The following is a 57,347-nucleotide window of genomic DNA, read 5'->3' as shown; positions in this document are numbered from 1 at the left end:
CTCGTACGCGAAGATCGTGCACTGCGTGATCGACAGCGCATCGTCGAACAGCTTCAGGACTTCGGCCGCGAACGCGTTAGGCTCGTTGCCGCCGATCGCGGCGACGAGGCGCGTTGCGCGGGAGATATCCAGCTGCGCGTTGAGAGTCGGTCGCTCGAGGCGCCAGGTACGCATGATGCGGTGAAGAAGGCGGTGTGGTCCGGCGATTGTAATCGGCGGCACGCGATGCGTGAGTCGGGGGATGCCCGCAAGCGGAGATGAGTCGGGGAGGGGCGTGCGCACGATTTCGGCGCCGGAAAAGAGAAAAGGTCTGACAAGCGATGCTTGTCAGACCTTTATGTCTTGGTGCCGGAGATAGGAGTCGAACCTACGACCTTCGCATTACGAATGCGCTGCTCTACCAACTGAGCTACACCGGCAGCAGAGAAATGAAATTATATGGTGAAATCCGAGATCTTGGCAATAGGTTTTGCGAACTTTTTTTCAGCTTGCTGCTGCTGCTTCGCGAAACCCTCGATCCGGCGGACTTCCCGCTTTCACTTCACTGTGATGCGACCGGTCAGGGCCACATCAAGAGGCGCGATTGTACTTGCGCCTCGCACCTCCGTCTAGTGCTGCAGTGCAATTATTTTGCTTCGTCGTGATAGCCGGTCACGCGCTCGACTTCGTTCTTCGAGCCAAGGAACACGGGCACGCGCTGGTGCAGGCCCGTCGGCTGCACTTCCATGATGCGCTGCGTGCCGGTCGTCGCGGCGCCGCCTGCCTGTTCGACGATGAACGACATCGGATTCGCTTCGTACATCAGGCGCAGCTTGCCCGGACGATCGGGCGTGCGCTTGTCGGCCGGGTACATGAAGATGCCGCCGCGGTTCAGGATCCGGTGCACGTCGGCGACCATCGATGCGATCCAGCGCATGTTGAAGTTGTCGCCGCGCGGGCCGTCCTTGCCGGCGTTCAGTTCGTCGACGTAGCGCTTGACCGGGTCGTACCAGTGGCGCGCGTTCGATGCGTTGATCGCGTATTCGCGCGTATCGGCCGGGATCTGCATGTTGCTCTGCGTGAGCACCCACGAGCCGACTTCGCGGTCGAGCGTGAAGCAGTTCACGCCGTTGCCGGTCGTCAGCACGAACACCGTCTGCGGGCCGTACACGGCATAACCCGCGGCGACCTGTTCCGTGCCGGGCTGCAGGAACGATTCTTCGGTCGCCTGCTTGCCGTCCGGACAGCGCAGCACCGAGAAGATCGTGCCGATCGACACGTTCACGTCGATGTTCGACGAGCCGTCGAGCGGATCGAACACGAGCAGGTATTCGCCGCGCGGGTAGTTCGCCGGGATCGGGAAGAACGTTTCCATTTCTTCCGATGCCATCGCGGCGAGGTTGCCGCCCCATTCGTTCGCGTCGAGCAGGATTTCGTTCGACAGGATGTCGAGCTTCTTCTGCACTTCGCCCTGGACGTTCTCGCTGCCGGCGGTGCCGAGCGCTTCGCCGAGCGCGCCCTTCGACACGTTGTAGCTGATCGCCTTGCACGCGCGTGCGACGACTTCGATCAGCAGGCGCAGGTCGGCGGGGAGGTTGTTGGTCTCACGTTGCTGTTCGATCAGGAACTTCGACAGCGTGGTGCGGCGGGCAATGGACATGACAGACTCCGAAAGGCCAAAGAATCCTTGAATGGCCGCAATTTTACCTGTCGCGCCTCCCGCGCCGCCGGCTTTTTTCGTCCGGTTACATCGCCGGGCGGCCGGGTCGGCCCGGTTTCCGGCGGCGGAGGCGGGCGCGGCGCGTATCGCCACGGCGGCGAGCCTCGCGGTCAGACCCCGTGATTCCGCGCCGTTTCACCCACGCCCGCGCAATAAAAAAGCCGGCGCCGCGTCGGGCGGCACCGGCTTCATCGCGCGAATGCGATGCGGGCGATGGCGTTACGCGAGCGCCTTCTCGACGATCTCGCGCACGTCGCGCGACTTCGCACCGGCCGCGACTTGCTCGAGCGCGCCGCGCATCCGGTCACGCAGCGCCGGCGTGAAGCGGCGCCAGAGTTCGAGCGAGCGCGCGAGGCGTGCGGCGACCTGCGGGTTGATCGCGTCGAGCGCGAGCACCTGTTCGGCCCAGAACGCGTAGCCCGAACCGTCCGCCGCGTGGAATTGCGCGGGGTTGGCTGCACAGAAGCTGAAGATCAGCGAGCGTGCGCGGTTCGGGTTCTTCAGGTTGAACGCCGGATGCGCGAGCAGCTTGCGCACCTTCGCGAGCGTCGGTTGCGCGGCCGTGCCGCGTTGCGCCGCCTGCATCGCGAACCACTTGTCGATCACGAGCGCTTCCTTCTCGAAACGACGGTAGAAGTCGGCGAGCGCCTGCTCGGCCGGCTCGTTCGCGCCCGCGGCGGCGGCGGACAGCAGCGCGCCGAGCGCGGCTGCGCGATCGGTCATGTTGTTCGCCGCGTCGTACTGCGCGGTCGCGAGGCGTACGGCATCGGCCGGATCCTCGAGTTCGGCGAGATACGCGAGCGCGAGATTCTTCAGCGCGCGGCGGCCCGAGGCCTCCGGCGTCGGCTCGTAGGCGCCGGGCGTCTGGTGCTGTTCGTACGCGGCGAGCCATTCGGCGCGCAGCGCGGTCGCGAGCTGGCGACGCACGAACAGGCGCGCACGATGCACGGCGGCCGGATCGGCCTCGGCCATCTGGTCGGCGAGATAGGTTTCCGACGGCAGCGTCAGCGCGAGTTCGCGGAACGCGGGCGACAGCGTCGCGTCGGTCAGCACGCGGCGGAACGCGGCGATGAAGTTCTCGCCGAGCGTGAGCGGTTCGTTTGCGGCGGCACGCGAGGCGAGCGTCAGCAGCGCGCGCGTCGCGAGGCGCTGGCCGGCCTCCCAGCGGTTGAACGGATCGCTGTCGTGCGCGAGCAGGAACGCGAGATCGTCGTCGCTATAGTCGTACTCGACGATCACCGGCGACGAGAAGTTGCGCAGCAGCGACGGCAGCGGCGCTTCCGGCACGTCGACGAACGTGAAGGTCTGCTCGGTGTCGGTGAAGTCGAGCACGCGCGTCGTGCCTGCAGCGGCGGCTTCGCCGTCGAGGCGCAGCGGCAGGTCGCGGCCGTCGCGGCCGATCAGGCCGATCGCGAACGGAATCAGCAGCGGCCCCTGCTGTGTTTCGCGCGCGGCCGGCGACGCGTCGCCGTAGCCCTGCGCGAGCGTGACCGTATAGCGGCGCGCGGCCGCGTCGTACGCGGTGCGCACCGACACGCGCGGCGTGCCGGCCTGGCTGTACCAGCGCTCGAACTGCGCGAGGTCGCGCCCGTTTGCGTCGGCCATCGCGTGACGGAAGTCGTCGCAGGTCACCGCATGGCCGTCGTGACGCTTGAAGTACAGGTCCATCCCCTTGCGGAAACCGTCGCGGCCGAACAGCGTCTGGTACATCCGCACGACTTCCGAGCCTTTCTCGTAGACGGTCATCGTGTAGAAGTTGTTGATCTCGACGTAGCTCTCCGGGCGCACCGGGTGCGCCATCGGGCCCGCATCCTCGGCGAACTGCAGCTGGCGCAGCACGCGCACGTCCTCGATGCGCTTGACCGCGCGGGCCGCCGATTCGACATCGTCGCCCGCGGCCATGTCGGCCGAGAATTCCTGGTCGCGGAACACCGTCAGGCCTTCCTTCAGGCTCAGCTGGAACCAGTCGCGGCAGGTCACGCGGTTGCCGGTCCAGTTGTGGAAGTACTCGTGGCCGACCACCGATTCGATGTTCGCGAAGTCGGTATCGGTCGCGGTCTCGGGGTTCGCCAGCACGTACTTCGTGTTGAAGATGTTGAGCCCCTTGTTCTCCATCGCGCCCATGTTGAAGTCGCCCACCGCGACGATCATGAAGCGGTCGAGATCGAGCTCGAGGCCGAAGCGCTTTTCATCCCAGCGGATCGAATGGATCAGCGAATCCATCGCGTGACGCGTCTTGTCGAGGTCGGCCGGTTCGACCCACACCTGCAGCAGCTTTTCCTTGCCCGAGCCGCTCGTGATCTTCTCCTCGATCGCGACGAGCTTGCCGGCGACCAGTGCGAACAGGTAGCTCGGCTTGCGGAACGGGTCTTCCCACTTCGCGAAGTGGCGGCCGTCGGGCAGGTCGCCCGAATCGACGAGGTTGCCGTTCGACAGCAACACCGGGTACGCGGCCTTGTCGGCGCGCAGCGTGACGATGTACGACGCCATCACGTCGGGGCGGTCGAGGAAGTAGGTGATGCGGCGAAAGCCTTCGGCTTCGCACTGCGTGAAGAAGTTGCCGCTCGACACGTAGAGGCCAGACAGCGTCGTATTCTGGTCGGGTGCGCATGCGCTTTCGAGCGTCAGCTCGAACGCATCGGGCACGTTCTCGACCGTCAGCCCGTGCTCGTGCGCGCGCACGGCGCCATGCGGAGCGCCGTCCAGCCATGCGCCGACGAATTCGAGCGCTTCGCCCATCAGCTCCAGGTGCGGCGCGGGCGCGGCATCCGGATTGCGGCGCACGCGCATCGTATTCCTGACGATCGTGCGGGCCGGCGCGAGATCGAATTCGAGCGCGACGGAATCGATGAGGAAGGCCGGCGGCGTGTAGTCGGCGCGGCGGATCACGGTGGAGGAGGCGTTGTCGGACATGGTCGTCGAGATCGGTGGAGTGGGGGGGGCGGGCCCGTCACGCGGGCCAGGCGAACCGGGCCATTGTACAAAGGCTTGCGGCTGCGTGCCGGGCGAACTTTTTACCGCTTCCGGCAGTCCGCGTATTATCGGCATCCCGTTACGGTTCGCGCGGTGCGACGAACGGGTGACGGATCGACGAGGATCAACATGAAACGCGATTGGATTTTTCGCGGTGCGGGCTGGGCGGCGGCGCTGTGCGTGGCGCTGCTGACGGGCTGCACCAGCTATGTGACGACCCAGGTCACGGCCTTCTCCGACTGGAGCGGCAGCGACGCGACACGCACCTATGCGTTCACGCGCACCGATGCGCAGAAGAACAGCATCGAGCAGTCGACCTACGAGCCGATCGTCGCGAACGAGCTGTCCGCGTATGCGTTCCGGCAGGTGCCGCCGGCGCAGGCGCGCTATCTCGTCGGGCTGACCTATGCGGTCGGCAGCGATCTCGTGACGGTGCCGCAGCCGGTCTACTACGACCCGTGGTTCGCGCCGGGGCCGTACTGGCGGCGCGGGCCGTGGGGCCCGTGGGGTCCCTGGGGGCCGATGCCGGCCGGCTATGTCGCGCAGACGTACCAGGTGTTCGACTACACGCTCGGTATCCGCATCACCGAGCGGGCGACGGGCAAGGAGGTGTACAACGTGTCCGCGCGCACGACCGGCGACAACGGCACGCTGCTGTACGCGATGCCGTTCCTCGCGCGTAGCGCGCTCGCCGATTTCCCGCTGTCGAACGGCGCGGTCCGCTCGGTCCGGCTGCCGGTCGACAAGCGCGGCGGGCCGGCGGCGCCGGCCGCCAACGAACGCGCGGTGCCGGTTGCACCGGCCTCGGGCGTGGCCGTCGCGAAATAACGCGGTATTCATTTCGGCGCGGCCGTCCGGCCGCGCCGGCCATCCCTTTCCGTCAGACCCCGATACCCAGCAGCGCCAGCGCGCCGAGCACGACGAACAGCACGGCTGCGATCCCGTGCACGAGCTTGGTCGGCAGGCGGTGCGCGAAGCGGTCGCCGAGCAGGATCGCCGGCACGTTCGCGAGCATCATCCCGAACGTCGTGCCGGCCACCACGCCGATGTAGTCCTGGAAGCGCGCAGCCAGCGCGACGGTCGCGATCTGTGTCTTGTCGCCCATTTCCGCGAGGAAGAACGCGACGAGCGTCGCGCCGAACACGCCGAGCCGCGAACGGTTGGCGTTGGCTTCGTCGGCGTCGAGCTTGTCCGGCACGAGAATCCACAACCCCATCGCGATGAACGAGAACGCGAGCGCCCAGCGCATGATCGACGGCGTGACGAGCGCGCCGAGCCATTCGCCGAGTGCGCCGGCGAAACCGTGGTTCACGAGTGTCGCGACGAGCACACCGAGAATGATCGGCACCGGCTTGCGATAGCGCGCGGCCAGGACGAGGGAAAGCAATTGGGTCTTGTCGCCGATTTCAGCGAGGGCGACGGCGCCGGTGGAGATCAGGAAGGCTTGGGACACGGATGGGGTTCCACGGGCCGGTGTTGTGCGTGCGAGCGACGATCCACGGCGCGCCGGGCCCTGATGCGGCGCACTGTGAACCATCGGTCTCGCCAGGCCTAGGTGGCTGCGTCCGCCATGGCCGTACGGCCAAGTCTGTTGACGGACGCCTCCGTCACGATGCGCGCCGGGGGCGCGGGACATCGAGCGGAGCGGCTACTCCCCAATGAGCGGCGAATTCTAGCACGGCGCATTGCGTGCTGGAAGGCGGTCGGGCAGGGTGTCGGGGCCCGATCCGCGTCCGGCTGCCCGGCAGGCGCGGCGGCGAATGTGCCGCGCCGGCCGGGACAGCGTTCCGGCGGGCCGTTACCGTTACCGTTACGCGGCGGCCGGGCGGCGCGCGGCGCCGCGCTCGTGGACGAGCTCGCCGGCCGCGTAGGTGCGGTACACCGCGCGGTCGTCGCCGAGCAGTGCGAACGCGAACAGCAGTTCCTCGAGCGAATCCGCGCGCTTCGTGCGCCGCGCCAGCAGCGGCGTGGCCTGCGGGTCGAGCACGACGAAGTCGGCCTCGGTGCGCGGCTTGAGCGTGCCGACCGTGTCGGCGAGGTCGAGCGCCTGCGCGGCGCCGGCCGTCGCGAGCCAGAACATCCGCGTCGCGGTCAGGTGGTGGCCCGACAGCCGCGCGACCTTGTGCGCCTCGTTCATCGTCTGCAGCATCGAGAACGACGTGCCGCCGCCGACGTCGGTCGCGAGCGTGACGGGCACGTCGTGTTCGCCGGCCTTGTCGAAGTCGAACAGCCCGCTGCCGAGGAAGAAGTTGGACGTCGGGCAGTGCGCGACGACGGTGCGCGTCTCGGCCATCCGGCGGCGGTCCTCGTCGTCGAGGTGGATGCAGTGGCCGTACACCGCGCGCGGACGCAGCAGACCGTAGCGGTCATAGATGTCGAGATAGCTGCGATGGCCCGGGAACAGCTCGGCCACCCATTTCACTTCGTCGACGTTTTCCGCGACGTGGCTCTGCACGAACACGTCCGGATGGCGGCGCGCGAGTTCGCCGCACGCTTCGAGCTGGGCCTCGGTCGACGTCGGTGCGAAGCGCGGCGTGAGCGCGTACATCTGGCGGCCCTTGCCATGCCAGCGGTCGATCAGCTCGGCGCTGTCGTCATAACCCGATTGCGCGGTGTCGCGCAGGAACTCGGGGCAGTTGCGGTCCATCAGCACCTTGCCCGCGATCATCCGCAGGTCGCGCGCGTCGCTCGCCGCGAACAGGGCATCGGCCGACTGCTTGTGCACCGTGCAGTAGACGAGCGCGCTCGTCGTGCCGCACGCAAGCAGTTCGTCGACGAAGAAATCGGCGACTTCGCGTGCATGCTCGGGGTCGCCGAACTGGCGCTCGGTCGGGAACGTGTACTTGTCGAGCCACGGCAGCAGGCCCGGCGCCGGCGACGCGATCATGTCCGTCTGCGGATAGTGGATGTGCGTGTCGATGAAGCCGGGCACGATCAGCTTGTCGCTCAGGTCGTGGACGACCGCGTCGCGCGCGAGCGTCGCCGCGAGCTGTGCATACGGGCCGGCCGCGACGACCTTGCCGTCAGCGACGATCAGGAGGCCGTCGGTCTCGTGGTTCGCGGCCTGGCTCGATTGCGCCGGGTCGCCGTTGAAGGTCAGCAGCTGGGAACGGAAAGCGGTTTGCGTCATGACGAATGGTCCTGCATCAAGGTAAGGCGAACAGAAGAAAGCGATCGACGCCGCACGGGGGCGGGACGGTGCTTCGCGAGCGGTTGCGGCACGCTGCGTGCGGCACGACCGAAGGCGAGTGCGCGGGCGAACGTGGCGGCCGAAGCCGCCAGCCAGTGGTTGCCGGCTAACCTCGCAGCCGTTGCGCTCGTGACCGATGCGGCGGCGAACGGAACGGCACACCGCGACGGCAGGCACGAGCGGGCGACGACGAACCGTGCCGTCGCCACGCGCGCACGCCCGCGACCGGCCCGGCGCAAGGCCGAACCGGTGGTCGCGAAGCGGATGCCGTGTCTCATCTGTCTAGCGTTCCTCGATGCGGGCCGTCACGCGGCCTGCCAGTACGCGTCGAGGCGCGCGTACAGTGCGTCGCGCTGCGCCGGTTCGATGAACGACGCTTCGAAGCCGTTGCGGATCACCGCATGGACTTCGGCATCCGTGAGCTGCAGCCCTTCGGCCGTCGCGAAGTAGTTTTCATTGACGTAGCCGCCGAAATAGGCCGGATCGTCGGAGTTGATCGTCACCGCGACGCCGCGCTCGAGCAGCGCCTTCAGCGTGTGCTTCGCCATGTCGTCGAACACGCACAGCTTCAGGTTCGACAGCGGGCAGACGGTCAGCGCGGTGCGCGTTTTGGCGAGGCGTTCGACGAGCGCCGCGTCTTCGATGCTGCGCACGCCGTGGTCGATCCGGTCGACCTTCAGGACATCGAGCGCTTCGTAGATATAGGCGGGCGGCCCTTCCTCGCCCGCGTGTGCGACGAGCTTCAGCCCGAGCGCGCGCGCCTTCTCGAACACGCGCGCGAACTTGACGGGCGGATGGCCGAGCTCGGACGAGTCGAGGCCCACGCCGATCAGCCGGTGGCGATAGCGCTCGAACAGCGGCAATGCGGATTCGAACGTCGCGAGCGCGTCCTCTTCGGACAGGTGGCGCAGGAAGCACAGGATCAGCTTGCTCGACAGCCCGCGCTGTTCTGCATCGGCGAGTGCGCGCTCGATGCCCGCAACGACTGTCTCGATCGGCACGCCACGCTCGGTGTGCGTCTGCGGATCGAAGAACAGCTCGGTGTGGACGACGTTGTCGGCAAGCGCGCGTTCGCAATACGCGGCCGTCATGTCGTAGAAATCCTGCTCGGTCAGCAGCACGCTCGCGCCGGCGTAATAGATGTCGAGGAACGACTGCAGGTCGGTGAATGCGTACGCGGCGCGCAGCGCGTCGATCGAGTCGTACGCGAGCTTCACGCCGTTGCGCTGCGCGAGCGCAAAAATCAGTTCGGGCTCGAGCGAGCCTTCGATGTGGATGTGCAGCTCCGCTTTCGGCGCGCGGGCAATCTTGTCCTTGAATGTCGGGGTCATGGCGTCGTTCTTGGTCGGTCAGTAGGTAGGGGAAGCCGGTGCTGCCGCGTTCGTGTTCGCCTCGACGGCCTGCAGCAATTGCGCAGCCACCGAGATCGCGATCACTTCGGGCGCCTTGTCGATGATGCCTTCGACACCGATCGGGCAGCGCATCCGCGCGACCTGGGCCGGGTCGATGCCGATCGCCGCGAGGCGATGATCGAACTGCACGCGTTTGGCGTGCGAGCCGGTCATCCCGAAGTACGCATAGTCGCCGCGTCGCAGGATCCGCTCGGCCAGCACGAAATCGAGTGCGTGGTCGTGCGTCATCACGACGAAGTAGGACTGCGGCGGTGCCGCGTCGACCGCATCGGCCGGGGCAGCGGCCGCTTCGATCGCGAGGTTGCCGATGCCGGCGAGCGCGTCGGCCGGCGGGAACACCGCATCGGGCCCGTCGATCCAGCGCACGTGGCAAGGCAGCGTCGCCAGCACCTTCACGAGCGCGGTGCCGATGTGCCCGGCGCCGAACAGCACGACGGGGAACGCATACGGCGCGATCGTTTCGGTCATCAGCGACACGCCGCCGGTTTCCCACAGCAGGCAGTCGGCACGCGCGGCTTCCGATTCGGGCTCGCTCAACAGCGGCGCGCCCGGCGAGGGGCCGAATGATACGCTACGCACGGTCGCGGCGCCGGCCGCGACGCGCTTCGCGAGCGACATGATCCAGCCGAGATCGCCGACGTCGAGCCGCTCGAACGCGAGTACCACGGCGCCGCCGCAGCACTGGCCGAGACTCGGGCCGAGCGCGAGCCGTTCGAGCCGGCGCGCGTGCGGCACGTGCGCGCCATCCTTCAGCAGATGCCGCGCGATCTCGATCGCCTTCCATTCCAGATGACCGCCGCCGATCGTATGGCGGGCCATGTCGCGCGTGACGAGCATCTTGGTGCCGGCTTCACGCGGCGCCGAGCCGTCGGTATGCGCGACCGTCACGAGCACGGCCGCTTCGCCATGCGCAAGCAGTTGCTGCAGATCGCCGAGCCAGGCTTCCATCAGCACACCCCGTGCGAAACGACGCGACACGACACGCGGCGCGGGCTGGCGGGCGTGGCGATGACGGACGGGAGCGGGGCAGGCCGGCCGCACGGCCGATGCAGTGCGACGGCAGCGCGCTGAGGACGCGCGCCAACGGCGCCGCCGGACACGCGGACGCCATGAGGGTGACGGATGCGGATGGTTTGCGTTGTCATGATGAATCCAGTCGACATTGCGGATCGGGCGCGCGTTACGCAGGGGTGGTGAGACCGCCTGGCCTCGCGCACGTAGATCGCCATCCAGTCCCGAAGATAGCACCGCCATGCGGCGCGAACATGGCCGGGCGGTGATCCGGGCTATCAGGAGGCGATCATGTCGATCATAGGCCCGCCGCGCGGGATCGGGGCGTCGATGCGTGCACATCGGGCTGAAACGCACGCGTGGCGGGGCGTGGGCACGACGGTCGCGCGACGCGCGTTTGCCCGTTGATCGGGGTTGCGGCGGAGTAGGTGTTTACGCGCGGCTGGCCGGATGCGGCCGGCAAACGCGTGAATCTGAGCCTGGGGACCGGCCGGCGGCGTGCAGCCCGATCGGTCGGGCCGCACATGCCAGGGGCCGGCAAAGCGGCCGTCGAGTCAGCTGGCGAGCTTGCGGCGATGGCGCCAGAGGCTCGCGACGACGGCAACCAGGATCAGGGCGAAGCCGATCAGCGCCCAGCCGGGCAGCAGGATGCCGAAGATCGGCGGGTAGACGGTCTCGCACAGCCCCGCGACCTTGAACATGCCGGGGAACCACTGCGCGGGCGGCAGGCTGTCGACGATCGGCTGCAGCGTGTCGAAGCCGCAGCTGAAGCCCGGATTCATCTGGATCGACAGGTGTCGCGCGGCCGTGCCGACGCCGCCGGCCGCCGCGATCGCGATCAGCAGTTCGAGCACCCAGATGCCGCGCCAGTTGCGGATCCCGGCGGCCAGGAACGCGAAGATCCCGATCGCGGAGAAGAAGTAGCGCTGGATGATGCACAGCGGGCACGGATCTTCGTTCTTCACGTACTGCAGGTACAGCGCACCGGCCAGCAGGGCGATGCACGCCCATCCGAGCAGCATCAGCAGGCGGCGTTCACGGCGTAGCGCAAGCGTGTAGTCGTTCATGTCAGCGGGGTTCCTCGTCGGTCGGTCCGGAAAACAATCGCGCGATTTTAGCGCGAACGGTCTGGCACGAAACTGACAGCGCGCGTGCGGCACCCTGCCGCACCGCGCGCGTTGCCCGCCGGCGACCGGCCGGTGCGGTCAGCGGATCGTGTTCAGCACGGCCTCGACCGCCTGGCCGATCGCGAGCAGCGCGTCGTCCCGATGCGGCGCCGCCGCGAGCATCAGGCCGACCGGCGCCGCGTCACGCGGGTGGCACGGCAGCGACAGGCCGCACGCGTCGAGGAAGTTGAACGCGCTCGGATTGCGCAGGATCAGCGCATTGGTGCGCGTGAACGCGTCGTCGTCCGTTTCGAGGTCGGCGATGCGCGGCGGCACGACCGGCACCGTCGGTGCGACGAGCGCATCGAAGCGTGCCCAGACCGTGTGTGCGGCTTCGTCGAGCATCGCGGCGCGCGCGGCGAGCAGGTCGAGATAGTCGGCCGCGCTCGCGGGTTCGCCCTTCAGGATCCGCGTCAGCACGCGCGGGTCGTACTGGTCGCGATGCTGCGCGAGCAGCGGACGATGCCAGGCGTACGCCTCGATCGGCGAGAAGCCGAAGCGGTTGATCTCCGGCAGCCGGTCGAGCGCAGGGAAGCGCACTTCGGTGACGATCGCGCCGGCGGCTTCGAGATGCTTGAGCGCGGTGTCGAGCGCGGCCGCGACGTCGGCGTCGACACCGTCCGTTACATAGTTCGTCAGCACGCCGAGCCGCACGCCTTCGAGCGGCCGCGCGGCCGGCACGTGCGGCTCGAGGCCCGCGAGCATCCGGTCGACGAGCGCGCAGCACGCGACCGTCAGGCCGATCGGGCCGAACGAGTCGAGCGTCGTCGACAGCGGCACGCCGCCTTGCGTCGGGATTCGGCTCGCGGTCGGCTTGAAGCCCGTCAGCCCGCACAGCGCGGCCGGAATGCGGATCGAGCCGCCCGTGTCGGTGCCGAGCGCGACGGCGGCCATTCCGTCGGCGACGGATGCGGCCGCCCCCGACGACGAGCCGCCGGAAATCCGCGCATCGCCCGGTACGTCGCGGTGGTACGGCGAGCGCGGATTGCCGAAGTGCGGATTCAGTCCGAGCCCCGAGAACGCGAACTCGCTCATGTTGGTGCGGCCGACCAGCACCGCGCCCGCACGCTTGAGCCGCGCGACGGCGACCGCATCGGTGCGCGCGGCCGGCGCGCCGTCGAGCACGCGCGAACCCGCGCGCGTCACCTGGCCCGCGACGTCGAACAGGTCCTTCACCGACACCGGAATGCCCGCGAGCGGCGACAGCACGGTGCCTGCGGCGCGCAGCCGGTCGTGCGCGTCGGCGGCCGCGCGTGCGTTGTCGGCGTCGACTTCGGTGAAGACGGCCGCGCCCTGGCCCGACGGATCGGCGATCCGGTCGAGCGCGGTATCGACGAGCGCGCGGCTCGTGGTGCGGCCGGCCGCGAGGTCGGCGGCGAGCTGGGCGAGCGGGGGAAAGGGCGTGAAAGTGGTCATGGGCGGCTCAGGGGCGAAGATGTTGAAGAAGCGTGGAGCGGAACGAATCGATATGGCCTTCGACGGCCGCGCGCGCACCGGTGGCGTCGCGTGCGGACAGCCGTTCGAACAGCTCGCGATGCTCGTGCTGGACGTCGGCGAGGTGGTGCGGTTCGGACAGTGTGACGAACCAGAAGCGCAGCGAGCGCTCGTGCAGTGCGCGCAGGATTTCGGCGAGGACCGCGTTGCGTGCGGCCACGGCGATCGCCTGATGAAATGCGCGGTCGAGTTCCATCATTCCCTCGACGTCGTGCGTGTCGACGCACGCCTGTCCTGCGTCGAGCAGCGCGGCCAGGCGCGCGAGATCGTCCGGCGTCGCGTGGCGCGCGGCGAGTTCGGCGCAGTGCGCTTCGTTGATGCGCCGCACGTCGATCACCGCGACGATGTCGTCGAGCGACAGCGGCTGCACCATCAGGCCCTTGCGCGGCATCACCGACAGCAGCCCTTCGAGCACGAGCCGATGCACGGCCTGGTGCACCGGCGTGCGGCCGATCCCCGTGCGCGCGACGAGGTCGGCTTCGTTGAGTGCGGCGCCCGGCTTCAGGCGCATCGTGATGATGTCGCGCTGGATCAGCGCGTACGCACGGTCGGCGAGGCTGGCCGCCGGGGTGGCGGGACGATCGCGGGTGACGTCGGTCAGGGTGCTCATGCGAGGTGCGGCGAGGCGGCTAGACGGGGCGCGATCATGGCGCGGGCGATCGGAAAGCGTGGACGATGCCTGGATATTATTGTGATATATCACTGATGTCCAGTGCGGGAGGCAAGACGCTGGTGGTGCCGGCGCACGAGCGGGGGCGCGCTCCCGCGTCGCCTGCATCCACTTGCAACAATGGCGACAGGATGTTGCAGGTTTGCCGCGCGATCGTGCACTGAAGCATAATGAATCCTCGTCTATCCATACGCGTGAGCGACGTACCAGACCATCGTCATGAGCGAACACACGCCTTCCCCGGCCGGTCTGCCCGGCACCTCTTCCGCTTCTTCCGATTCCCTCCGTCCCGATCCGGTGCAAACGCCCGATGCGCCGGCCGCGCAAGCCGCCGCACCGAACGTCCCAGCAGACGGCGCGCCGCCGGTCACGGCCGCGTCCGAGCCCGGTGCGTCCGGCGCGGCGGCTGCCGCCGTCGATGGCGTTGCCGCGCCGCCGAAGCCGGGTGCGCCGCCGCCCGGCTTCGGTGCGCAGCCGGATTTCGAAACGGCGCGCCCGCCGCCCGCGAGCGCGCAGAATGCACCGCCGGCCTACCTGAAGCAGAGCGACACGCCATGGTCGGTGTTCGGCCGGATCATCGCGGCGCGGGCACGCCGGCTGTTTGACCGCGCGGGCCAGCGCATTACGCAACGCACGCTGCGCATCGGCGTGTCGGCGCGGATCTTCCATCCGGAACCGGGCGCGAAAGGGCTGCGCGGCAAGACGCTGCAGTATCTCGAGGAATCGATCGCCCACTGGGTGATGTCGCGCGACGTGCTCGTGTTCATGATTCCGACCGTCGGCCACCAGGGGATGATCCACCCGAGCAACATCCGCCTGCGCGACTATGCGAAGCATCTCGACGGCCTGCTGCTGCAAGGCGGCGCCGACGTGTCGCCGCAAACCTACGCGGCATCGGATGTGCGCCCCGAATGGCCGGGCGATCGCGTGCGCGACATGTACGAACTCGAGCTGTTGCATGAATTCGTCGAGTCCGGCAAACCCGTCCTCGGCGTGTGCCGCGGCTGCCAGCTGATCAACGTCGCGTTCGGCGGCTCGCTGTACCAGGACATCGCCACCGATGTGCCGACTGCGAATGCGCACGTGAGCGAGCACTACGACCAGCATCGTCACGCGATCCGTTTCCCGGATTCGTCGACGCTGGCGAGCATGTTCCCCGGGCGCAGCGAAGCGATTGTCAACTCGATCCATCACCAGGCGATCCGCGATCTCGGCCGTGACCTGAACATCGAGGCCGTGTCGGCTGGCGACGGGATCATCGAGGGCATTCGCCATCGCCGCTCGCCGTTCGTCGTCGGCGTGCAGTGGCACCCGGAGTTCCATCGCGCGGGCGGCTCGGAGCTGCTCGACTGCACGCCGCTGCTCGATGCGTTCCTGCGCGCGGCGCGCGAAACGCGCCTGTAGCAGCGGGCTTGCTTCGCGTCGCATGAAGGTCGGCCGCATCCCGATAAATTCGAGATGCGGCCTTTTGGTTTTGAACGATAATCGCGAGTTCCGATTCGTTCGCCGGAGTCTGACGTTGGCTTTCCGAAACTTTTCTCCTGCCCGATGCGCAACGTGGATCGCTGTGCTGGCGGCCTGCGCGCAAACGGGCGCGGCCTGGTCTGCCGACGCGACCGCCCCCGCCGCCGGTACGCGTCCGGCGGTGACGAGCCTGAGCGGCGGCGCAGCGCCGGCGGCCGCGTCTAATGACGCCGCCACGCAAGGCAACGTCGCCGAACTGACGCAGATGCTGCACGACGGACGGATCGTCGAGATGCGCACCACGTACAACGGCAGCTACGGCGCGAGCCTGCTGTTCGATCCGCGCGAGATGACGTACTACGTCGCGCTGTTCCAGGACAAGAATCTGTGGCGCGTGATCCGCTCGCAGGAGAAGAACCGCGCGGAGATGGTGTACGCGAACTTCGTCCAGCAGACCGTGCAACTCGCCGATATCGAGATCCGCCGTACCGAGCTGCAGGCGCAGAAGGCGTTTCTCGAACGCGTGATCGCGCTGCAGTCGAATCGTGCGCAGCAACTGCAGGCCGACCTGAGCGTCGCGCGCAGCCAGCAGGCCGAAGTCGCACAGCGCCAGAAGTCGGCGCAGGAGCAGACGCAGGCGCTGCAGGTCGAGAAGCGTGCCGCGCAGTTGCAGTTGCGCGATCTGCAAGAGCAGGTGCGGCAACTCGAGAAGCAGACCGAGACGGGGCTGCCCGCGCACAAGTAACGAATCGTCAGATGGACGGCAGAGACGAGCGAAACCCGGCGAAGCGATCTTCGCCGGGTTTTTTATTGGGCGGTTGTTATCGGGAAATCGTCAGCGCCCGAATGTGTCTGGTGTGTCGGCCAATCGGCGGTGGGACAGTTGCGACGTCCAGTCGAAACCGGTGGCGCTCGCGTGCGTCGTGCGGGCGGGTTCGGTGCCGCGCAGTGCGTTTGCCATTGCGATCAGCGTGAGCGGATCGTCGAGCGCATCGGGCGCGAGCGGCGGCGGGGCGTGTTGCTCGCGCGCCGCGATGGTCGCCGTTGTGTGCTGGAGCGGGGAATGCGCGGTGCGCTGCTTGACGATCGGTGCTCGGGCGGGCGTCGTTGCCGGTTGACGACCGCCTGCCCGAGAAGGCGATGCAGCGGCAGTGTGTTGTGTGTCGGACGTTGTCTGCGGGCGAGGCGGCGTCGGACGACGGACGACGCGGTGCGGGGCTGGCTGCGATTCGGCCAATTTCGTGACGGGTGTCGCCACCGTGTGCGGCGGCGCGGCGTGCGTCGGCTGATCGGGCTGAACGGGCTGACCGGCGGCGACGCGCACGGTGCCGTTGAATGAGCGAGCGTGATCCGGCACGGTGCTCGCCGTATGAATCGCGTGTGTGGACCCGAAATCCATGGGCAACTCGTGCACGGCGATCAGCCAGCCGATGATACCGAGCGCGCCGATGCTCAAGCAGGTTGCGTACGTCGCGCGCCGGTCCCGACGGTTGCCGGCGGTACGGGGGAGGAGCCAGCCAGTGACGGCAGGCGCGACAGGCACGCCGGTCGACGCTGGCGTCGGTTGCCAGTGGCATGCGCGGTGCGGCCGGTCGACGTCGATGCAGGACGTCGTCAGCGTCGCGAGGTAGTTCCTGGTGGGCTGCGCACCGGGCGCACCGCGAAATTTCCATTCACGGCCGAATGGCGGGACGTGGTCGAGCGGGGCGACGCGAGGGCGGGCGAGCGCGCCTTCGACGGGGACGAGGGGCGTTGGGGTCATGAGGGCGGTGCGCCATGCGACACAGGCGAGCGTGCCGGCGCGGCGCGGAAATGTCGTCGCAAATCGTGACATTGTGGTCAGCCATTGCGGGCCGGTCGATCAGATCAATTCGATTCTCGTGCCCGTTTCAGGGCGACTCGTACGAGTCGGATGCTGCGACGGCAACGACAGCGGCGCTACAAGGCAAATGTCGGCTTCGCGTGGCATCATTCGCGGACCATACCGGTGCACGCATCGTTGCGCGATGCGCCGCCGGAGGGCACCGATGCCCGTGCGCGCCGGCCAGACGCGTCGCGCATCGCCGGGTCCATGCGGCGCGAATTCGCGCCATCCGAGCTGAGCGAGAAAAACATGTCCACAGCGTCACACGCCATCGCACAGGAATCGAAAGTCCGCACCGTGTTCCGGGTCGTCAGCGGCAACTTCCTGGAAATGTACGACTTCATGGTCTACGGGTATTACGCGTCGGCCATCGCGAAAACCTACTTCCCGAGCGGCGACGCATTCGCGTCGCTGATGCTGTCGCTGTCGGTGTTCGGCGCGGGCTTCCTGATGCGGCCGGTCGGCGCAATCGTGCTCGGCGCGTACATCGACCATCACGGTCGCCGAAAGGGGCTGATCCTGACGCTCGGGCTGATGGCGATCGGCACGCTCGCGGTGGCCGCGATACCGGGCTACGCGACGATCGGCGTGCTCGCGCCGGTGCTCGTGCTGCTCGGCCGGCTGCTGCAGGGCTTCTCGGCCGGCGTCGAACTCGGCGGCGTGTCGGTCTACCTGTCGGAGATCGCGACGAAGGGGCACAAGGGGTTCTATACGTCGTGGCAGTCGGGTAGCCAGCAGGTGGCTGTCGTGTTCGCCGCGCTCGTCGGCGTGCTGCTGAACCGCGCGCTGCCGGCCGAGGAGATGACGGCGTGGGGCTGGCGCATTCCGTTCCTGATCGGCTGCCTGATCGTGCCGTTCCTGTTCCTGATCCGCCGTTCGCTGAAGGAGACCGACGAATTCCTCGCGAAGCGTCATCGTCCGACGATGGGCGAGATCATGCGCTCGATGCTCGACAACTGGGGCGTCGTGGTTGCCGGCATGGGGATGGTGATCATGACGACGGTGTCGTTCTACATGATCACCGCCTATACGCCGACCTTCGGCAAGGAAGTGCTGCACCTGTCGTCGCTCGACGCGCTGGTCGTGACCGTCTGCGTCGGTATCTCGAACCTCGTGTGGCTGCCGCTGTCCGGTGCGCTGTCCGACCGTATCGGCCGCCGCCCGGTGCTGATCGCGTTTACGGTGCTGACGCTGTTGACGGCTTACCCGGCCGTGCTGTGGCTCGTCGGCGATCCGTCGTTCCTGCGGCTGCTCGCGGTCGAGCTGTGGTTGTCGTTCCTGTATGCGTCGTACAACGGCGCAATGGTCGTCGCACTGACCGAAGTGATGCCAGCCGACGTGCGCACGGCCGGCTTCTCGCTCGCGTATAGCCTCGCGACGACGATCGGCGGCTTCACGCCCGCGATCTCGACATTGCTGATTCACCAGACGGGCAACAAGGCGGCGCCGGGGCTGTGGCTGAGCGTGGCCGCTATCTGCGGGCTGATCGCGACGCTCGTGCTGTATCGCACGACCGAGGCACGCAACCAGTACAAGGCGGCCTGACGGGCGCCGTTGCATCGCGCCAAAACGCGCGGCACGGGCCGCGCGGATCATATTGAAAAAGGGAGCGCCGCGCGCTCCCTTTTTTGTCTGCGTTCAGGCTTCGCGCAGTTTGCCGGCGACCGTGGCCGCGACGTCGAGCCATTCGCCCGGCGCAGGCTGGCGGGCGATCCGGGCCTGCGGATACCACGGGCAGTCCTCGCCGGTGAACCAGCGCCAGTCGGGCGCGAACGGCAGCATGACCCACAGCGGTTTGCCGAGCGCGCCCGCGAGGTGCGCGACGGCCGTGTCGATCGTGACGACGCCGTCGAGCCGCTCGATCAGCGCGGCCGTATCGGCAAAGTCGTTCAGCCGGCCGTCGAGGCGATGCACGCGCGGATGCGCGTCGACGCGCATGCGTTCGTCGTCGTCGAGGGCCGGTTGCAGCACGATCCAGTCGATGTCCGGCAGTGCGAGCAGCGGCGCGAGCGCATCGAACGGCATCGAGCGGTTTTCCTGCGCCTGCCGGCGCCCCGACCAGGCGAGGCCGAACTTGCGCTTCGACTGCCCGCCGAGCGAGCCGCGAAAGCGCCGCCGGGCGCCGTCGGGCGCGTCGAGGTAGCGCGAGCCGCCGACGATGTCGTCCGGTTGAAGCCCCAGCAGGAACGGCAGGCTCATCAGCGTGCAGGCGACATCCGCCGCAGGCAGCCTGGCAGCGCCCTGCGCGACGAGCGTCACGCGCCAGCGCGACGCGGCCGGCGCCAGCAGTGGCACGAGTTCCGGCTGGACTTCGAGCACGACGTGCGCGCAACGCGCGCGGGCAAGCGGCACGAAGCGGGCGAACTGCAGCGTGTCGCCGAACCCCTGTTCCGCGCGGATCAGCAGCGCGCGTGACGCAATCGGCTCGCCTTGCCAGCGCGGCAGCGTGCCGAGCGGTGTGGCGCCCGGCGTGTCGTGGCGCGCTTCGTATGCAGGCAGGCCGCGCGTGAAGTCGCCGAGCGTCAGCAGTGTGACCGCGCGGTGCAACCGCGCGAGCGTGAGATCGGGCGCGACGCGCAGCGCCTGGTCGAATGCGCGCAGCGCCATCTCATGTGCGCAGAGCGCGTGATGCGCGTTGCCGAGATTCAGCCACGCGAGGCCGAACGACGGATCGAGACCGACGGCGCGCTCGTAGTAGGGCAGCGCATCGCGGTGGCGCGCTTGCGCACACAGGGCGTTCGCGAGCCCGAACAGCGCGAGCGGAAACGGCGGGTGCAGCGCGAGCGCGGCTTCGAACGCGGCTGCCGCTTCGGCATGCCGGCCGAGCGCATCAAATGTGTTGCCGAGATTGAAATGCGCGGCGACGAAACGCGGTTGCGCGGCGATCGCGGCCTGGAAGTGCGCGATCGCGTCGTCGGCGCGGCCGGTCGCGTTCAGCGCCATCGCGAGGTTGTTGTGCGCGCCCGCATGCCCGGGTCGCAGTTCGAGCACGCGACCGAACGCGGCGAGCGCGTCGTCGTGGCGGCCGAGCGCGTTCAGTGCGTTGCCGAGATTGTTGTGGATCGATGCGTCATCGGGCGTGAGCCGCAGCGCGCGGCCGAACGCATCGATCGCATCGTCGTGACGCTGCAGTGCCGCATACGCGTTGCCGAGGTTGTAGTGCGCGAGCGGAAATTCGGGCGCGAGCGTCAGCGCGTTGCGAAAGCGGTCGATCGCCTCGTCGAGCCGGCCGAGCGCCTTCAGCGCATTGCCGAGATTGAGCTGCAGCGCGGCATCGTCCGGGCGCAGCGCGACCGCGCGGCCGACGAGATCGGCTGCTTCGGCATGCTGGCCCTGCTGGTGGCGCAGCACGCCGAACAGGTGCAGCGCGTCGGCGTCGGCGGGGTTGGAGGCGAGCGCGTTGCGATAGCCGTGCTCGGCCTCGGCGAGGCGGCCCGCGCGGTGTGCGGCATATGCCCGGTCGAATACGGAATCCATGACGCGAAAACTGACGGAAAGCCGGTATTTTCCCACACCGCGAGTCGCGGCCGCGCTTCGGCCGGTCGGCATATGGCCCCGTCACGCTGAGCGGCGTAGACTTGCAGGGTCGCGGAGGTTCTCATGGCTGACACACTGCCCGATATCCCGCCCGTGCTGATCGTCGGCGCGGGGCCGACCGGTCTTGCCGCGGCGATGAGCCTCGCGCGGGCCCGCGTGCCGGTGCGCATCATCGATCGCCTCGCAGCGCCCGCGCCGTATTCGCGCGCGATCGGCATCCAGGCGCGCACGCTCGAACTGCTGGAGCAGCATCGCACGGTCGAGCCGTTTCTCGCGCTCGGTCATCGCGCGCACGCGGCCGCGCTGCACGCCGACGGCCGCGTGATCGCGCGGCTCGATTTCGATCCGCTGCAAACGCGCTATCCCTATCTGCTGTTTCTCGACCAGAGCATCACCGAGCGCCTGCTGGCCGAACACCTGGCGCGGCTGGGCGTGACGGTCGAGCGCGGTGCGACGCTGACCGCGTGCGACACGGGCGGCACGTCGCTCGACGTGTCGATCCGCTGCGCGGACGGTCGCGACGAGTCGTTCGCGCCGTCGTACCTGATCGCGGCAGACGGCGCGCACAGCACGGTCAGGCATCTGCTCGGCCTGGGCTTTGCCGGACAGGCATTCGAACAGACGTTCCTGCTCGCCGATTTCGCGGCGATACCCGACTGGCCGGACGAAGAGATCCACCTGTTCACGTCGCCCGAAGGCATGGCCGGCCTGTTTCCGATGGGCGACGGCCGTTACCGGCTCGTGGCCGACCGTCCGCCCGGCAGCGACGCGTCGTCCGATGCGCCGACGCCGACGCTCGCGGAGTGCGACGCGATCGTGCGTAAACGTGCCGGCGTGTCGATCTCGCCGAGCGATCTCGCGTGGTCGTCCTATTTTCACCTGCATAGCCGGATGGTCGACCGGTTGCGTCACGGCCGCGTGTTCTTCGCGGGCGACGCGGCGCACGTCCACAGCCCGGCCGGCGCGCAGGGCATGAACACCGGCATCCAGGAAGCGTTCAATCTCGGCTGGAAGCTCGCGCGCGTGCTTGGCGCCGGCACGCCCGAGCGGCTGCTCGACACGTACCACGCGGAACGCCATCCGATCGAGCGCGACGTGTTGCGGCAGACCGGTTTCGTCACGCAGATGGTCGAAGCCGAGCGCGGCGCGATGAGGCTGCTGCGCGATCATGTCGTGCCGCTGCTGGCGTCGTTCGGGCCGATGCGCGACGCGGTGCGGCGCACGGTCAGCGAGCTTGGCGTGCAGTACCGGAAGAGTCCGCTCACGCTCGAACGCGTGCTCGACGGCGGGCCGCGCGCAGGCGAGCGGGCGCCCGATGCACTCGTGCATGTGCTCGACGGGCCGCTCGGCCGCGCACCGGGAACGGCGCGGCTATATGATCTTCACGATCCGGCGAGCTTCGCGCTGTTGCTGCTGGAAGAGCCGGTGAATGAAGATGCCGGCGGTGTACCGGCCATCGCGGCCGATGCGCAGGCGCTCGTGCAGGGGCTCGAGCGGATCATGCCGGATGCGGTGCGCGTGTGGCGCGTCACCGATACCGCAGGCGACGGGGCCGCCGGGCTGGCGCAGGAATACGGCCGCTCGCGGCCGTCGTTCTACCTGCTGCGGCCGGACGGTTATGTTGCCGCGCGCGGGCGCACGGCAACCGACGCGAACGCGCTGCTGCGCCACTGCGAAACCTGGTTCGCGGGCATGACGCAGTCCGCGTAACGGTGCGCTCAGGCGCTCGCGGCGGCGGGCACGAGCGATGCACGGTGCGCGGCGATCGCGTCGCGCACGATCGGTGCCGCGCGTTGCGCGCCTGCGCTCGACGGATCGTCGAGCGCGGCGAGAAACGCGCGGCGCATCCGCGGTTCCCAGAAGCGCCGGATATGGTCGGCGATGCCGGCCAGCGACTCGTCGCGATCGGGCATCGATTCGAAGAATGCGCCGATCTGGTTGGCCATGTCGATCAGGTGTTCGTGGTCCATCGCTGCCTCACTTGCCTGTCGTCACGGTGTCGGGCGTGGCCGCGCGGCGCTCGAGCAGGTCGATCTGCTCCGCGTTGAAGCGCGCGTACGCGCGCTGCCAGTCGGACGGTTGCGCAACCGGCAGCACCTGCACCGCCGTCACCTTGTATTCCGGGCAGTTCGTCGCCCAGTCGGAACTGTCGGTCGTGATCACGTTCGCGCCCGATTCGGGAAAGTGGAACGTCGTGTACACGACGCCCGGCTGCATGCGCTCCGTCACGAGCGCGCGCAGCACCGTGTGCCCGGCGCGCGATTCGATGCCGACCCAGTCGTCGTTCCGGATCCCGCGATCCTGCGCGTCGTGCGGATGGATCTCGAGGCGATCCTCTTCGTGCCACCGGACATTTTCGGTCCGGCGCGTCTGCGCGCCGACGTTGTATTGCGACAGGATGCGGCCCGTCGTCAGGATCAGCGGATAGCGCTGCGTGACCTTTTCCGGCGTCGGAATGAACTTGGTGATCACGAACCGGCCCTTGCCGCGCACGAACGCATCGATGTGCATGGTCGGCGTGCCTTCCGGCGCGTGTTCGTTGCACGGCCACTGGATGCTGCCGAGCGCATCGAGCTTCTCGTACGACACGCCCGAGAAGGTCGGCGTGAGCCGCGCGATCTCGTCCATGATTTCCGACGGATGCGTGTAGTGCATGTCGTAGCCGAGTGCCTGCGACAGCAGCAGCGTCACTTCCCAGTCCGCATAGCCCGCGAGCGGCGGCATCACCTTGCGCACGCGCGAGATGCGGCGCTCGGCGTTCGTGAACGTACCGTCCTTCTCGAGGAACGTCGAACCCGGCAGCAGCACGTGTGCGTATTTCGCGGTCTCGTTCAGGAAGATGTCCTGCACGACGATGCATTCCATCGCCGACAGCGCGGCCGATACGTGCTGCGTGTTCGGGTCCGACTGGACGATGTCCTCGCCCTGGCAGTAGAGCCCCTTGAAGCTGCCGTCGAGCGCTGCATCGAACATGTTCGGGATGCGCAGCCCCGGTTCCGGTTGCAGCGTGGCCGACCACGCCTGCTCGAACTGCGTGCGCACGACCTCGTCGCTGATGTGCCGGTAGCCGGGCAGTTCGTGCGGGAACGAGCCCATGTCGCACGAGCCCTGCACGTTGTTCTGGCCGCGCAGCGGATTGACGCCGACGCCTTCACGGCCGATGTTGCCGGTCGCCATCGCGAGGTTCGCGATGCCCATTACCGTCGTCGAACCCTGCGCGTGTTCGGTGACGCCCAGCCCGTAATAGATCGCGGCATTGCCGCCCGTCGCGTAGAGGCGCGCGGCCTCGCGCACGCGTTCTGCCGGCACGCCCGTCACGTCGGCGGTCGCCTCCGGTGAATTCTCCTCGCGCGACACGAATTCGCGCCATTGCTCGAATGCGCGCGTGTCGCAGCGCTCGGCGACGAATGCGTCGGCAACGAGCCCTTCGGTGACGATCACGTGCGCGAGCGCGTTGACGATCGCGACGTTGGTGCCGGGGCGCAGTTGCAGGTGATGCGTGGCCTTCACGTGCGGGCCGTCGACGACGTCGATGCGGCGCGGATCGATCACGATCAGCTTCGCGCCTTCGCGCACGCGGCGCTTCATCCGCGAACCGAACACCGGATGGCCGTCGGTCGGATTCGCGCCCATCACGACGATCACGTCGGCCTGGCCGACCGATGCGAACGTCTGCGTGCCGGCCGATTCGCCGAGCGTCGTCTTCAGGCCATAGCCGGTCGGCGAATGGCACACACGAGCGCAGGTATCGACGTTGTTGTTGCCGAACGCGGCGCGCACGAGCTTCTGCACGAGATAGGTTTCCTCGTTCGTGCAGCGCGACGACGTGATGCCGCCGATCGAATCGCGGCCGTACTTCTGCTGCAGCTTGCGGAATTGCGTTGCCGCGTAGGTGAGCGCTTCGTCCCAGCTCACTTCGCGCCACGGGTCGGTGATCTTCTCGCGGATCATCGGCTTCGTGATGCGGTCCTTGTGCGTGGCATAGCCCCAGGCGAAGCGTCCCTTCACGCACGCGTGGCCTTCGTTCGCAAGGCCGTTCTTGTGCGGCGTCATGCGCACGACCTGCGTGCCCTTCATCTCGGCCTTGAACGAGCAGCCGACACCGCAGTACGCGCAGGTCGTGATCACGGAGTGTTCGGCCTGCCCGAGCTGCACGACGGATTTTTCCTGCAGCGTGGCCGTCGGACATGCGGCGACGCACGCGCCGCACGACACGCATTCCGACGCCATGAACGATTCGCTTTCGCCCGCGGCCACGCGCGATTCGAAGCCGCGCGCGGCGATCGTCAGCGCGAACGTGCCCTGCGTTTCCTCGCACGCGCGGACGCAGCGGTTGCAGACGATGCACTTCGACGGGTCGTACGTGAAATACGGGTTCGATTCGTCCTTGCGGTCTTTCAGGTGATTCGCGCCGTCGAAGCCGTAGCGCACTTCACGCAGCCCGACGACGCCCGCCATGTCCTGCAGTTCGCAGTCGCCGTTGGCGGGGCAGGTGAGGCAGTCGAGCGGATGGTCGGAGATGTACAGCTCCATCACGTTGCGGCGCAGCGACTGCAGCCGGTCAGACTGCGTGCGCACCTTCATGCCGGCTTCGGCAGGTGTCGTACACGACGCCGGATAACCGCGCCGGCCTTCGATCTCGACGAGGCACAGCCGGCACGAGCCGAACGGCTCGAGCGAATCGGTTGCGCAGAGTTTCGGGACGTTGACGCCGGCTTCGATCGCCGCGCGCATCACCGACGTGCCGGCCGGTACCGTCACCGGCTGGCCGTCGATTTCGAGCGTGACATCGGTATCGGCGTGCCGTTGCGGCGTGCCGTAATCGGTATCGTCGAACGGATCGCGCTCGCGCGCCTGTGCGGCGCTCTTGCACGCGCATTGGCCCGAGCCGCAGCCGCCTTGGCGGACGTTGTTCGTGTCGAGGGACATGCAGGGCTCCTTCTGGGTCAGGCCGCAGCCTTGACCGGGCCCGACGCGGCATCCTTGCCGGCAGCGAGCCCGAAATCTTCGGGGAAATGGTCGAGTGCGGACAGCACCGGGTACGGCGTCATGCCGCCCATCGCGCACAGCGAGCCAGCCAGCATCGTGTCGCACAGGTCGCGCAGCAGCGTGACCTGACGCTCCGACGTGTCGCCGTCGCGGATGCGTGCGATCGTCTCGACGCCGCGCGTCGAGCCGATCCGGCACGGCGTGCACTTGCCGCACGATTCGATCGCGCAGAACTTCATCGCGTATTCGGCCAGCTCGGCGAGGTTCGACGTGTCGTCGTGAAGAACGATCCCGCCATGGCCGACGACCGCGCCGATCGCCGTATACGCCTCGTAGTCGAGCGGCACGTCCCACTGATGGTCGGGCAGGTAGGTGCCGAGCGGGCCGCCGACCTGGGCGGCGCGAGCGGGCCGGCCGCTGGCCGTGCCGCCGCCGAAGTCGAACAGCAGTTCGCGCAGCGTGACGCCGAACGCGAGTTCGACGAGGCCGCCTTGACGGATGTTGCCCGCGAGCTGGAACGGCAGCGTGCCGCGCGAGCGGCCCATCCCGTAATCGCGATAGAACGCCGCGCCGCGCGCGAAGATCACGGGCGCCGTCGCGAGCGTGATCACGTTGTTGATGACGGTCGGCTGGCCGAACAGGCCGGCGAGCGCGGGCAGCGGCGGCTTCGCGCGCACGACGCCACGCTTGCCCTCGAGCGATTCGAGCAGTGCCGTTTCCTCGCCGCATACGTACGAGCCCGCGCCTTTCGCGACGTGCAGCTCGAACGCGTGCGCGGAGCCGAGTACGTGGTCGCCGAGCCAGCCGGCTTCGCGGGCGCGGACGATCGCGGCTTCAAGCGTGGCGATCGCGTGCGGATATTCGCTGCGCACGTAGATGTAACCGATCGTCGCGCCTGTCGCGATGCCCGCGATGATCATCCCTTCGATCAGGCAGTACGGATCGCATTCCATGAGCAGGCGGTCGGAGAACGTGCCCGAATCGCCTTCGTCCGCGTTGCAGACGATGTACTTCTGCGCGGCGCGCGCGTTCCGCACGGTGCGCCACTTGATGCCGGCCGGGAACGCCGCGCCGCCGCGGCCGCGCAGCCCCGATTCGAGCAGCGTCTCGCATGCGGCATCGCCGTCGAGCGCGAGTGCGTTCTTCAGGCCCGCGAGGCCTTCGTGTTGCAGGTAGTCGTCGATCGACAGCGGATCGGTCAGGCCGATCCGCGCGAACGTGAGGCGTTGCTGGCGCGCAAGATAGGGCAGCGCATCGACGAGGCCGATGGCGCTCGGGTGCGTGCCGCCGTCGAGCCAGTTGGCGTCGAACAGGGACGGCACGTCGGCGGCCGACAGGTTCGCGTAGCCGACACGGCCCGCGGCCGTGCCAACCTCGACGAGTGGCTCGAGCCACAGGAGCCCGCGCGAGCCGTTGCGGACCAGTTCGATCGCGACGCCGCGCCGTTCGGCTTCAGCGACGATCGCGGCGGCGAGCGCGTCGGCGCCGAGCGCCAGCGCAGATGAGTCGCGCGGAACGTAGATGCGGGTCGTCATGCGGCCTCCGGCGTGCGGGCGACCGCGTCGGCGAGCAGCGCGTCGAACTTCGCCGGCGTGACCTTCGCGTGCAGCACGCCGTTGACCGTCAGCGACGGCGACTGCGCACACAAGCCGAGGCAGTACACCGATTCGAGCGCGACGGCGTCCGGCGCGTGCGTAGCCGCGGCATCGCCGTGCGCTGCATCGAACCGGCAGCCCGTGCGCGCTTCCGCGTGTGCGGCCAGCGTTTCGCAGCCCATGCTGCGGCACGCTTCGGCGCGGCACATCTGGATCGTCACACGCGCGGGCGGCGCGGTGCGGAAGTGGTGGTAATAGGTCAGTACGCCGTGCACTTCCGCGCGCGACAGGTTGAGTGCCTTGGCGAGCGGCGCGACGCAGCCCGGCGGCACGTAGCCGGCGTCGTCCTGGATCGCATGCAGGATCGCGACGAGCGACTGGCCGGCGCGCGCATGACGCTCGACCAGCGCGTCGGGCGCAGGGGAATTCGGGGACATCGGTTATGCTCCTCCAAAGTCTCATATGCGCTCGAAATTCATATAGTGCGCACCGTGACTTCGTTCTGATTGATTTTGACCAACGATAAGCGGAAGATTTCGCGGTCGCAATAGGAAATCGGAGTGCATAATTGATTCGAATCGAATGCGACGCGTATCTGACCGTACGCGACACGGAAGGCCGGTCGGCCAGCCTGTCGGATGTTGCGCCGTTACTGGAACTCGTGGCCGACACGGGCAGCATTGCGCAGGCGGCGCAAGCCAAAGGACTGTCGTACCGGCACGCTTGGGGCATGCTCCGCGCGCTGGAGGCATGCATCGGCGGTGAGCTGATCGAAACGGCACGCGGCAAGGGATCGACGTTGTCGGCGCTCGGGCAGGCGGTCGTCGATGCGCAGCGTCTCGCGCGCAGCCGGCTCGACGGGAATTTGCGCACGCTGGCGGCCGAAGTGGCGAGCGACCTGAACCGGCGGCTCGCGCAGCGCGACGGCGCCGTGCGCATCCACGCGTCGCACGGCTACGCGGTCGCGACGCTCGTCTCCGCGCTCGTCGATGTGCAGGCCGCCGTCGACATCAAGTATCGCGAGAGCGTCGAAGCCGTGCAGGCACTCGCGCGCTGCGAATGCGACCTGGCCGGCTTTCACCTGCCGCGCGGAGCGTTTCGCGCGCAATGCGCGCAGATCTACCGGCCGTGGCTCGACGACACGCGCCATGTGCTGATTCATCTGACGCGACGCCAGCAGGGGCTGTTCGTGCCACGCGGCAACCCGAAGCAGGTCCGCGGGCTCGCGGATCTCGCGCGCAACGACATCCGCTTCGTCAACCGGCAGCCGGGGTCGGGCACGCGCATGCTGCTGGACCTCGCGCTGCGCGCGATCGGCATCGATCCGGAGCGCATCGACGGCTATGCATCGGCCGAGCTCACGCATTCGGCGATCGCGGCGTTCGTCGCGAGCGGGATGGCCGATCTCGGCTTCGGCGTCGAGCCGGCCGCCCATCATTTCGGGCTCGATTTCATCCCGGTCGTCGACGAGGACTATTACTTCGCGTGCGAACGCGCGCGGCTCGACGCGAGGCCGCTCGCCGGCGTGCTGGCGCTGCTGCGCGACGCACGTTTCGTCGAGCGCGTCGCGCATCTGGACGGCTACGATCCGGCCGCGTGCGGCACGCTGACGAGCGTTGCGAGCGGGCTGGCCGGCGGCGACGGCACGCACGCGCAGGGCGGCAACTCCCGGTAACGGGGACACGATCGAGCCGCGCTGCAGCAGCGGGGGATTTGCGCTACGCTTGCCGCTTGATCAACGTTCCAACAAGCACGCCGTTCAGGCGTCATTCCGCCATGAAATTTTCCGTTTCCCTTGCCGCGGCAGCGTTGACCGCGGGGCTGCTGGTCGTCGCTTCGCCGTTTGCGCTCGCGCAGAATTCCCCGGGTGTGCCGGGCGGCATCCTGAGCGAGCAGTTTCGTTTGAACGAACATCCGCAGATGCCTTTCGCGGCGTCGGCGCCGTCGCAGAAATACCAGGGCAGCAAGAAGTCGGCGTTGCGCCGCAAGGGCGACCTTGGCGATCCGAACGGCTGCAACCTGAAGTGCCCGATGGATACCCAGTAATGCGCTGACCGGCGCGTTTACGCTCCGGGTGAGGCGCTGTGCTTTCGCGCAGCGGCCAAGTCTCCTGACCGACAGGCGTACGAGCGCCGTCCCCGGATCTGATCATGTTCGAGCCCCGCGAAGCGTTGCCGCTTCGCGGGGCTCGTGCTTTTCGGCGAGGCTGCATGCAAGGGGTTGCCGGACGAAACCGCCGTTTGCACGCGTCGCTGTCCTGGCAATCTATCTAGGGTTAACCCGTAATCCAGGAAGGATGTCTTCCAGAAACCTGCCTTATTCTTAAGCATCCGCCTACATAAACTTCGGTTTGTCAGCGATGAACAAGGTGTTCACCGCGAACACAGACAAATCTGGAGGTAGGTCATCATGAAGTCGCTCGTTCAAGCTGTTGTCGTCGCCGCCGCTCTCGTTGCCCCGGTCGTGTCGTTCGCCCAGTCGGGCTCGACGATCACCCGCGCGCAGGTCCGTGCCGAACTGGTCCAGCTCCAGCAGGCCGGCTACAACTCCGCCCGCGGCGAAGATCCGCACTATCCGGAAGCGATCCAGGCCGCCACGGCCCGTGTTGCAGAGCAGCAGCGTGCGCTGGCGCAAGCGCAAGGCGCCGACGCCAGCGGCTACGGTGCACAGGCTCAGGGCGCATCGGCGTCGGGTTCGCGCGCGATGGGCGTGCGTCCGGCCAGCACTGAAGAAATGAAGTCGCTGTATCGCGGCAGCTAAGTCGCGCATCGCTCGGCGTGCGTGAGCGCCGGGTGCGACGACGCGTCGTGCCCGACGTTGCGGTAGCCGGGCAGGCCGCAGTCAGGCGCGGCCAATCGCTGCGCGGGCGCGGCCGACCATCCGTCACCTCCTGCCGCCGGAGCACCGGCGGCATTCCGCCCGGCCGCCCGTCCGTGGCTGGGCGCTTTTTCGGCAGGAGAGGGATGCATGCGTTTCGCCGGCAACAAAAAACCCCGCAGACTTGCGTCATGCGGGGTTCGTGCGACGAGCGCGGAATTTGGTGGAGGCGGCGGGAATCGAACCCGCGTCCAGAAGCGCTCCACGACTAGTTCTACATGTTTAGTCCAGTCTTTTGATTTAACCGCAGCGACGCGGACGAACACGCTGCACTACGGCGATTCGCTAGGTTTTCGACCCTGGCGTCGCGACGCCGACAGGGCTTAACTGACGTAAATGACCTCTGGCGGTATTGCTACCGGTCTTGCGACACTAGCCCGTCAGTGAACTAGGCAGAGGACGGCGGCCGTTAGGCTGCCAGTGCGAACGTATCGTCGTTTGCAGTTACGATTTTCCCATTGATTAACGAGGTGACGGGTCCTCGACATGCCCTAGCCGCTTCACAACCCCTGTCGAAACCAGGTCGCCCCCGCGGATAAGATCAAACATTATAGCCCAACATCGCGCAACAGTTCGCGCAGTTCCTGCGTCGTATCGACGAGATGCTGCGCTTGCCAGTCGGCCGGTGCGACGCCGTCGCCGCAATAGCCGTACGCGGCCGCGACTGTCGCCATGCCCGCAGCGCTGCCGGCCTGAATGTCGCGCAGGTCGTCGCCGACGTAGACGATGCGCGCGGGCGCGAGCGTCAACTGGTCGGCAGCGTGCAGCAACGGGGCAGGGTGCGGCTTCGGGTGCGGCGTTGTGTCGCCCCCGACGATGCAGGCGGCGCGCGGTGCGAGGCCGAGCAGGTCGACGAGCGGTGCCGTGAGCCGCATCGCCTTGTTCGTGACGATGCCCCAGCGCACGCCGCGCGCATCGAGTTCGTCGAGCACGTCGCCGATGCCGGGGAACAGCGACGTATGCACGCAGAGATCCGTCGCGTAGTTGGTCAGAAACTCGTCGCGCATCGCTTCGTAGCCGGGCGTGTGCGGATCGATGCCGAACGCGCCGCCGAGCAGGCCGCGCGCGCCGGCCGAAGCCAGCGGGCGCAACACGTCGAGCGACGTTTCGGGCAGGCCGCGCTCGCGCTGCATCTTGTTGACGGCCGCCGCGAGATCGGGCGCCGTATCGGCAAGCGTGCCGTCGAGGTCGAACAGCACGGCATCGCAGTGCAGCAGGCGCGGTTCGTCTGCAGCCCGCGCGGTCGAAAGGGGAGTCGTCATGCCGGTCGGAAGGTCACGCGGCGCGGCGGCACGCGATGAGGTAGTTGATGTCGGTGTCGTTCGACAGCGCGAAGCGCTTGCCGATCGGGTGGTACGTGATGCCCTTGATCTCCACGATGTGCAGATCCGTCGCGCGCACGAAGCCGGCCAGTTCCGACGGGCGGATGAAGCGCGCGTAGTCGTGCGTGCCCTTCGGCAGCATCTGCGCGATGTACTCCGCGCCGATCACCGCGAACAGGTAGGACTTCAGGTTGCGGTTCAGCGTCGAGAAGAACACCCAGCCGCCCGGTTTCACGAGCGTCGCGCATGCGGCGACGATATCACCGGGCGACGGCACGTGCTCGAGCATCTCCATGCACGTGACGACGTCGTAGGTGCCCGGTTCGCGCGCGGCGATCGCTTCGGCGGCGATGGCCTCGTAGTCGACCGTGATGCCGCTTTCGAGGCTGTGCAGGTCGGCGACGCCAAGTGCTTCGGTCGACAGGTCGATGCCCTTCACGTGGGCGCCTAGCCCGGCCATCGATTCGGACAGGATGCCGCCGCCGCAGCCGATGTCGAGTGCGCGCTTGCCGGCCAGGTGCGCGTGGGCATCGATCCAGCCGAGCCGGACCGGGTTCAGGTCGTGCAGCGGCTTGAATTCGGCATTCGGATCCCACCACAGGTGGGCGAGGTCGCTGAATTTCTGGAGTTCGTGCGGATCGGCGTTGGTCATGTCGGCAAACGGGCTACGGAAGGAGGGCGGTGCTGCGGTTCGTCAGACCCGAGTATATAAGAAGCGGACGAGCGGCGAAGCGGCGAGCGCCCGGACGGGCATCAAAGAAAAAGCCCCGCCGGAGCGGGGCTTTGAAGCAGTCGAAAACCGCGGCTTAGTTTGCCGGAACGGTCGTCTTCTGGACTTCTTGCGTACCAACCACTTCGACTTCCACGCGGCGGTCCGGTGCGAGGCAGGCGATGAGTTGCTTGCGGTTCTTCTGGTTGCAGCCAGTCGTAACCGGGTTGCGCTTGCCCTTGCCTTCCGTGTAGATCTTGTTGGCCGGCACACCCTTGCTGACCAGGTACGACTTCACGGCTTGCGCACGGCGCAGCGACAGACGGTCGTTGTACTTGTCCGAACCGATGCGGTCCGTGTAGCCCGTTGCAACGACGACTTCCGTGTTCATGCCTTCGATCTTCGAAGCCAGTTCGTCCAGCTTCTGCTTGCCCAGCGGCTTGAGCGTTGCCTTGTCGAAGTCGAACAGTGCGTCAGCTTGATACGTGATCTTCTGGCTCGTAATGGCCGGAGCGACCGGAGCGACCGGCGGCTGCGGTGCCTGGGCGACCAGTGCGCCATCGCACTTCGCGTTGGCGGTGGCCGGCGTCCAGAATGCATCGCGCCAGCAGAGCTCGTTCGTGCCGTTCATCCACACCCATTCGCCCGTGCCGTTCACCCAGTTGTCATTGACGGCTTGACGCGACGCCGGCACCGACTGTGCCGAAGCGGATGCAGCCATAACTGCGGTAGCTGCAATGAACGCGAGCTTTGAAAGTTTATTCATATTTCTCCTCTCGAAATTGAGATTACCGCAGGTTTACTGCGAGCCTGTTGACGGTGACAAGTCATACATTGCTCGAAGTATAACATTGGTGCGGTACAAAAAACGCGGCACCGCTCTGTGTAGACTTTAGACTTCGAGCAGCGTCTAACCCTCAGTGCGTTGGCATTTTGCCATATCGTTCCCTTCCTACGAAAAAAAATCCTCCCCACCCTAAGATCGCTTCAACTTTGTGGTGCATGCGCAACACCGGCCTGCCGCAACTTTTAGAAATTGTCAAGAGTGTGTCGGCGAAATTGCGCGAATGTGTGCAGTTGTTTACTCGTGCGCGTGAAACGGGCGTGACGGGATTGCCTGCGACGTCGCGTCGCGTGCGATTTTGGTCGAATCGCCGGCGCCGCGATTTTTGCTATTTATATATAGAGGGGGGGAGCGAATTGGCGGCTGATGGGCGCATGTTAGAATCTCGCGTTGCGTTGCGCATGCAGCGCCCACGCGAAAGGCGTTCGCCGTCTTCGCTCCGAAACGATACGGATACATGGATCAATTCGCCAAAGAGACCCTGCCCACCTCCCTAGAGGAGGAAATGCGCCGTTCGTATCTCGATTACGCGATGAGCGTGATCGTCGGACGTGCCCTCCCGGATGTCCGCGATGGCCTGAAGCCCGTGCACCGGCGCGTGTTGTTCGCGATGCACGAACTGAACAACGACTGGAACCGTGCGTACAAGAAGTCGGCGCGTATCGTCGGCGACGTGATCGGTAAATACCACCCTCACGGCGATACCGCGGTCTACGACACGATCGTGCGGATGGCGCAGGACTTCTCGCTGCGCTACATGCTGATCGACGGGCAGGGCAACTTCGGCTCGATCGACGGCGACAACGCCGCAGCGATGCGTTACACCGAAATTCGCATGGCGAAGATCGGTCACGAACTGCTCGCCGACATCGACAAGGAAACGGTCGATTTCGAGCCGAACTACGACGGCAACGAAACGCAGCCGTCGGTCCTGCCGTCGCGCATCCCGAACCTGCTGATCAACGGCTCGTCGGGCATCGCGGTCGGCATGGCGACCAACATCCCGCCGCACAACCTGAACGAAGTCGTCGACGCGTGCCAGCACCTGCTGGGCAACCCGGAAGCGACGATCGACGAGCTGATCGAGATCATCCCGGCGCCGGACTTCCCGACGGCCGGCATCATCTACGGCGTCGCAGGCGTGCGCGACGGCTACCGCACGGGGCGCGGCCGCGTCGTGATGCGCGCGGCCACGCACTTCGAGGAGATCGACCGCGGCCAGCGGATGGCGATCATCGTCGACGAGCTGCCGTACCAGGTGAACAAACGCTCGCTGCTCGAGCGGATCGCCGAGCTCGTCAACGAGAAGAAGCTCGAAGGCATCTCCGACATCCGCGACGAGTCCGACAAGAGCGGCATGCGCGTCGTGATCGAGCTCAAGCGCGGCGAAGTGCCGGAAGTGGTGCTGAACAACCTGTACAAGGCGACCCAGCTCCAGGACACGTTCGGCATGAACATGGTCGCGCTCGTCGACGGCCAGCCGAAGCTGCTGAACCTGAAGGAAATCCTGCAGTGCTTCCTGTCGCACCGACGCGAAGTGCTGACGCGCCGCACGATCTACGAACTGCGCAAGGCCCGCGAACGCGGCCACGTGCTCGAAGGTCTCGCGGTCGCGCTCGCGAACATCGACGATTTCATCGCGATCATCAAGGCCGCGCCGACGCCGCCGATCGCGAAAGCGGAGTTGATGGCGAAGCCGTGGGATTCGTCGCTCGTGCGCGAGATGCTGACCCGTGCCGAAGCCGAGAACGCGGCGGCCGGCGGCCGCTCCGCGTACCGTCCGGAAGGCTTGAACCCGGCGTTCGGCATGCAGAGCGACGGGCTGTACCGTCTGTCCGACACGCAGGCCCAGGAAATCCTGCAGATGCGTCTGCAGCGCCTGACCGGCCTCGAGCAGGACAAGATCATCGGCGAGTACCGTGAAGTGATGGCGCAGATCGCCGACCTGCTGGACATCCTCGCGCGCCCCGAGCGGATCACGACGATGATCGGCGAGGAGCTGACCTCGGTGAAGGCCGAATTCGGCGACGCGCGCCGCTCGAAGATCGAGCTGAACGCGACCGAGCTGAACACCGAGGATCTGATCACGCCGCAGGACATGGTCGTCACGATGTCGCACGCGGGCTACGTGAAGTCGCAGCCGCTGTCCGAGTACCGCGCGCAGAAGCGCGGCGGCCGCGGCAAGCAGGCGACGCAGATGAAGGAAGACGACTGGATCGAGACGCTGTTCATCGCGAACACGCACGATTACATCCTGTGCTTCTCGAACCGCGGCCGCGTGTACTGGGTCAAGGTCTATGAAGTGCCGCAGGGTTCGCGCAACTCGCGCGGCCGGCCGATTGTCAACATGTTCCCGCTGCAGGAAGGCGAGAAGATCAACGTCGTGCTGCCGGTCAAGGAATTCTCGGCCGACAAGTTCATCTTCATGGCGACGTCGCTCGGCACCGTGAAGAAGACGCCGCTCGAGGCATTCAGCCGTCCGATGAAGAAGGGCATCATCGCGGTCGGCCTCGACGACGGCGACTTCCTGATCGGTGCGTCGATCACCGACGGCGCGCACGACGTGATGCTGTTCTCCGATTCCGGCAAGGCCGTGCGCTTCGACGAGAACGACGTGCGTCCGATGGGGCGCGAGGCGCGAGGCGTGCGCGGCATGCAGCTCGAGGACGGGCAGCAGGTCATCGCGCTGCTGGTTGCCGGCAGCGAGGAGCAGACCGTGCTCACCGCGACCGAGAACGGCTACGGCAAGCGCACGCCGATCACCGAATACACGCGTCACGGCCGCGGCACGAAGGGTATGATCGCGATCCAGACGTCCGAGCGTAACGGCAAGGTGGTGGCCGCGACGCTCGTCGACGCCGAGGATCAGATCATGCTGATCACGACGGCCGGCGTGTTGATTCGCACCCGTGTGTCCGAGATTCGCGAGATGGGGCGTGCTACGCAAGGTGTTACACTCATCAGTCTCGATGAGGGTACCAAGCTCTCCGGCCTGCAGCAGATCGCGGAGGCCGAGGAGGGCGATGGCGAGGCCGACGAGGCGTCGGACGGCGAAGCCTGAAGAACGGATGAGACTCTAGCCGCCGCGGGCGAAAAGCGCCGCGGCCGGCGAGCAACCATTCATATTTCCAAAAGGGAGTGATGATGCAAAAGCAATTCAAGCAACTGGTCCTGCTGGCTGCACTGGTGCCGACGTTCGCGATGGCGCAAGCGCTGTCGAATTCCGCACCGGCGCCTGCCGCGGCAGCTGCGCCGATCGACGCCGACAAGAAGGCGGCGATCAAGGATCTGCTCGACGCGATCGACGCGCCGAAGCTCGTGTCGGCAATCGGCAACAGCGCCGAAATGCAGGCCAAGCAACTCGTGCCGGCGATCCTGTCGGACGCGCTGTCGGAAAACAAGACGCTGAACGACAAGCAGAAGCAGGCTGCCGTTCCGACGCTGCAGAAGAACGCCGTGCCGAAGCTGGTTGACGGCGCAGGCAAGGTGTTCGGTACGCAACAGTTCCAGAACGACGCGATGTCGGCTCAGTACGACGCCTACGCGAAGTACTACAGCACGTCGGAGATCAAGGATCTGACGACGTTCTACAAGAGCCCGACGGGCCGCAAGTTCATCCAGGTTCAGGATCAGGTCGGTCGCGACGTGGTCAACGGCCTGATGCAGAAGTACATGCCGCAAGCGATCCAGGCAACGCGTACGCAGGCTGACAAGGAAGTCGCAGCAGTCAAGCCGGGCAAGTAAAGCCGTCCGGGCACGCCATCGGCCGTTCGGCCGGGTTTGGCGGGAGCCTGACGACAGTGCGATAATGGCCGTTTGCGCGCGAGCGCAAGCGGCCATTTCTTTTCTGGCGCGTTCTGCCGGCGGCGAGCCGGTCGCGTCCCTCCGAGGTTTTCACGATGCGCGTCTTTAATTTCTCCGCCGGCCCTGCGGCGATGCCCGAGGAAGTGCTGCGGCAAGCCGCCGACGAAATGCTCGACTGGCACGGCAGCGGCATGAGCGTGATGGAGATGAGCCATCGCGGAAAGGAGTTCATGTCGATCCACGAGGCCGCGCTGACTGATCTGCGCGACCTGCTCGGCGTGCCGGCCAGCCACCGGATCCTGTTCCTGCAGGGCGGCGGCATCGCCGAAAACGCGATCGTGCCGATGAACCTGCTCGGCTCGCGCAAGACGGCCGACTTCGTCGTGACGGGTTCGTGGTCGCAGAAATCGTTCAGCGAAGCGAAGAAATACGGCACGCCGCATCTCGCCGCAACCGGCAAGACCGAAGACGGCTTCACGCGTGCACCCGCACGGGCCGAATGGCAGCTGTCGGACGATCCGGCCTACGTGCATCTGTGCACCAACGAGACGATCGACGGCGTCGAGACGTTCGAGATTCCGGATCTCGGCGACGTGCCGCTGGTCGCGGACGTCTCGTCGCACATCCTGTCGCGCCCGATGGACGTCGCGAAGTACGGCGTGCTGTTCGGCGGCGCGCAGAAGAACATCGGGATGGCCGGCGTGACGGTCGTGATCGTGCGCGAGGATCTGCTCGATCGCGCGCTGTCGATCTGCCCGTCCGCATTCGAATGGAAGACGATTGCCGCGAACAACTCGCTGTACAACACGCCGCCCACCTACGCGATCTACATCGCGGGCCTCGTGTTCCAGTGGCTGAAGCGGCAGGGTGGCCTCGAAGCGATCGAGGCCCGCAATACCGAAAAAGCGAAGCTGCTCTACGACACGATCGATGCGAGCAGCTTCTATCTGAACAAGGTCGAGCCTTCGGCGCGTTCACGGATGAACGTGCCGTTTTTCCTGGCCGACGAAACGCGCAATGAAGACTTCCTTGCCGGCGCAAAGGCGCGCGGGCTGCTGCAGCTGAAGGGCCACAAGTCCGTCGGCGGCATGCGGGCGTCGATCTACAACGCGGTGCCGCTCGAGGGCGTGAAAGCGCTCGTCGAGTACATGAAGGACTTCGAGCAGCGCGGCGCCTGACGGCGGCGCTGTTCAAACAGCACGGCAAAACGCATGGACGACGAACTGAATTCCCGCCTGAAACCGCTGCGTGATCGCATCGACGCGATCGACGCGCAGCTGATCGCACTCCTGAACCAGCGCGCCGCGGTGGCGCTGGAGGTGGGCGAGGTCAAGAAGCATTTCAACGCACCGGTGTTCCGGCCGGAGCGCGAGCTGCAGGTGATCGCGCGGCTGCAAGACATGAGTGCGGGGCCGCTCGCGAGCGAGCACATCAGCGCCATCTGGCGCGAGATCATGGCCGCGAGCCGCGCGCTCGAACAGACGATCCACGTCGCGTTCCTCGGGCCGGTCGGCACGTACAGCGAACAGGCGATGCTCGAGTATTTCGGCCAGTCGATCGAAGGGCTGCCGTGCCCGTCGATCGATGAGGTGTTCCGCTCGGTCGAGGCCGGTGCGTCCGCGTTCGGCATCGCACCGGTCGAGAATTCGACCGAAGGTGCCGTGTCGCGCACGCTCGACCTGCTGCTGCAGACGCAACTGCTGATCAGCGGCGAACTCGCGCTGCCGATTCACCACAACCTGCTGACGCAAAGCGGTACGCTCGACGGCGTGAAGCGCGTCTGCGCGCATGCGCAGGCGCTCGCGCAATGCCAGCAGTGGCTCGCGGCGAATGCGCCGCAGCTCGAGCGGCAGGCGGTGGCGAGCAACGCGGAGGCTGCGCGTCTCGCGGCGGCCGACCCGGCCGTCGCAGCGATCGCGGGCGATCGCGCGGCCGCGCACTACGGTCTGCAGATCGCGTTCTCGCTGATCCAGGACGATCCGCACAACCGCACGCGCTTCGTGATCATCGGCAAGCAGCCGGCCGGGCAAAGCGGTCACGACCAGACGTCGCTGATCGTGTCGGTGAAGAACGAGCCGGGCGCCGTGTTCAAGCTGCTCGAGCCGCTCGCGCGGCACGGCGTGTCGATGACACGCTTCGAGTCGCGTCCGGCGCGCGTCGGCACGTGGGAGTACTACTTCTACATTGACATCGAGGGGCATCGCGACGATGCGGCGGTGGCGGCCGCGCTCGCGGAGCTCGGCCAGAAGGCCGCGTTCCTGAAGATACTCGGTTCGTATCCGAGCGCACGCTGACGCGCGTCGGCGCGTCGCGTGCTCGTGCAGGCGCGGCGGCCAGGCGGGCAGGGCAGGCCGGTCGGCGCTGCCGAAGGCGGGTTCGGGCGGTATTCGGTGCAGGATGCGCCGGGTGCGGGCTCGTTGCCCGGAATCTGGAATTCCGCGTGCGGGGCAACGCTTCGCGCGCGTAACTTGGCTCTAGTCGTGTCAGGCTTTGCATTCAACAAACTGGTCATCTTCGGTGTCGGCCTGATCGGCGGATCGCTGGCCCGCGCGCTGCGCGAGCGTGCGCCGGGCGGTGCTGGCGAGATCGTCGGCGTGGGCCGTTCGCGTGCGTCGGTCGAGCGCGCGCTGTCGCTCGGCGTGATCGACCGCGCGGCGGCGCTCGACGACGACGCGCAATTGCGCGCCGCGCTTGCCGGCGCCGATCTCGTGTTGCTGGCCGCACCGGTCGCGCAGACGGGCCCGTTGCTCGCGCGCATCGCGCCGTGGCTCGACGATGCGACGATCGTCACCGATGCGGGCAGCACCAAGTCCGACGTCGTCGCGGCCGCGCATGCAGCGCTCGGCCCGCGGATCGTGCAGTTCGTGCCGGGGCATCCGATCGCCGGCCGCGAGTCGAGTGGCGTCGAGGCCGCGTTGCCGGACCTGTACGTCGGGCGCAACGTCGTGCTGTGTCCGCTGCCGGAGAACGCGCCGGAATCCGTCGCGCGCATCGAAGCGATGTGGCGTGCGACTGGCGCCGACGTGCGCATGATGAGCACCGAGCAACACGATCGCGTGTTTGCATCGATCAGTCATTTGCCGCACGTGCTGTCGTTCGCGCTCGTCGAGCAGATCCTCGGCGAGGCCGACGCGGAACTGAAATTCTCGTATGCGGCGGGCGGCTTCCGCGATTTCACGCGCATCGCCGCGTCGAGCCCGGAAATGTGGCGCGACGTGTGCGTCGCGAACCGCACGGCGCTGCTCGACGAACTCGACGGCTATACGCGCGTGCTCGAGCGGCTGCGTGAGGCGATCGACGCCGGCGACGGCGCGGCACTCGAAGCCGTGTTCACGCGCTCGCGCGCCGCACGCAAGGCATGGCAGGAGCGCGGCGGCGCGCCCGTTGCCGAACCGGTCAAGAAATAACAGGACGATTCCCATGGACTATCTCGATCTCGGCCCGTACTCCAGCGCATCGGGCACCGTGCGCCTGCCTGGCTCGAAAAGCATTTCGAACCGCGTGCTGCTGCTTGCGGCGCTGGCCGAAGGCGAAACGACGATCACCAACCTGCTCGACTCCGACGACACGCGCGTGATGCTCGATGCACTCGGCAAGCTCGGCGTGAAGCTCGCGCGTGACGGCGACACCTGTGTCGTCACGGGCACGCGCGGCGCGTTCACCGCGAAGACGGCCGACCTGTTCCTCGGCAACGCGGGCACGGCCGTGCGGCCGCTGACCGCCGCGCTCGCGGTGAACGGCGGCGACTATCGCGTGCACGGCGTGCCGCGCATGCACGAGCGGCCGATCGGCGATCTCGTCGACGGCCTGCGCCAGATCGGCGCCCAGATCGACTACGAGCTGAACGAAGGCTTTCCGCCGCTGCGGATCAAGCCCGCGGCGATTTCGGTCGATGCACCGATCCGCGTGCGCGGCGACGTGTCGAGCCAGTTCCTCACGGCGCTCCTGATGACGCTGCCGCTCGTGAAGGCGAAGGACGGCCGGACCGTCGTCGAAGTCGACGGCGAGTTGATCTCGAAGCCGTACATCGACATCACGATCCGTCTGATGGAGCGCTTCGGCGTGACCGTCGAGCGCGACGGCTGGCAGCGCTTCGTCGTGCCGGCCGGTGTCCGCTACCGCTCGCCGGGGCGGATCATGGTCGAGGGCGACGCGTCGTCCGCGTCGTACTTCCTCGCGGCCGGCGCGCTTGGCGGCGGCCCGCTGCGCGTCGAGGGCGTGGGGCGCGCGAGCATTCAGGGCGACGTCGGCTTCGCGAACGCGTTGATGCAGATGGGTGCGAACGTGACGATGGGCGACGACTGGATCGACGTGCGCGGCATCGGCCACGACCACGGCAAGCTCGAGCCGATCGACATGGACTTCAACCTGATCCCCGATGCGGCGATGACCATCGCGGTCGCGGCGCTGTTCGCGAACGGCACGAGTACGCTGCGCAACATCGCGAGCTGGCGCGTGAAGGAGACCGACCGCATCGCCGCGATGGCGACCGAGTTGCGCAAGGTCGGCGCGATCGTCGAGGAAGGCCCCGACTATCTCGTCGTCACGCCGCCGGAAAAGCTCACGCCGAACGCGGCGATCGACACGTACGACGATCACCGGATGGCGATGTGCTTCTCGCTCGTCAGCCTGGGCGGCGTGCCCGTGCGGATCAACGATCCGAAGTGCGTCGGCAAGACGTTCCCCGACTATTTCGACCGCTTCGCCGCGCTCGCCAAAGCATGACCCGACTGTTCCGATGAAATCGACCCGACCCTTTCACCCGACTCCCGTCATCACGATCGACGGCCCGACCGCTTCCGGCAAGGGCACCGTCGCCGCGCTCGTCGCCGCGAACCTTGGCTTCCACCTGCTCGACAGCGGCGCGCTGTACCGGCTTGCCGCACTCGCGAGCGTGCGCTACGGCATCGCCGCGGAGGATATCGACGCCCTGGTGAAGCTGGTCGACGATCTCCACATCACGTTTCGTGAAGGCTGTGCGCAGCTCGACGGCGTCGACGTGTCGAACGACATCCGCGCCGAAGCGGTTGGCAACCGCGCGTCGGCCATCGCCGTGCACGGGCCCGTGCGCACCGCGCTCGTCGCGCGCCAGCGCGCGTTCCGCAAGACGCCGGGCCTCGTCGCGGACGGGCGCGACATGGGCACGGTGATCTTCCCGGATGCCGTGCTGAAGGTGTTCCTGACGGCCAGCGCCGAGGCTCGCGCGGCCAGACGGCATAAGCAATTGATGCAAAAAGGTTTTTCTGCTAATATAGATGACTTGCTCCGGGATCTTCGTGAACGTGACGCGCGCGACAGCAATCGCGCAGCCGCGCCGCTGAAGCCTGCGGCAGATGCCAAGCTGCTCGATACGTCGGCGCTTTCGGTCGATGAAGCCGTCGATCAAGTGCTGCAGTGGTACCGGGCGCTCGGCCAGCCCGCCTGAGAAGGCGGGTCGCGGTAGGTGCTCCGCGTCGTAAGCGCGGAGCGTGTTTCGAACCCTTAACCCCGTGTGGTCATCGATCTGGCCCTTTCAGCCTGCCATTCCGGCCGGCGTGGCACAGCGACCCATGCACAATCAGATTTTTATGTCCGACCTGCAAACCTCTACCCCGAATACTGAATCTTTTGCGGCTCTGTTCGAAGAGTCGCTGACCCGCCAAGACATGCGCGCCGGCGAAGTGATTTCCGCCGAAGTCGTGCGCGTCGACCACAACTTCGTGGTCGTCAATGCAGGCCTGAAGTCCGAGGCTTACATTCCGATCGAGGAATTCCTGAACGATCAGGGCGAGGTTGAGGTGCAGTCGGGCGATTTCGTGTCCGTCGCGATCGACGCACTCGAAAACGGCTACGGCGACACGATCCTGTCGCGCGACAAGGCGAAGCGCCTTGCATCGTGGCTGTCGCTGGAAAAGGCTCTCGACAACAACGAACTCGTCACCGGCACGATCACCGGCAAGGTGAAGGGTGGCATGACCGTGATGGTCAACGGCATCCGCGCGTTCCTGCCGGGTTCGCTGGTCGACACGCGTCCGGTCAAGGACACGACCCCGTACGAAGGCAAGACGCTCGAGTTCCGCGTGATCAAGCTCGATCGCAAGCGTAACAACGTCGTGCTGTCGCGTCGTGCAGTGATCGAAGCGACCCAGGGCGAAGAGCGCGCGAAGCTGCTCGAGACGCTGAAGGAAGGCGCGATCGTCAACGGCGTGGTCAAGAACATCACCGACTACGGCGCGTTCGTCGACCTCGGCGGCATCGACGGCCTGCTGCACATCACCGACATCGCATGGCGTCGTGTGCGTCACCCGAGCGAAGTCCTGTCGGTTGGCCAGGAAGTCACCGCGAAGATCCTCAAGTTCGACCAAGAGAAGAACCGCGTCTCGCTGGGCATCAAGCAACTGGGCGACGATCCGTGGGAAGGCATCTCGCGCCGTTACCCGTCGGGCACGCGCCTGTTCGGCAAGGTCACGAACATCACCGACTACGGCGCATTCGTCGAAGTGGAATCGGGCATCGAAGGCCTCGTCCACGTGTCGGAAATGGACTGGACCAACAAGAACGTTGCACCGTCGAAGGTTGTCCAGCTGGGCGACGAAGTCGAAGTCATGGTTCTCGAGATCGACGAAGACCGTCGTCGTATCAGCCTCGGCATGAAGCAGTGCAAGCCGAATCCGTGGGATGACTTCAGCCGCAACTTCAAGAAGGGCGACAAGATCACGGGCGCAATCAAGTCGATCACCGACTTCGGCGTGTTCATCGGTCTGCCGGGCGGCATCGACGGCCTGGTCCACCTGTCGGACCTGTCGTGGAGCGAAACCGGCGAGGAAGCCGTTCGCAAGTACAAGAAGGGCGACGAAGTCGAAGCAATCGTGCTCGGTATCGACGTCGAGAAGGAGCGTATTTCGCTCGGCATCAAGCAGCTCGAAGGCGACCCGTTCAGCAACTACGTTGCAATGAACGACAAGGGCTCGATCGTCGACGGCGTCGTGAAGACGGTCGATGCGAAGGGTGCGGTCGTCACGCTGACGGGCGACATCGAAGGCTACCTGCGTGCGTCGGAAATCTCGCAGGATCGCGTCGAAGATGCGCGCAACGTGCTGAAGGAAGGCGACAAGGTCAACGCGATGGTGATCAACATCGATCGCAAGTCGCGCGGCATCAACCTGTCGATCAAGGCGAAGGATTCGGCTGAACAACAGGAAGCGATCCGCGGCCTGCAGTCGGACACCAGCTCGGCTGCGACCGGTACGACCAACCTCGGCGCGCTGCTGAAGGCGAAGCTCGACGGCCAGAACCAGTAAGCCTCACGAGGTCTGCTGAAGTATGACCAAATCCGAGTTGGTCGCGCAGCTGGCATCGCGATTTCCGCAACTTGTCCTCAAGGATGCGGATTTCGCGGTGAAAACGATGCTCGATGCGATGTCTGATGCCCTGGCGAAAGGGCATCGCATCGAAATTCGGGGTTTCGGCAGCTTCGGCCTCAACCGTCGCCCGGCGCGCGTCGGACGCAACCCGAAGTCAGGAGAGAAAGTGCAGGTGCCCGAGAAGTTCGTGCCGCACTTCAAGCCTGGCAAGGAATTGCGTGAACGCGTCGACGGCCGCGCCGGTGAACCGCTGAAGGCTGACGATCCGGACGACGAGCGTTGAACGTCGTTCGGAGTGCCCGGAACCCGTCCGGCGAAGGCTGAAAAGAAAAGCGCCCCCTGGGGCGCTTTTTTCATTTCCGGCGGCAGCGATGCAACGGCTGGCGCAGGATGTGCGCAGCCGCGGAAACGCTTCCTTTACAATACGGGTCGATTCGGTGCGACGAAGGGGAGTCGCGCGCCGCAGCAAACCTCAACAAAGAGAGGGCTTCATGAAGTTTATCGTCTGGCTGATCCGGGTATTGGTGTTCGTCCTGCTGCTGGTGCTCGCGCTGGCCAATACGCAAACCGCGACGCTGAATTTCGTTGCCGGCTACGCATGGCAAGCGCCGCTGATCCTGATCGGCCTGGCGTTCTTCGCCGTGGGGTTGCTGGCGGGCCTGCTGTCCGCGCTGCCTTCGATCTTCCGCCTGCGTCTCGAGAACGGGCGCCTGAAGCGCGATCTGCGTGCGGCGCGCGAAACGCCCGCCGTCATCGATCAGCCGCCGATGCCGCCCGTCATTTAACACGGACGCCGCGCGATCATCGCGCGGTTTTCGTCTCTGCTTCGATATTTCGCATGGATCTGGATTTCTGGTGGTTGCTCGCGATTCCGGTCGCGTTCGCGCTCGGTTGGGCGGCGTCACGCTATGACCTGAAGAATCTCCTGTCGGAGAGTGCCAACCTGCCGCGCTCGTATTTCCGCGGCCTGAATTTTCTGCTGAACGAACAACCCGACAAGGCGATCGACGCGTTCATCGAGGTCGCCAAGCTCGATCCCGAGACGGTCGAGCTGCACTTCGCGCTCGGCAACCTGTTCCGCCGCCGCGGCGAGACCGACCGCGCGATCCGCGTGCACCAGAACCTGCTGAGCCGCACGGACCTGCCGGTCAACGAACGTGACCACGCGCTTTACGAGCTCGGCCAGGATTTCCTGAAGGCCGGCCTGCTCGATCGCGCCGAGGAGGCGTTCCACAAGCTCGCCGACGGCGACTACGCGCTCGGTGCGCAACGGGCGCTGCTGACGATCTACGAGATCGAGAAGGACTGGAACAAGTCGATCGATACCGCGAAGCGCATCGAATCGATGAGCGACAAGCCGCTCGGCGTCGAGATTGCGCAGTTCCACTGCGAACTCGCGCAGGAAGCGCTGCAGCGCAAGAATGCGGCCGCGGCGGCCGACCAGTTGCGCCTGGCACTGACCGTGAACCCGCAGAACGTGCGTGCGACGGTGCTGTCCGGCGACGCAGCGGAGGCGGCGGGCGACCACGCGGCCGCGATCGAGCACTGGAAGCGCGTCGAAGCGCAGAATCCCGCGTACCTGCCGCTCGTCGCCGACAAGTTGATGAAGGCGTATGTCGCGCTCGGCAAGAACGCCGAGGGCGCCGAGCTGCTGATGGGGTATGTCGACCGCTATCCGTCGAACGATCTGCTCGACATCGCGTACCAGCACATCGCCGGGTTGCGCGGCCAGGAGGCGGCGCACACGCTCGCGCGCATGCAGATGGAGAAGTCGCCGAACCTGTCGGGGATGCTGCACCTGCTCGATGCACAGATCGCGGCGGCCGACGAGCCGCGTCGTAAGGAACTTGAAATGATGCGTGCGCTGATCAAGCAGCGCACGAAAAATCTGCCACGGTATACGTGCCAGAATTGCGGTTTCCGGGCACGGCTCTTCTACTGGCAGTGCCCCGGATGCAGCGGCTGGGAAACCTATGCGCCGCGCCGCGTCGAACCTGCGATGCCGGGCTGATCCCGGCACGCGGAGCCAACGCGCTGCGGTTGCCGCCGGGCTCGTCCCGGCGGCCAAGTTAGTCAATTACCGGGAAGTACCGGAACATCTATGAAAATCACCATCATCGGCACCGGCTATGTCGGTCTCGTCACGGGCGCCTGCCTCGCGGAGATCGGTCACGACGTCTTCTGTCTCGACGTCGATCCGCGCAAGATCGACATCCTGAACAACGGCGGGATGCCGATTCACGAACCGGGGCTGCTGGACATCATCGCGCGCAACCGCGCGGCGGGGCGGCTGCGCTTCTCGACCGACATCGAGGCGAGCGTCGCGCACGGCGAGATCCAGTTCATTGCGGTCGGTACGCCGCCCGACGAGGACGGCTCGGCCGACCTGCAGTACGTGCTCGAGGCCGCACGCAACATCGGTCGCTACATGACGGGCTTCAAGGTGATCGTCGACAAGTCGACGGTGCCGGTCGGCACCGCGCAGCGTGTGCGCGGCGTGGTCGACGAGGCGCTGGCCGCACGCGGGCTCGCGGGCAGCGTCGCGCATCGCTTCTCGGTCGTGTCGAACCCTGAATTCCTGAAGGAAGGCGCGGCGGTCGAGGATTTCATGCGTCCGGACCGGATCATCATCGGCGTCGACGACGACGAGACGGGCACGATCGCGCGCGAGAAGATGAAGAAGCTCTACGCGCCGTTCAACCGCAACCATGAGCGCACGATCTACATGGACGTGCGCTCGGCCGAATTCGCGAAGTATGCGGCGAACGCGATGCTCGCGACGCGCATCTCGTTCATGAACGAGATGTCGAATCTCGCCGACAAGGTCGGCGCCGACATCGAGGCCGTGCGCCGCGGGATCGGTTCCGATCCGCGCATCGGCTATCACTTCCTGTACGCCGGCGTCGGCTACGGTGGCTCGTGCTTCCCGAAGGACGTCCAGGCATTGATTCGTACTGCCAGCGAGAACGGTCAGCCACTGCGCATCCTGGAAGCCGTCGAGGCCGCGAACCATGCGCAGAAGGACGTGCTGATCGGCAAGATCGAGCAGCGCTTCGGCGCCGACCTCAAGGGCCGCGAGTTCGCGGTGTGGGGCCTCGCGTTCAAGCCGAATACCGACGACATGCGCGAGGCGCCGAGCCGACGCCTGATCGCCGCACTGCTCGAGCGCGGCGCGACCGTGCGCGCGTACGATCCGGTCGCGGTCGACGAAGCGCGGCGTGTGTTCGAGCTGGATTTCGGCAACGATGCCGACGCGCTGGCGCGGCTGCATCTCGTCGAGACGCAGGACGTCGCCGTGACGGGTGCGGACGCACTCGTGATCGTGACCGAGTGGAAGGAATTCCGGAGCCCCGATTTCACGCGCCTGAAGGCCGAACTGAAGGCGCCGGTGATCTTCGACGGGCGCAACCTGTACGAGCCGGACGCGATGGCCGAACTGGGCATCGACTACTACGCGATCGGCCGGCCGTATGTCGATCCCCAGTCGTCCTCCCGTGGCTGACCACACGATGAATACACTTCGCGAAATCGTTCCGGTGCCGCGTGCGCAGCTCGCGCGCTCGCGCGTGCTCGTCGTCGGCGACGTGATGCTCGACCGTTACTGGTTCGGCAACGTCGATCGCATTTCGCCTGAGGCGCCGGTGCCGGTCGTGCACGTGCAGCGTCAGGAGGAGCGGCTCGGCGGCGCGGCCAACGTCGCGCGCAATGCCGTGACGCTCGGCGGCCAGGCCGGGTTGCTGTGCGTCGTCGGATGCGACGAGCCCGGCGAGCGGATCGTCGAGCTGCTCGCCAGCAGCGGCGTGACGCCGCATCTCGAGCGCGACCCGGCACTGCCGACCACGATCAAGCTGCGCGTGCTCGCGCGCCAGCAGCAACTGCTGCGCGTCGACTTCGAGGCGATGCCGACGCACGAGGTGCTGCTCGCGGGGCTCGCGCGCTTCGACGCGCTGCTGCCCCAGCACGACGTCGTGCTGATGTCGGATTACGCGAAAGGCGGCCTGACGCACGTCACGACGATGATCGAGAAGGCGCGTGCAGCCGGCAAGTCGGTGCTCGTCGATCCGAAGGGCGACGACTGGGCGCGCTATCGCGGCGCGTCGCTGATCACGCCCAACCGTGCCGAGTTGCGCGAAGTGGTCGGCCAGTGGAAGTCGGAAGACGATCTGCGAGCACGCGTCGCGAACCTGCGTGCGGAACTCGGCATCGACGCGCTGCTGCTCACGCGCTCGGAAGAGGGCATGACGCTTTTTTCCGCCACCGGCGAACTGCACGCACCGGCGCTCGCGCGCGAGGTGTTCGACGTGTCGGGCGCGGGCGATACCGTGATCGCGACAGTCGCGACGATGCTCGGCGCCGGCGTGCCGCTGGTCGACGCGGTCGTGCTCGCGAATCGCGCGGCAGGCATCGTGGTCGGCAAGCTCGGCACGGCCACGGTGGACTACGACGAACTGTTTCACTGAGCGCATTCGGCGGCGCGACGAGCGCGTCGCACGAGTGGCTCGCACTTTTCAGGCAGGACGATCATGACCCTCATCGTCACCGGCGCAGCCGGTTTTATCGGCGCGAACATCGTCAAGGCGCTCAACGAGCGCGGCGAGTCGCGCATCATCGCGGTCGACAACCTGACGCGCGCGGACAAGTTCCGGAATCTCGTCGATTGCGAGATCGACGACTATCTCGACAAGACGGAATTCGTCGAACGCTTCGCGCGCGGAGATTTCGGCAAGGTGCGCGCGGTGTTCCACGAAGGCGCCTGTTCGGACACGATGGAAACCGACGGCCGCTACATGATGGACAACAACTTCCGCTACAGCCGCGCGGTGCTCGATACCTGCCTCGCGCAGGGTACGCAGTTCCTGTATGCGTCGTCGGCCGCGATCTACGGCGGCTCGACGCGCTTCGTCGAGGAGCGCGACGTCGAGGCGCCGCTGAACGTGTACGGCTATTCGAAGTTCCTGTTCGACCAGGTGATCCGTCGCGTGCTGCCGAGCGCGAAGAGCCAGATCGCGGGCTTCCGCTATTTCAACGTGTACGGCCCGCGCGAGACGCACAAGGGGCGCATGGCGTCGGTCGCGTTCCACAACTTCAACCAGTTCCGCGCGGAAGGCAAGGTGAAGCTGTTCGGCGAGTACAACGGCTATGCGCCGGGCGAGCAGACGCGTGACTTCGTGTCGGTCGAGGACGTGACGAAGGTGAACCTGTTCTTCTTCGATCATCCGGAGAAGTCGGGCATTTTCAACCTCGGCACGGGCCGGGCGCAGCCGTTCAACGATATCGCGTCGACGGTCGTGAACACGCTGCGCGCGCTCGACAACCAGCCGCCGTTGACGCTCGCGCAACAGGTCGAGCAGGGGCTGATCGAATACGTACCGTTTCCCGATGCATTGCGCGGCAAGTACCAGTGCTTCACGCAGGCGGACCAGACGAAGCTGCGCGCAGCCGGCTACGACGCAGCGTTCCTGACCGTGCAGGAAGGTGTCGACCGCTACGTCCGTTGGCTATCCGGCCAGGTTTAAACCGCGGCGTTGCCTCGCTAGACTGGGTCTCACGGTCGGCAGCCGCCGGCCGTTTTTCTTCGGAGATCCAGCACATGATCAGGAAATGGTTTGCCGCAGCGGTCATGCTCGGCGCAGTCGCGTCGGCCTGGGCGGCCGTCGACGTCAACACCGCGAGCGAGGATGCGCTCGTCGGCATCAAGGGCATCGGTCCGGCACGGGCGAAGGCGATCCTCGATGAACGCGGCACGCGCGGTCCGTTCAGGAATGCGGAAGATCTCGCCGCGCGCGTGAAAGGCATGGGCGGGCATACCGTCGAGCGGCTTCAGCAGGAAGGGCTGACGATCGGCGCGGCAGGCGCAGCCGGCACGGCCGCGGCGCCGCCCGCCGCGGGCAAGCCGGCGGCAGCCAAGCCTGCTGCTGCGCCGGCCCGCACCGCACAGAAGTAACACGTCGCGCGCGACCGACAACGAGCTCCTTCAGTCGCCGTCGTCATGACGGCTTCCCGCGGCATGCCGCGGGTTTTTTGCGTGGGAGCGGCGTGCGCGATACCGGCGGCGATCACGTTTCGCGCGGCATGCGTATTCCATCGTCGTAATGGGGTTGCCGGCGCGAGCGGCGGTGCTGGTTTACAATCGATCGATTGATCGGCCTCGTACTGACGGTATATCCATGGCTTACAAAACTATCGAAGACACGATCGGCAATACGCCGCTCGTGCAACTAGTCCGCTTGCCGGACGACGAGATTCGCGCGCGCAACAACGTGGTGCTCGCGAAGCTCGAAGGCAACAACCCGGCCGGTTCCGTGAAGGATCGTCCCGCGTTGTCGATGATCAGCAAGGCCGAGGCGCGCGGGCGCATCAAGCCGGGCGATACGCTGATCGAGGCGACGAGCGGCAACACCGGCATCGCACTCGCAATGGCAGCGGCGATCCGCGGCTACAAGATGGTGCTGATCATGCCGGAGGACCTGTCGGTCGAGCGCCGCCAGAGCATGGCCGCCTACGGCGCCGAAATCATCCTGACACCGGTGAAGGGCGGGATGGAACTGGCGCGCGATCTCGCGGACGAGATGCAGCGCGAAGGCAAGGGGGTGATCCTCGACCAGTTCGCGAACCCCGACAATCCCGTTGCGCACTACGAAGCGACGGGGCCGGAGATCTGGCGCGATACCGAAGGGCGCATCACGCACTTCGTGTCGGCCATGGGCACGACGGGCACGATCATGGGCACGTCGCGCTATCTGAAGGAACAGAATCCGGCGATCGAGATCATCGGTGCGCAGCCCGAAGACGGTTCGCGCATTCCGGGCATCCGCAAGTGGCCGGAAGCGTACATGCCGACGATCTTCGATCGCAGCCGCGTCGACCGTGTTGAAAGCGTGAGCCAGGCTGCGTCGGAAACGATGACGCGCCGGCTGGCGGCGGTCGAAGGCATCTTCGCAGGCATTTCGTCGGGCGGCGCGTGCGAAGTCGCGATGCGCATCGCGCGTCAGGTCGAGAACGCGACGATCGTGTTCATCGTCTGCGATCGCGGCGACCGCTATCTGTCCACGGGCGTGTTCCCTGCCTGAACACGGGCTGGCGTGCGCAGCGCGCCGGCGAAAAAAAGCGCCGCTTGTGCGGCGCTTTTTCTTTGGGCGGGCAGATCTTACTGCGACTGCGCGTCGTCGTCGGTGGCCGGCTTCAGCGCGCCGCTCGCTTCCATCTGCGCCTTCACGGCTTCGCCGAGCTGGTACACGGTGAGCGCGTAGAAGAAGCTGCGGTTGTAGCGCGTCAACACATAGAAATTCTTGAGCCCGAGCATGTACTCGGTCGCGCGCCCCGGCGACGGCAGGTCGACCACGGTCACCGGCGTGCCGGCTTCAGTCGTGATGTTGACCGTCGGCTCGTTCAGCGTCATGCCGGCGCGCATCAGTTGCGACAGCGCCCAGTGTGGTTCCGGCTGGCCGTCGGCGGCGGCCTGCGCGATGCCGAGGCTGCCCGTATCGGGCGTGATCTGCCAGACCACCGGTCGGTCGGTTTCCCAGCCGTGCTGTTTCAGGTAGTTCGCGACGCTGCCGATCGCGTCGACAGGACTGCTGCGCAGATCGACGTGGCCCGTGCCGTCGAAGTCGACCGCATATTCGCGGATGCTGCTCGGCAGGAACTGCGGAATCCCGATCGCGCCCGTGTAGGAGCCGAGCACGGTGGACGGGTCGAGCTGGTTGTCGCGGGTCCAGACCAGGAAGTCCTCGAGGTTCTTGCGGAACGTGGCCTGGCGGCTGTCGCGATTCGGCGTGTCCGGATAGTCGAACGTGAGCGTCGTCAGCGCGTCGAGCACGCGGAAATTGCCCATGTAGCGGCCGTAGATCGTCTCGACGCCGATAATGCCGACAATCACCTCGGGCGGCACGCCGAACTGCTCGGACGCGCGCTGCAGCGTCGCCTGGTTCGCCTTCCAGAACTTCACGCCCGCGTTGATGCGGATCGGCTCGATGAAGCGCGAGCGATAGACGCGCCAGTTCTTGACCGTCGGCGACGCGGCGGGCCTCACGAGCTTGACGGCCGTCGCCGAGTAGCTGATGCGCGAGAACAGCGCATGCAGGCTTGTGGAGTCGAAGCCGTTGCGGCTCACCATCTCGTCGATGAAGGCGTCGACCTTCGCGTTGTTCGCATAACGCTGCGGAACAATTTCCTCTTCGAAGGTCTGGCCTTGCGGCACCGGCTGCTGTGGCTGGGCCTGAGCGACGAGCTTGCCGGCGGGCTTCGCCGGCTGCGTCTGCGCACCGGCAGGCGCAGTGCCGAGGGCCGCGACGACAGCGGCGGCGACGAGCGGCACGCGAACACGGAACAGCGCGGAGAGGGGGGCGGCAGGCTTGCTGGAATTCATGTCGAAGCGGGCGGACAGGGCGATTGTGTTCGGCGCAGTATACCCGACGGATCCCGCGCGCCGGGGCGTGGCAGGCCCCCGTTGTGGTAAGTTAGCGGCGAATTCGCGGCAGACGATGGACATCATTGATGGAGACCTGCGGCGCACCGCGCGCCGCCGATGACAGCTTATGGCAACCGCTTTCTATACGCACCCCGACTGCATGCTGCACGAGATGGGGGAATGGCATCCGGAATGCCCGGCCCGCCTGTCGGCGATCCAGGATCAACTGATTGCGAGCCGCATCGACGACCTGATCGTGCACGAAACCGCGCCGTTCGCGAGCGAGGTTGCGCTGGGTCGAGTGCATACGCAGGCGCACATCGACTACATCCGCAGCATGACGCCGGTCGATGGCTACGTCGAGATCGATCCCGATACGCTGATGAATCGCGACACGTGGCGCGCGGCGCTGCGCGCGGCCGGCGCCGCGATCGCGGCGACCGACGCGGTGATCGAAGGCCGCTACGCGAATGCGTTCTGCGGCGTGCGTCCGCCAGGTCACCATGCGGAGCCCGCGCGTGCGATGGGTTTCTGCTTCTTCAACAATGTCGCGATCGCCGCGCGGCATGCGCTCGACGTACACGGCTTGGAACGTGTCGCGATCATCGATTTCGACGTGCACCATGGCAACGGCACCGAGGCCGCGTTCGCGAACGATGAGCGCGTGCTGATGTGCAGCTTCTTCCAGCATCCGCTGTATCCGTTCTCGGGCGTCGATCACCAGGCGCCGAACATGGTCAACCTGCCGATGCCCGCCCGCAGCAACGGGATGGCGATCCGCGAAGCCGTCGACATGTTCTGGCTGCCGCGCCTCGACGCATTCAAGCCGCAGATGCTGTTCGTGTCGGCCGGTTTCGATGCGCATCGCGAGGACGACATCGGCAACCTCGGGCTCGTCGAGGCCGACTTCGAATGGCTGACCGCGCAGATCGTCGATGTGGCGCGCCGGCATGCGCAGGGCCGCATCGTGAGCTGCCTCGAAGGCGGCTACAACCTGTCCGCGCTCGGGCGCAGCGTCGTCGCGCACCTGCGCGTGCTGGCCGGTATCTGACTCCCGGCTGGCAGGGCGCGCCGGGCGCGCTCAGCGTGCCGGCGCGCGCGCGTGAATCCACGCGATCAGCGCGTCGATCACGCGGTCGCGGTCGAGATCGTTCATCGTTTCGTGGAAACCGTCTTCGTATAGCGTCAGCGTACGATCGGGCGAGCCGACGCGCGCGCCGAACGCGCGGCTGCCGTCAGGTTCGGTCAGCTTGTCTTCGGTGCCGTGATAGACGAGCACCGGCACGCGCAGCGCGCCGCGGCCGCTTTCGATACGCGCCATCGCGTCGAGAATCTCCGCGCCGGTGCGCGCGGGCACTGCGCCGTGGTGCACGAGCGGATCGGCGCGATTGGCCGCGACGATGGCCGGATCGCGCGACAGCAGTGCCGCATCGATCTTGATCGCGGGAAACGTCGGCCATACGCGGCTGATGATGCGGCTCACCGCGAGCATCCAGCGTGGCACGTCGCGCCCCGGTGCGAGCGCCGGGCTCGACAGCACGAGGCCCGTCAGCGCGTGGCCGCGGGCCGGCGCACGCTCGATCGCGTAGAGCGCCGCGACTGCGCCGCCCATGCTGTGTCCCATCAGGAACAGCGGCGAATTGCCGCGCGAGGCTTCGGCCACCAGCGCATCCGCATCGTTCAGGTATCCGTCGAAACGCTCGACCCAGGCGCGCTTGCCGGGCGACTGGCCGTGCCCGCGCAGGTCGATCGCGAGCACGTCGATGCCGGCCGCGTTCAGCCGGCCGGCGAGTGCGGCATAGCGGCCCGCGTGTTCGGCGAGGCCGTGCACGAGCGCGATCGTCGCACGCGGCGGCGTCGTGCCGTTGACCGCGGGCCAGCGGTACGACGCCAGTTCGAGCCCGTCCGCGGTACGCAGCCGGCCCATTTTCGGTGCGGGGGCCGACGAAGGCGCGACGCCGGCGGTGGCGGGCGCGGCGGCCGGCGTGGTGGTGGCGGTCATCTGGCGTGTCCCCTGGTTATTGGTCGGTGTTCCGGATCATAGACGCGGCCTTTGCACGGCGGGCCAGCGGCGCCCCTCTAATTTCGTGTAGTTATGAAAAGATCGAAATCGATTATTAAGGGGAATGAGGGGTTTGCGGTAAAATCGACGGTTATTCCAGATGCATCGGCGGCCGACTGGCGGGCCAACTCGCCGGCCGGCCGCCGTTTTGTTTACATGATCGAATTACGCAATCTTTCGCAGCGTTTCCCCGGGCCGGGCGGCTGGGTCGAGGCGCTGCACAACGTCAACCTGACGATCCCGCAGGGCGAGGTGTTCGGCATCATCGGCCGAAGCGGCGCCGGCAAGAGCACGCTCGTGCGCACCATCAACCTGCTCACGCGGCCGACCGAAGGCAATGTCGTCGTCGGCGGGCGCGATCTCACGGTGCTGCCGGCTGGCGCGCTGCGCGAGGCGCGCCGCGAGATCGGCATGATCTTCCAGCACTTCAACCTGCTGTCGTCGCGCACGGTGTTCGACAACGTCGCGTTGCCGCTGGAGCTCGCCGGCGCAAGCCGCACCGAGATCGAAGCTGCCGTGTTGCCGCTGCTCGACCTCGTCGGGCTGTCCGCGCAGAAGGATCGCTATCCGTCGCAGATCAGCGGCGGGCAGAAGCAGCGTGTCGGCATTGCGCGCGCGCTCGCGAGCCGGCCGAAGGTGCTGCTGTCGGACGAAGCGACGTCCGCGCTCGATCCCGAAACCACGCGTTCGATCCTCGATCTGCTGAAGCGCATCAATCGCGAACTCGGCCTGACGATCGTGCTGATCACGCACCAGATGGAAGTGATCAAGCAGGTCTGCGATCGCGTCGCGGTGCTCGATGCCGGGCGCGTGGTCGAGGAAGGCCGCGTGATCGACGTGTTCCTGCAGCCGCATCACGAAGTGACGCGCGCGCTGATCGGCGACGTGATCGCACAGGAGCTGCCGCCCGCGCTGAAGGCACGCGTGGCCGAACGCCTGAAGACGGGCAGCGGGCATCTGCTGCGGCTCGCGTTCACGGGCTCGGGTGTCGACCAGCCGATCCTGTCGGAGACGATCCGCCGGTACGAACTCGATTTCAACATCCTGCACGGCCAGATCGACGAGATCCAGGGGCAGGCATTCGGTTCGCTCGCGGTGCTCGCGGGCGGCGAGCCGGGCAAGGTCGGGCAGGCGCTCGCGTTCCTGCGCGAGCAAGGTGTGGTGGTAGAGGAGCTTTCGTATGTTGAGTGAGATGTTCGATATGTTCGTGCAGTCGTTCTGGGAGACGCTGATCATGGTCGGCATCTCCGGAGCGGTCGGCGCGCTCGTCGGCCTGCCGCTCGGCGTGCTGCTCTACCTGACCGACCGTCAGGGCGTGCTGCAGAACCTTGCGGTGAATCGCGTGCTCGGCGGCATCGTGAACGCCGTCCGCTCGACGCCGTTCATCATCCTGCTGGTCGCGGTGATTCCGTTCACGCGTCTCGTCACGGGCTCGTCGATCGGAACGGCCGCGGCGGTCGTGCCGCTGACGCTCGCAGCCGCGCCGTTCATCGCGCGTCTCGTCGAGACGGCGCTGCGCGAAGTCGACCGCGGGCTGATCGAGGCCGCGCAGTCGATGGGCGCGACCACGTCGCAGATCGTCTTCAAGGTGCTGCTGCCCGAGTCGCTGCCAGGCGTCGTCGCGGGCCTGACGATCACGTTCGTGTCGCTGGTCGGTTATTCGGCGATGGCCGGTGCAATCGGCGGCGGCGGGCTCGGCGATCTCGGGATTCGCTACGGTTACCAGCGTTATCTGCCGGAAGTGATGTGGACGGTCGTCGCGATCCTGATCGTGTTCGTGCAGATCGTGCAGTCGTTCGGCGACTGGCTCGTGCGCCGGCTGAGCCACAAATAATACGAAACCGATCCGTTAGGGGAGACACGATGCAACGACGCTTCATGCTGAAGTTCGCGGCGGTACTGGGTGCGGCCGCGCTGTTCGCGGGCGCGCACGCGCAGGCCGAAACCATCAAGGTGGGCGTGACGGGCGGACCGCACGCGCAGATCATGGAAGCGGTGAAGAAGGTCGCGGCGAAGAGCGGCCTCGAGATCCGCATCGTCGAATTCTCCGATTACGTGCAGCCGAACGCGGCCCTCGCGTCGGGCGACCTCGACGCGAACAGCTACCAGCACGATCCTTATCTGCAGGCGCAGGTGAAGGATCGCGGCTACAAGCTGATCAAGGTCGCGGATACCGTGACGTTCCCGATGGGTATCTATTCGAAGCGCGTGAAGTCGCTGGCTGAACTGAAGCCGGGCGCGCGCGTCGCGGTGCCGAACGATCCGACCAACGGCGGCCGCGCGCTGCTGTTGCTGCAGAAGCAGGGCCTGCTGAAGCTGCGCGCGGATGCGGGGCTGAAGGCAACGCCGCTCGATATCGTCGACAATCCGCGCAAGCTGAAGATCGTCGAACTCGATGCGGCGCAGATTCCGCGCTCGCTCGGCGATGTCGACGCGGCCGCGATCAACACCAACTACGCGATGGAAGCGGGGTTGAAACCGAAACAGGACGCGATCGCGATCGAGGGTCCGAACGGTCCGTACGCGAACATCCTCGCGATTCGCGAGGCGGACCGGAACAAGCCCTGGGTCGCGAAGCTGATCGCGGCCTATCATTCGGCCGACGTGAAGCAGTTCATTGAAGGCAAGTTCGGCGGTGCGGTCATCGCCGCCTGGTAACGGGCGGAGGACGGGCGCCCGGCGGGATTAGAGTTGGTGATCGAAAACCCGGGCTTTGCGTCCGGGTTTTTTCTCTTTTAAAATAGAACGACCGTTCGCTATCATTGGCGCGTCGCCAAGAAGCGGTATCCTCGACAGCCACGATGGATGGGTCCGCTTGACCGCGCAGTCATGAGGCCTCGCTATAGAATGGCCTCTGGTCGTATTCGTAACTTTGGAGCGTGTGCATGAAAATCCTGGTGCCAGTGAAAAGA

The 57,347-nt window shown here is 66.7% G+C and carries 50 protein-coding genes, 1 tRNA gene, 1 other RNA gene and 1 riboswitch (1 of these 53 running past the window's edge); of the genes, 28 read left to right on the top strand and 24 right to left on the bottom strand.

Annotation, left to right across the window (positions count from 1 at the left end; all coding sequences use genetic code 11):
• From U5809_RS08430 to pepN, 4 genes are all read right to left on the bottom strand, one after another.
• On the bottom strand, positions 1-174 hold the 5' portion of the coding sequence (locus U5809_RS08430) for a helix-turn-helix transcriptional regulator (protein WP_322086150.1). It extends 636 nt beyond the left edge of the window; only the first 174 of its 810 coding nucleotides appear in the window; the start codon lies at positions 172-174; its stop codon lies beyond the left edge, outside the window.
• Positions 175-343: 169 nt separating this feature from the next.
• Positions 344-419, bottom strand: a tRNA-Thr gene (locus tag U5809_RS08425).
• Positions 420-625: 206 nt separating this feature from the next.
• Positions 626-1,639: a class 1 fructose-bisphosphatase gene (locus tag U5809_RS08420; RefSeq protein WP_050011574.1), complete on the bottom strand. Its 1,014-nt coding sequence runs from the start codon at positions 1,637-1,639 to the stop codon at positions 626-628.
• A gap of 279 nt (positions 1,640-1,918) precedes the next feature.
• Positions 1,919-4,612, bottom strand: coding sequence for an aminopeptidase N (gene pepN, locus U5809_RS08415; RefSeq protein ID WP_322086149.1), 2,694 nt, complete (start codon positions 4,610-4,612; stop codon positions 1,919-1,921).
• 189 nt (positions 4,613-4,801) lie between these two features.
• Between pepN and U5809_RS08410 the strand changes: the two genes are divergently transcribed.
• Complete coding sequence (locus U5809_RS08410) at positions 4,802-5,500, top strand: DUF4136 domain-containing protein (RefSeq protein ID WP_322086148.1); 699 nt, start codon at positions 4,802-4,804, stop codon at positions 5,498-5,500.
• Between the two features lie 52 nt (positions 5,501-5,552).
• Here U5809_RS08410 and U5809_RS08405 read toward each other — a convergent pair whose 3' ends face one another.
• From U5809_RS08405 to U5809_RS08370, 8 genes are all read right to left on the bottom strand, one after another.
• Entirely contained in the window at positions 5,553-6,125 is a 573-nt protein-coding gene (locus U5809_RS08405; protein ID WP_047900090.1) for a TMEM165/GDT1 family protein, read from the bottom strand.
• Between the two features lie 78 nt (positions 6,126-6,203).
• Positions 6,204-6,341: riboswitch (yybP-ykoY riboswitch) on the bottom strand.
• A gap of 141 nt (positions 6,342-6,482) precedes the next feature.
• Positions 6,483-7,802, bottom strand: coding sequence for a guanine deaminase (gene guaD, locus U5809_RS08400; protein WP_322086147.1), 1,320 nt, complete (start codon positions 7,800-7,802; stop codon positions 6,483-6,485).
• Positions 7,799-8,140 carry a hypothetical protein gene (locus U5809_RS08395; RefSeq protein ID WP_322086146.1) on the bottom strand — a complete coding sequence of 114 codons (342 nt, stop codon included), beginning with the start codon at positions 8,138-8,140 and terminating at the stop codon, positions 7,799-7,801. Before U5809_RS08395 ends, guaD begins: the two co-directional genes overlap by 4 nt.
• 27 nt (positions 8,141-8,167) lie before the next feature.
• Entirely contained in the window at positions 8,168-9,193 is a 1,026-nt protein-coding gene (locus tag U5809_RS08390; RefSeq protein WP_282506970.1) for an adenosine deaminase, read from the bottom strand.
• An 18-nt stretch (positions 9,194-9,211) separates the two neighbouring features.
• On the bottom strand, positions 9,212-10,222 hold the full coding sequence (gene xdhC, locus U5809_RS08385; protein ID WP_322086145.1) for a xanthine dehydrogenase accessory protein XdhC: 1,011 nt from the start codon (positions 10,220-10,222) through the stop codon (positions 9,212-9,214).
• 617 nt (positions 10,223-10,839) lie between these two features.
• Complete coding sequence (locus U5809_RS08380) at positions 10,840-11,352, bottom strand: disulfide bond formation protein B (protein ID WP_322086144.1); 513 nt, start codon at positions 11,350-11,352, stop codon at positions 10,840-10,842.
• A 138-nt stretch (positions 11,353-11,490) separates the two neighbouring features.
• A complete protein-coding gene (locus U5809_RS08375) occupies positions 11,491-12,867 on the bottom strand; it encodes an amidase (RefSeq protein WP_176049284.1) in 1,377 nt (458 codons plus the stop codon).
• A gap of 7 nt (positions 12,868-12,874) precedes the next feature.
• Positions 12,875-13,555: a GntR family transcriptional regulator gene (locus tag U5809_RS08370; RefSeq protein WP_322086143.1), complete on the bottom strand. Its 681-nt coding sequence runs from the start codon at positions 13,553-13,555 to the stop codon at positions 12,875-12,877.
• Between the two features lie 279 nt (positions 13,556-13,834).
• On the opposite strand from U5809_RS08370, the gene U5809_RS08365 reads away from it, so the two are divergent.
• Positions 13,835-15,019 (top strand): type 1 glutamine amidotransferase, encoded by a 1,185-nt coding sequence (locus U5809_RS08365; RefSeq protein ID WP_322086142.1) that lies wholly within the window; start codon positions 13,835-13,837, stop codon positions 15,017-15,019.
• 115 nt (positions 15,020-15,134) lie between these two features.
• Positions 15,135-15,824 carry a DUF2968 domain-containing protein gene (locus U5809_RS08360; RefSeq protein WP_322086141.1) on the top strand — a complete coding sequence of 230 codons (690 nt, stop codon included), beginning with the start codon at positions 15,135-15,137 and terminating at the stop codon, positions 15,822-15,824.
• 90 nt (positions 15,825-15,914) lie between these two features.
• On the opposite strand, the gene U5809_RS08355 is transcribed toward U5809_RS08360, so the two are convergent.
• Entirely contained in the window at positions 15,915-16,913 is a 999-nt protein-coding gene (locus U5809_RS08355; protein ID WP_322086140.1) for a hypothetical protein, read from the bottom strand.
• A gap of 279 nt (positions 16,914-17,192) precedes the next feature.
• Between U5809_RS08355 and U5809_RS08350 the strand changes: the two genes are divergently transcribed.
• Positions 17,193-18,488: an MFS transporter gene (locus tag U5809_RS08350; protein WP_176049279.1), complete on the top strand. Its 1,296-nt coding sequence runs from the start codon at positions 17,193-17,195 to the stop codon at positions 18,486-18,488.
• A 93-nt stretch (positions 18,489-18,581) separates the two neighbouring features.
• Here U5809_RS08350 and U5809_RS08345 read toward each other — a convergent pair whose 3' ends face one another.
• A complete protein-coding gene (locus U5809_RS08345; protein WP_415877935.1) occupies positions 18,582-20,420 on the bottom strand; it encodes a tetratricopeptide repeat protein in 1,839 nt (612 codons plus the stop codon).
• Positions 20,421-20,543: 123 nt separating this feature from the next.
• On the opposite strand from U5809_RS08345, the gene U5809_RS08340 reads away from it, so the two are divergent.
• Entirely contained in the window at positions 20,544-22,190 is a 1,647-nt protein-coding gene (locus U5809_RS08340) for an FAD-dependent monooxygenase (protein ID WP_322086138.1), read from the top strand.
• Positions 22,191-22,198: 8 nt separating this feature from the next.
• Here the strand turns inward: U5809_RS08340 and U5809_RS08335 are convergent, their stop codons facing one another.
• Genes U5809_RS08335 through U5809_RS08320 form a run of 4 tightly spaced genes read right to left on the bottom strand, consistent with a single transcriptional unit; the run spans position 22,199 to position 27,501 of the window.
• Positions 22,199-22,450 (bottom strand): formate dehydrogenase subunit delta, encoded by a 252-nt coding sequence (locus U5809_RS08335; protein WP_322086137.1) that lies wholly within the window; start codon positions 22,448-22,450, stop codon positions 22,199-22,201.
• Positions 22,451-22,457: 7 nt separating this feature from the next.
• A complete protein-coding gene (gene fdhF, locus U5809_RS08330) occupies positions 22,458-25,409 on the bottom strand; it encodes a formate dehydrogenase subunit alpha (protein WP_322086136.1) in 2,952 nt (983 codons plus the stop codon).
• Between the two features lie 17 nt (positions 25,410-25,426).
• Entirely contained in the window at positions 25,427-27,004 is a 1,578-nt protein-coding gene (locus tag U5809_RS08325; protein WP_322086135.1) for a formate dehydrogenase beta subunit, read from the bottom strand.
• Positions 27,001-27,501 (bottom strand): NAD(P)H-dependent oxidoreductase subunit E, encoded by a 501-nt coding sequence (locus U5809_RS08320; protein ID WP_322086134.1) that lies wholly within the window; start codon positions 27,499-27,501, stop codon positions 27,001-27,003. The genes U5809_RS08325 and U5809_RS08320 overlap by 4 nt, the downstream gene beginning before the upstream one ends.
• A 131-nt stretch (positions 27,502-27,632) precedes the next feature.
• Between U5809_RS08320 and U5809_RS08315 the strand changes: the two genes are divergently transcribed.
• The 3 genes from U5809_RS08315 to U5809_RS08305 all read left to right on the top strand — a co-directional run bounded on the left by U5809_RS08315 (position 27,633) and on the right by U5809_RS08305 (position 29,824).
• Complete coding sequence (locus U5809_RS08315; RefSeq protein ID WP_322086133.1) at positions 27,633-28,739, top strand: substrate-binding domain-containing protein; 1,107 nt, start codon at positions 27,633-27,635, stop codon at positions 28,737-28,739.
• Between the two features lie 101 nt (positions 28,740-28,840).
• A complete protein-coding gene (locus U5809_RS08310; RefSeq protein ID WP_176049271.1) occupies positions 28,841-29,110 on the top strand; it encodes a hypothetical protein in 270 nt (89 codons plus the stop codon).
• Between the two features lie 363 nt (positions 29,111-29,473).
• Entirely contained in the window at positions 29,474-29,824 is a 351-nt protein-coding gene (locus U5809_RS08305) for a DUF4148 domain-containing protein (protein ID WP_322086132.1), read from the top strand.
• 278 nt (positions 29,825-30,102) lie between these two features.
• Here U5809_RS08305 and ssrA read toward each other — a convergent pair.
• From ssrA to ompA, 4 genes are all read right to left on the bottom strand, one after another.
• Positions 30,103-30,472: a transfer-messenger RNA gene (gene ssrA, locus U5809_RS08300) on the bottom strand.
• A 17-nt stretch (positions 30,473-30,489) separates the two neighbouring features.
• Complete coding sequence (gene gph / locus U5809_RS08295; protein WP_322086131.1) at positions 30,490-31,203, bottom strand: phosphoglycolate phosphatase; 714 nt, start codon at positions 31,201-31,203, stop codon at positions 30,490-30,492.
• Between the two features lie 13 nt (positions 31,204-31,216).
• Positions 31,217-31,915, bottom strand: coding sequence for a bifunctional 2-polyprenyl-6-hydroxyphenol methylase/3-demethylubiquinol 3-O-methyltransferase UbiG (ubiG, locus tag U5809_RS08290; RefSeq protein ID WP_322086130.1), 699 nt, complete (start codon positions 31,913-31,915; stop codon positions 31,217-31,219).
• Between the two features lie 154 nt (positions 31,916-32,069).
• Entirely contained in the window at positions 32,070-32,738 is a 669-nt protein-coding gene (gene ompA, locus U5809_RS08285; protein ID WP_011351327.1) for an outer membrane protein OmpA, read from the bottom strand.
• A 535-nt stretch (positions 32,739-33,273) separates the two neighbouring features.
• Between ompA and gyrA the strand changes: the two genes are divergently transcribed.
• From gyrA to cysM, 16 genes are all read left to right on the top strand, one after another.
• Complete coding sequence (gene gyrA / locus U5809_RS08280; protein WP_282506991.1) at positions 33,274-35,877, top strand: DNA gyrase subunit A; 2,604 nt, start codon at positions 33,274-33,276, stop codon at positions 35,875-35,877.
• 83 nt (positions 35,878-35,960) lie between these two features.
• Positions 35,961-36,560, top strand: a complete 600-nt coding sequence (locus tag U5809_RS08275) for a DUF2059 domain-containing protein (RefSeq protein WP_021157463.1) — start codon at positions 35,961-35,963, stop codon at positions 36,558-36,560.
• 155 nt (positions 36,561-36,715) lie between these two features.
• Positions 36,716-37,798 carry a 3-phosphoserine/phosphohydroxythreonine transaminase gene (gene serC / locus U5809_RS08270; RefSeq protein WP_282506992.1) on the top strand — a complete coding sequence of 361 codons (1,083 nt, stop codon included), beginning with the start codon at positions 36,716-36,718 and terminating at the stop codon, positions 37,796-37,798.
• A gap of 33 nt (positions 37,799-37,831) precedes the next feature.
• On the top strand, positions 37,832-38,914 hold the full coding sequence (gene pheA / locus U5809_RS08265; RefSeq protein WP_322086129.1) for a prephenate dehydratase: 1,083 nt from the start codon (positions 37,832-37,834) through the stop codon (positions 38,912-38,914).
• A gap of 186 nt (positions 38,915-39,100) precedes the next feature.
• Positions 39,101-40,027: a prephenate dehydrogenase gene (locus U5809_RS08260; protein WP_322086128.1), complete on the top strand. Its 927-nt coding sequence runs from the start codon at positions 39,101-39,103 to the stop codon at positions 40,025-40,027.
• A 13-nt stretch (positions 40,028-40,040) separates the two neighbouring features.
• Positions 40,041-41,345 (top strand): 3-phosphoshikimate 1-carboxyvinyltransferase, encoded by a 1,305-nt coding sequence (gene aroA, locus U5809_RS08255; protein ID WP_176049263.1) that lies wholly within the window; start codon positions 40,041-40,043, stop codon positions 41,343-41,345.
• A 13-nt stretch (positions 41,346-41,358) separates the two neighbouring features.
• A complete protein-coding gene (gene cmk / locus U5809_RS08250) occupies positions 41,359-42,045 on the top strand; it encodes a (d)CMP kinase (protein WP_322086127.1) in 687 nt (228 codons plus the stop codon).
• 142 nt (positions 42,046-42,187) lie between these two features.
• Positions 42,188-43,900, top strand: coding sequence for a 30S ribosomal protein S1 (gene rpsA, locus U5809_RS08245; RefSeq protein WP_166957495.1), 1,713 nt, complete (start codon positions 42,188-42,190; stop codon positions 43,898-43,900).
• Positions 43,901-43,922: 22 nt separating this feature from the next.
• Positions 43,923-44,246: an integration host factor subunit beta gene (locus tag U5809_RS08240; RefSeq protein ID WP_006486894.1), complete on the top strand. Its 324-nt coding sequence runs from the start codon at positions 43,923-43,925 to the stop codon at positions 44,244-44,246.
• Positions 44,247-44,454: 208 nt separating this feature from the next.
• A complete protein-coding gene (locus tag U5809_RS08235) occupies positions 44,455-44,748 on the top strand; it encodes a lipopolysaccharide assembly protein LapA domain-containing protein (protein WP_012328123.1) in 294 nt (97 codons plus the stop codon).
• Between the two features lie 53 nt (positions 44,749-44,801).
• Positions 44,802-45,974, top strand: a complete 1,173-nt coding sequence (gene lapB / locus U5809_RS08230) for a lipopolysaccharide assembly protein LapB (RefSeq protein WP_322086126.1) — start codon at positions 44,802-44,804, stop codon at positions 45,972-45,974.
• A 90-nt stretch (positions 45,975-46,064) separates the two neighbouring features.
• Positions 46,065-47,465 carry a UDP-glucose/GDP-mannose dehydrogenase family protein gene (locus U5809_RS08225; protein WP_322086125.1) on the top strand — a complete coding sequence of 467 codons (1,401 nt, stop codon included), beginning with the start codon at positions 46,065-46,067 and terminating at the stop codon, positions 47,463-47,465.
• Between the two features lie 7 nt (positions 47,466-47,472).
• Positions 47,473-48,423 carry a D-glycero-beta-D-manno-heptose-7-phosphate kinase gene (rfaE1, locus tag U5809_RS08220; protein ID WP_282506998.1) on the top strand — a complete coding sequence of 317 codons (951 nt, stop codon included), beginning with the start codon at positions 47,473-47,475 and terminating at the stop codon, positions 48,421-48,423.
• 63 nt (positions 48,424-48,486) lie between these two features.
• Entirely contained in the window at positions 48,487-49,479 is a 993-nt protein-coding gene (rfaD, locus tag U5809_RS08215) for an ADP-glyceromanno-heptose 6-epimerase (RefSeq protein ID WP_322086124.1), read from the top strand.
• Between the two features lie 74 nt (positions 49,480-49,553).
• The gene (locus U5809_RS08210) at positions 49,554-49,907 is read left to right on the top strand and encodes a ComEA family DNA-binding protein (protein WP_322086123.1); all 354 of its coding nucleotides are present in this window, start codon (positions 49,554-49,556) and stop codon (positions 49,905-49,907) included.
• A gap of 223 nt (positions 49,908-50,130) precedes the next feature.
• Positions 50,131-51,033, top strand: a complete 903-nt coding sequence (cysM, locus tag U5809_RS08205) for a cysteine synthase CysM (protein WP_124448883.1) — start codon at positions 50,131-50,133, stop codon at positions 51,031-51,033.
• Positions 51,034-51,110: 77 nt separating this feature from the next.
• Here the strand turns inward: cysM and mltB are convergent, their stop codons facing one another.
• The gene (gene mltB, locus U5809_RS08200; RefSeq protein ID WP_322086122.1) at positions 51,111-52,457 is read right to left on the bottom strand and encodes a lytic murein transglycosylase B; all 1,347 of its coding nucleotides are present in this window, start codon (positions 52,455-52,457) and stop codon (positions 51,111-51,113) included.
• A gap of 43 nt (positions 52,458-52,500) precedes the next feature.
• Between mltB and U5809_RS08195 the strand changes: the two genes are divergently transcribed.
• Positions 52,501-53,424, top strand: coding sequence for a histone deacetylase family protein (locus U5809_RS08195; RefSeq protein WP_011351344.1), 924 nt, complete (start codon positions 52,501-52,503; stop codon positions 53,422-53,424).
• Positions 53,425-53,454: 30 nt separating this feature from the next.
• Here U5809_RS08195 and U5809_RS08190 read toward each other — a convergent pair whose 3' ends face one another.
• A complete protein-coding gene (locus U5809_RS08190; protein ID WP_322086121.1) occupies positions 53,455-54,375 on the bottom strand; it encodes an alpha/beta hydrolase in 921 nt (306 codons plus the stop codon).
• 216 nt (positions 54,376-54,591) lie between these two features.
• On the opposite strand from U5809_RS08190, the gene U5809_RS08185 reads away from it, so the two are divergent.
• From U5809_RS08185 to U5809_RS08175, 3 genes are read left to right on the top strand one after another with little or no spacing between them, the layout of a single operon-like run.
• Positions 54,592-55,626 carry a methionine ABC transporter ATP-binding protein gene (locus tag U5809_RS08185; protein ID WP_322086120.1) on the top strand — a complete coding sequence of 345 codons (1,035 nt, stop codon included), beginning with the start codon at positions 54,592-54,594 and terminating at the stop codon, positions 55,624-55,626.
• Positions 55,616-56,269 carry a methionine ABC transporter permease gene (locus tag U5809_RS08180; RefSeq protein ID WP_006486982.1) on the top strand — a complete coding sequence of 218 codons (654 nt, stop codon included), beginning with the start codon at positions 55,616-55,618 and terminating at the stop codon, positions 56,267-56,269. Before U5809_RS08185 ends, U5809_RS08180 begins: the two co-directional genes overlap by 11 nt.
• Positions 56,270-56,298: 29 nt before the next feature.
• Positions 56,299-57,093, top strand: a complete 795-nt coding sequence (locus U5809_RS08175; RefSeq protein WP_282507004.1) for a MetQ/NlpA family ABC transporter substrate-binding protein — start codon at positions 56,299-56,301, stop codon at positions 57,091-57,093.
• The last annotated feature ends 254 nt before the right edge of the window (positions 57,094-57,347 follow it).

This window comes from Burkholderia sp. BCC1999 (assembly GCF_905339975.1).
GTDB lineage: Bacteria > Pseudomonadota > Gammaproteobacteria > Burkholderiales > Burkholderiaceae > Burkholderia.
The sequence above is the reverse complement of the archived record's forward strand: the minus strand, read 5'-3'. Positions and strand labels throughout refer to the sequence as shown.

Coding starts and splice junctions, on each gene's coding strand:
- U5809_RS08370 (WP_322086143.1), bottom strand. CDS start 13,555: ATGAGCACCCTGACCGACGTCACCCGCGATCGTCCCGCCACCCCGGCG.
- U5809_RS08240 (WP_006486894.1), top strand. CDS start 43,923: ATGACCAAATCCGAGTTGGTCGCGCAGCTGGCATCGCGATTTCCGCAA.
- gph (WP_322086131.1), bottom strand. CDS start 31,203: ATGACGACTCCCCTTTCGACCGCGCGGGCTGCAGACGAACCGCGCCTG.
- U5809_RS08225 (WP_322086125.1), top strand. CDS start 46,065: ATGAAAATCACCATCATCGGCACCGGCTATGTCGGTCTCGTCACGGGC.
- U5809_RS08380 (WP_322086144.1), bottom strand. CDS start 11,352: ATGAACGACTACACGCTTGCGCTACGCCGTGAACGCCGCCTGCTGATG.
- aroA (WP_176049263.1), top strand. CDS start 40,041: ATGGACTATCTCGATCTCGGCCCGTACTCCAGCGCATCGGGCACCGTG.
- U5809_RS08190 (WP_322086121.1), bottom strand. CDS start 54,375: ATGACCGCCACCACCACGCCGGCCGCCGCGCCCGCCACCGCCGGCGTC.
- U5809_RS08420 (WP_050011574.1), bottom strand. CDS start 1,639: ATGTCCATTGCCCGCCGCACCACGCTGTCGAAGTTCCTGATCGAACAG.
- cysM (WP_124448883.1), top strand. CDS start 50,131: ATGGCTTACAAAACTATCGAAGACACGATCGGCAATACGCCGCTCGTG.
- U5809_RS08320 (WP_322086134.1), bottom strand. CDS start 27,501: ATGTCCCCGAATTCCCCTGCGCCCGACGCGCTGGTCGAGCGTCATGCG.
- U5809_RS08350 (WP_176049279.1), top strand. CDS start 17,193: ATGTCCACAGCGTCACACGCCATCGCACAGGAATCGAAAGTCCGCACC.
- U5809_RS08305 (WP_322086132.1), top strand. CDS start 29,474: ATGAAGTCGCTCGTTCAAGCTGTTGTCGTCGCCGCCGCTCTCGTTGCC.
- fdhF (WP_322086136.1), bottom strand. CDS start 25,409: ATGTCCCTCGACACGAACAACGTCCGCCAAGGCGGCTGCGGCTCGGGC.
- gyrA (WP_282506991.1), top strand. CDS start 33,274: ATGGATCAATTCGCCAAAGAGACCCTGCCCACCTCCCTAGAGGAGGAA.
- U5809_RS08275 (WP_021157463.1), top strand. CDS start 35,961: ATGCAAAAGCAATTCAAGCAACTGGTCCTGCTGGCTGCACTGGTGCCG.
- U5809_RS08325 (WP_322086135.1), bottom strand. CDS start 27,004: ATGACGACCCGCATCTACGTTCCGCGCGACTCATCTGCGCTGGCGCTC.
- pepN (WP_322086149.1), bottom strand. CDS start 4,612: ATGTCCGACAACGCCTCCTCCACCGTGATCCGCCGCGCCGACTACACG.
- U5809_RS08210 (WP_322086123.1), top strand. CDS start 49,554: ATGATCAGGAAATGGTTTGCCGCAGCGGTCATGCTCGGCGCAGTCGCG.
- U5809_RS08390 (WP_282506970.1), bottom strand. CDS start 9,193: ATGACCCCGACATTCAAGGACAAGATTGCCCGCGCGCCGAAAGCGGAG.
- U5809_RS08365 (WP_322086142.1), top strand. CDS start 13,835: ATGAGCGAACACACGCCTTCCCCGGCCGGTCTGCCCGGCACCTCTTCC.
- mltB (WP_322086122.1), bottom strand. CDS start 52,457: ATGATGTCCATCGTCTGCCGCGAATTCGCCGCTAACTTACCACAACGG.
- U5809_RS08345 (WP_415877935.1), bottom strand. CDS start 20,420: ATGGATTCCGTATTCGACCGGGCATATGCCGCACACCGCGCGGGCCGC.
- U5809_RS08355 (WP_322086140.1), bottom strand. CDS start 16,913: ATGTCACGATTTGCGACGACATTTCCGCGCCGCGCCGGCACGCTCGCC.
- rfaE1 (WP_282506998.1), top strand. CDS start 47,473: ATGAATACACTTCGCGAAATCGTTCCGGTGCCGCGTGCGCAGCTCGCG.
- U5809_RS08310 (WP_176049271.1), top strand. CDS start 28,841: ATGAAATTTTCCGTTTCCCTTGCCGCGGCAGCGTTGACCGCGGGGCTG.
- U5809_RS08335 (WP_322086137.1), bottom strand. CDS start 22,450: ATGGACCACGAACACCTGATCGACATGGCCAACCAGATCGGCGCATTC.
- U5809_RS08175 (WP_282507004.1), top strand. CDS start 56,299: ATGCAACGACGCTTCATGCTGAAGTTCGCGGCGGTACTGGGTGCGGCC.
- U5809_RS08395 (WP_322086146.1), bottom strand. CDS start 8,140: ATGAGACACGGCATCCGCTTCGCGACCACCGGTTCGGCCTTGCGCCGG.
- ubiG (WP_322086130.1), bottom strand. CDS start 31,915: ATGACCAACGCCGATCCGCACGAACTCCAGAAATTCAGCGACCTCGCC.
- U5809_RS08195 (WP_011351344.1), top strand. CDS start 52,501: ATGGCAACCGCTTTCTATACGCACCCCGACTGCATGCTGCACGAGATG.
- U5809_RS08235 (WP_012328123.1), top strand. CDS start 44,455: ATGAAGTTTATCGTCTGGCTGATCCGGGTATTGGTGTTCGTCCTGCTG.
- rfaD (WP_322086124.1), top strand. CDS start 48,487: ATGACCCTCATCGTCACCGGCGCAGCCGGTTTTATCGGCGCGAACATC.
- cmk (WP_322086127.1), top strand. CDS start 41,359: ATGAAATCGACCCGACCCTTTCACCCGACTCCCGTCATCACGATCGAC.
- lapB (WP_322086126.1), top strand. CDS start 44,802: ATGGATCTGGATTTCTGGTGGTTGCTCGCGATTCCGGTCGCGTTCGCG.
- xdhC (WP_322086145.1), bottom strand. CDS start 10,222: ATGGAAGCCTGGCTCGGCGATCTGCAGCAACTGCTTGCGCATGGCGAA.
- rpsA (WP_166957495.1), top strand. CDS start 42,188: ATGTCCGACCTGCAAACCTCTACCCCGAATACTGAATCTTTTGCGGCT.
- U5809_RS08340 (WP_322086138.1), top strand. CDS start 20,544: ATGGCTGACACACTGCCCGATATCCCGCCCGTGCTGATCGTCGGCGCG.
- U5809_RS08375 (WP_176049284.1), bottom strand. CDS start 12,867: ATGACCACTTTCACGCCCTTTCCCCCGCTCGCCCAGCTCGCCGCCGAC.
- U5809_RS08180 (WP_006486982.1), top strand. CDS start 55,616: ATGTTGAGTGAGATGTTCGATATGTTCGTGCAGTCGTTCTGGGAGACG.
- U5809_RS08185 (WP_322086120.1), top strand. CDS start 54,592: ATGATCGAATTACGCAATCTTTCGCAGCGTTTCCCCGGGCCGGGCGGC.
- ompA (WP_011351327.1), bottom strand. CDS start 32,738: ATGAATAAACTTTCAAAGCTCGCGTTCATTGCAGCTACCGCAGTTATG.
- serC (WP_282506992.1), top strand. CDS start 36,716: ATGCGCGTCTTTAATTTCTCCGCCGGCCCTGCGGCGATGCCCGAGGAA.
- pheA (WP_322086129.1), top strand. CDS start 37,832: ATGGACGACGAACTGAATTCCCGCCTGAAACCGCTGCGTGATCGCATC.
- guaD (WP_322086147.1), bottom strand. CDS start 7,802: ATGACGCAAACCGCTTTCCGTTCCCAGCTGCTGACCTTCAACGGCGAC.
- U5809_RS08410 (WP_322086148.1), top strand. CDS start 4,802: ATGAAACGCGATTGGATTTTTCGCGGTGCGGGCTGGGCGGCGGCGCTG.